This is a genomic window from Microbispora sp. NPDC088329, from assembly GCF_040685655.1.
Lineage (GTDB): Bacteria > Actinomycetota > Actinomycetes > Streptosporangiales > Streptosporangiaceae > Microbispora.
Genome location: NZ_JBFBIP010000001.1, coordinates 688057 through 744938 on the forward strand (window position 1 = coordinate 688057; position 56882 = coordinate 744938).

Sequence of the window (56882 nt, forward strand, 5' to 3'; positions counted from 1 at the left end):
ATGAGCGGAACACACTGCGCCCATTGATTCGCTCGCTTCGCTCGCTCATGCCACCTCCTCGCCTAGCGGCTCGGAGCCGCATGAGCGGAACACACTGCGCCCATTGATTCGCTCGCTTCGCTCGCTCATGCCACCTCCTCGCCTAGCGGCTCGGAGCCGCATGAGCGGAACACACTGTGCCCATTGATTCGCTCGCTTCGCTCGCTCATGCCACCACTCCCTCGGGCGCGCCGAACTCCTGGAACGCGATGGTCTTCTCGATGGGGTAGTGCTCACGGCCCAGGATCTGGCTGATGATCCACGAGTTGCGGTACGGGCCCATGCCGAGGTCGGGAGAGGTGACGCTGTGGGCGTGGGCGGCGCCGTTCTGCAGGAAGATCCCCCGGCCGGTGACGTCGACGCTGTAGTTCCTGGCCACGTCGAACCGGCCGTGCCGGTCCCACCTGATCCGGTCGCGTACGGGCTCGAGGAAATCGGGGGGTGTGTAGCGATAGCCGGTGGCCAGGACGAGGCCCTGCGTGACGAGCGTGAAGTCGCGTTCCTGCTCCAGGTGGCGCAGCCCGAGCGTGTATTCGCCACGCCCGGCGTCGTAGGCGGCCTCGCGCAGCTCGGTGCAGGTCAGCAGCCGGGTGGGAACCGGGCCGCCGACGGTCTTGGCGTACAGCAGGTCGAAGATCTCGTTGATCAGGGCCGCGTCGATGCCCTTGTAGAGGCTTTTCTGCTCGGCTTCCAGGCGGTAGCGGGTGTCCTCGGGCAGCGCGTGGAAGTAGTCGACGTACTCGGGGGACGTCATCTCCAGAGTCAGCTTGGTGTATTCCAGCGGGAAGAACCGCGGGGACCTGGTCACCCAGTTCAACCGGTAGCCGCGCGTGTCGATGTCGGCCAGCAGGTCGCGGTAGATCTCCGCCGCGCTCTGCCCGCTGCCGACGACCGTGATGCTCTCCTTGGCCTGCAGCGCGGCCTTGGCGTCGAGGTAGCCGGAGTTGTGGACGAGGTCGCCGCCGAGGCCCCGGCAGGCCTCCGGCACGTACGGCGGGGTGCCGGTGCCGAGCACGAGGTGCGGGGCCCGGTGTTCGATCTCACGGTGCTCGGTCCCGCGGTGCTCGGTCCCCTCGCCGCCGTCGGTGACCGCGCGGACGACGTAGTGCCCGTCGGCCTCGTCGTACGTCACCGAGGTCACCCGGTGACCGAAGCGGACGCTCCGCAGCCGCCCGGCGGCCCACCGGCAGTACGCGTCGTATTCGGCGCGGAGCTGGTAGAAGCTCTCGCGGATGTAGAAGGGGTACAACCTGCCCGTCTCCTTGAGGTAGTTCAGGAAGGAGTACGGCGAGGTCGGGTCGGCCAGCGTGACGAGGTCGGCGATGAACGGCGTCTGCAGTGTCACGGAGTCGAGCATCATCCCGGGATGCCAGGCGAAGCCCGGCCTGGCCTCCAGGAACAGGCCGTCGAGCTCGGCGATGGGCTCGGCCAGGCAGGCCAGGCCCAGGTTGAAGGGCCCGAGCCCGATCGCGACGAAGTCATGGGTGGACATGTCTCTCCCCTGGTCGGCGAACAGGTCAGCGAATCGAATCGGCGAATCGGGTCAGCGGGGGCCGGCGAGCGGGACGAGGTCGTCCACGTAGCGCTGGGCGTGCCCGGCGAGCAGGTCGAGGACGTGCGCGATGTCGTCCAGCGTGGTCTCCGGGTTGAGCAGGGTGAACTTCAGGTAGTGGCGGCCGTCGACCGTGGTCCCCGCGACGACGGCCTCGCCGGAGGCGGCCAGCGCCTCGCGGGCGTACAGGTTCGCGTCGTCGGCGAGCTTGCGGCCCGGGCCCTCGGGAGGGAGGTAGCGGAAGACGAGCGTGCTCAGCGGCGACCGCGTGACGACCTCGAACCGCGGGTCGGCCGCGACCAGGGCGTACGAGGCGGCCGCGCGGTCCACGACCTCGTCGAACAGCTCGCCGACCGCGTCCGGCCCCATCACCCGAAGGGTGAGCCAGAGCTTGAGCGCGTCGAAGCGGCGGGTGGTCTGCAGGCTCTTGTCCACCTGGTTGGGGATGCCTCGTTCGGCCATCCGCCGGGGGTTCAGATAGTCGGCGTGGTGGGCCGCGTGCCGCAGCGTCGCGCCGTCGCGCACCAGCACGGCGCTGGAGCTGACCGGCTGGAAGAAGGACTTGTGGAAGTCGACGGTGACCGAGTCGGCCCGCTCCACGCCGTCGAGCAGGTGCCGCCGTCTGCGGGAGACCAGCAGCCCGCAGCCGTACGCCGCGTCCACGTGCAGCCACACCCCATCGGTCTCGCACAACGAGGCGATTTCGGGCAGGGGGTCGATCGAGCCGAAGTCGGTGGTGCCGGCGGTGGCCACCACGGCCATGACCACCAGTCCGGCTCGGCGGCAGCGGTCGAGTTCGCGGGCGAGCGCGGCCGGCCGCATCCGCCGATCGGCGTCGGTCTCGACGGTGACGACGGCGTCCGGCCCGAGACCGAGCAGGTTCGCCGCCTTGCGCACGCTGAAGTGCCCGGCCTCGGACGTGATCACCCGCAGCCGCGCCGGAGAGGCGCCCGCACGGGCCTCCTCACGGGCGAGCAGCAGGGCGTGGAGGTTCGACTGGCTGCCGCCGCTGGTGAAGACGCCGTCGGCGGCGGGGCCGAAGCCGATCCGGCCGGCCGTCCATTCGATCAGGCGGCGCTCGATGAGCGTGCCGCCCGCGCTCTGGTCCCACGTGTCGAGCGAGGAGTTCACCGCCGACAGGACCGCCTCGCCCAGCAGCGCGGGGATCACCACCGGGCAGTTGAGATGCGCCAGGTAGCGGGGGTGATGGAAGTAGACGGCGTCACGCAGGTAGACCCGTTCGAGCTCGTCGAGGGCGGCCGCGTGGTCGTGCAACGGCCGTTCGAGGTCGATCGCGGCGATCTCCGGTGCGAGCCGTTCCGGGGACACGCCGCTGAACGGCCGGTCGGCGCGCCGTATCCGGTCCGCCACCCGCCCGGTCCCCGCGGCCATCGCGGCCCGGTAGTCCTCCAGCGTGCGGTCGTTGAACAGGTACGGCCGCGCGGCCTCGGCATGGGGATAGGTCATGGTCATCCTTACCGTCGAGAGTTAGGGTAGGCATGCCTAACTAGGAGGCGTCGGCACGTGTCCCCGGGTGATTTACGCAGTCCTGTGGTGCGATCAGCCGAGCTTCTTGGCGTTCCGGATCGCCGTCGCGAGGTTTTCCAGGATCGGGGCGGCTCCGGCGTACGAGAACCGCGGCACGGGGTCCCAGCCGACGACCTGATCGGCCTTGACGGCGGGCAGCTTGGCCCAGGACGGCTTGGACGTCAGGTCCTTGGGCTGCAGCGCGGTGCCGCGGTTGTCGAGCAGGATCAGGTCGGCGTCGTACTTGTCGGCGTTCTCCCAGCTCAGGTTCTCGTAGTAGCCGCCCTCGCCGGGCTTTTCCGGCTTGACGACGTCGACTCCCAGCTGGGTGAAGTACATGAGGTCGGTGTTGACCTCGGGGTTGGACACGTACAGCACGTCGGGGCTGCCCGAGGCGGCCAGCACCTTGATGCCGGGGTTGTCGGCGACCGCCTTGCGCACGCTCTCGGCGGCGGCCTCGAACCTGGCCTTGGCCTCGGTGATCTTCGGGGCCCCGAGGTCCGCGCCGAGCGACTCGGCGAGGGCGGCGTAACGCTCGATCGGCTGGGTCATCGGGACGCGGGCCGCGCTGACGGCCACGGTCGGGGCGAGCTTGACGATCTTGTCCTTGCTCTCGTCCGGGACGTACCAGAGGGCTCCTGGGTCGTACATGTGCGTGACGAGAAGCTCGGGGCGCAGCGCCGCGTACTTCTCGATGTTGAACTCGCCCCAGACGTTGCCGAGGATCGTCACCTTGTTCACGTCCAGGTCGCCGGCCTGCGGCTCGGGCGAGCCGTCGGCGCGCTTCGTCTCACCGAAGACACCGACGATCTTCTCCTGCAGGCCGTAGTCGGCGAGCACCGCCGCCGTCCCGGTGAACGCCACGATCCGCGACGGAACGGCCGCGGCGGCGACCGTCTCCTTCCTGTCGTCGGCGAAGGACCACGACTTCGCGGCCTGACCCGCGGTGGCGGGCGCCGGATCACTCGACCCGCAGGCGGCCAGCGCCAGGGTGAGTACGGCGGCTCCGCCCGCCGCGAAAAGGCCGCGACGGGACATGGGGGAGTTCAGGTTTCGCACGGTTCGTCTTTCTCTCGTGGGGCGCAGGGTTCTGACGCTGGGCCTTGGGGTTGATCGCTAGTTAGGTTACCCTTACCTAAGTTCTTGTCCAGAGGGGCGAAAGGAATTCGTCCCCTGCCCCCACCGGAGCCGGACGTGGTCGTCACAGAGTCCCCGCAGATCAACGCACCCGCGCGGGTGCCGCGAAAACGCGCGGAAAACGGCCGGCGCGCCGCGGCGCTGCTGGGGTCGGCGATCGCACTGGCCGCCGTCCTCGTGCTCAGTCTCGGGTTCGGGGCCCGGCAGCTGTCCCCGGCCGAGGTCTGGCACGGGCTCGTCGACGCCGACTCGGCCGCCTACACGGTCGTCCACCAGATGCGGCTGCCGCGCACGCTCCTCGGGCTGCTCGCCGGAGTCGCGCTGGGGGTGGCGGGCGGCGTCATGCAGGCGCTGACCCGCAACCCGCTGGCCGATCCCGGTCTGCTGGGGATCAACGCGGGCGCCTCGGCCGCGGTGGCCACGGCCGCCGGGCTGCTGGGTGTGGCGACGTTCCAGGGCTACGTCTGGTTCGCCCTGGCCGGCGCCGCGGCCGTGTCCGTGCTGGTGTACGCGGTGGGCGGCGGGCGGGCGGCCACCCCGGCACGGCTGGCGCTGGCGGGAGCCGCCGTGAACGCCGCGCTCTACTCGTACGTGAACGGGACGATGCTGCTCGACGCGGCCTCGCTGGAGACCATGCGCTTTTGGACGGTGGGCTCGCTGGCGAGCGCGCAGGGCACGACCGCAGCCATGACGGCGCCGATCGTCGCCGTGGGCCTGCTGCTGGCTCTGGCCCTGGCCAGGCCGCTCAACGCGCTCGCGCTCGGCGACGAGTCGGCGCGCTCGCTCGGCGCGCACCCCGCCCGCGTCCGCGCGGGCGCCATCGTCGCGGTGACACTGCTGTGCGGGGCGGCGACGGCCGCCTGCGGGCCCATCGTCTTCGTCGGGCTCATGGTGCCGCACCTCGTCCGGGCGCTGACCGGTCCGGACCAGCGCTGGATGCTCCCCTGCTGCGCGCTGCTCGCGCCCGTGCTGCTGCTCGGCGCCGACGTGCTCGGCCGGCTGGTGGCCAGACCGGGCGAGCTGCAGGCGGGCATCGTCACGGCGGTGCTGGGCGGCCCGCTGTTCCTGTACTTCGTGCGAAGGAAGGTCCGCGCATGAGCGAGCGAATCAATGGGCACAGCGCGATCCGCGAGGTGCTCGCTGGCGCGCCTTCGGCACGACCGAACTCCGAGCCGTCAGGCGAGGAGCGGGCATGAGCGCGGTACGGCCCATGCCCGTGCGAAGGATCGCCGGCGGCGTGCCCCTGCGGTTCAGAGCTGTAGCCGTGGGCGCCGGCTGCCTGCTGCTCGCGCTCGTCTTCGGCGTGCTCGCGGTCGGCGGCGGCGACTATCCGATGAGCCCCTCCGACGTCGTACGCACCGTGCTGGGCGGCGGCAGCCCGGCCGAGGACTTCATCGTGAACGAGCTCCGGCTGCCTCGCGTGGTCACCGCGCTGCTCGTGGGCGCCGCCCTCGCGCTGGCCGGCGCGGTCTTCCAGTCGCTGGTGCGCAACCCGCTCGGCAGCCCCGACCTGCTCGGGTTCACCCAGGGCTCGTCGGCAGGGGCGCTCCTCGTGGTCGTCACCGGGGGCGGCAGCGCGGCCCTCGCGGGCGGCGCGGTGATCGGCGGGATCGTCACCGGAGTGGTCATCTACGCGCTGTCCTGGCGCGGCGGCCTCCACGGGCACCGCCTCGTGCTGGTGGGCATCGGCGCGACCGCCATCCTCACCGGCGTGAACGGTTACCTGCTGACCCGGGGCCGACTGATGGAGGCCGCGCGGGCCATGTTGTGGCTCACCGGCAGCCTGGACGGGCGCGGCTGGGGTGACGTGCTTCCGCTGCTCGCCGCGATGGCGGTGCTGGCGCCGGTGGTGCTGCTCGGCTGCGCGCGCCCGCTTTCGCTCCTGGAGATGGGCGACGACCTGGCGCGCGGCCTCGGCGTACGGGTGCAGGGCGTGCGGCTGGTCCTGCTGGCGGCGGCCGTGCTGCTCACCTCGCTGGCGGCGGCGGCCGCCGGGCCCGTGTCGTTCGTCGCGCTCACCGCCCCGCACCTGGCCAGGAGGATGACCCGGGCGCCCGGGCCGAACCTGCTCGCCTCGGCGTGCACCGGCGCCGCGCTGCTGACCGGCGCCGACCTGGCCGCGCAGCGGCTGTTCGCGGGCCACCAACTGCCCGTCGGGGTGGTGACGGGGGTGCTCGGCGGCGGCTACCTCGTCTGGCTGCTGGCCGCCCAGCGGAAGGCGGGACGGATTTGACCGAGACGATCGCGCCCGAAACCAGCGGGCGGGGATATGGAGTGGCGGGCATGCACGACGACGGGCCGCGCCTGAGCGGCGACGCGCTGACCCTTTCCTACGACAAGAGGGTCGTCGCCGAGGGCCTCGACGTCGCCATCCCCGACCGGTCCTTCACCGTGATCATCGGGCCGAACGCCTGCGGCAAGTCCACCCTGCTGCGGGCGCTGGCGCGCACGCTCCGGCCGGCCGCCGGGACCGTGCTGCTCGACGGGCGGGACATCACCTCCCTGCCCGTCAAAACGGTCGCCAGGACCCTCGGCCTGCTGCCCCAGACGTCCGTGGCGCCGGACGGCATCACGGTCGCCGAACTGGTCGGCCGCGGCCGCTACCCCCACCAGCGGCTGCTGCGCCAGTGGTCGGCCGACGACGAGCGGGTCGTACGCGAGTCGATGGAGGCCACCGGAGTCGCCGACCTGGCCGGGCGCCCGGTCGACGAACTGTCCGGGGGGCAGCGCCAGCGCGTGTGGATCGCGATGGCGCTGGCGCAGGAGACGCCGCTGCTGCTTCTGGACGAGCCGACGACCTACCTGGACATCGCCCACCAGATCGAGGTGCTCGACCTGTGCGCCCGGCTGCACGAGGAGCGCGGACGCACGCTCGTGGCGGTGCTCCACGACCTCAACCACGCCGCCCGTTACGCCACCCACCTGATCGCGATGCGCGACGGCCGGGTCGTGGCGGCCGGGGCGCCCGGAGAGGTCATGACCGCCGGTCTCGTGGAGGATGTCTTCCGGCTGCCCTGCCGGGTGATCGACGACCCGGAGACGGGCACTCCGCTGGTCGTGCCCGCCGCCCGCCGTCGTGCCGAATCGGCGGCGAGGACCACGTCGTGAACATCCCGGTGCCGGGGACGGCGTCGTGAGCAGGGTGTACCGGGACGCCTGGGGCATCCCTCACCTGCGTGCGGACGATCCGTACGAACTGGCCTTCGCGCAGGGCAGTGTCACGGCGCGGGACCGGGCCTGGCAGATCGAGGTGGAGCGGCGCCGGGCGACCGGCACGTCGGCGGCGGTCCTCGGACCGGACGCCGTCCCGTGGGACCGCTTCACCCGGCAGGCCCGGCTGGCGGACACCGCCGAGCGCTGCCTGCACGCCTTGGACGAGGACACGGCGCGCTGGCTGATCGCCTACGTGGACGGCGTGAACGCCGGACTGCCCGAAGGAGCGCGCCGGGCTCCGGAGTTCGCCGCGGCAGTGCCCGAACCGGCTGAACCCGGCGCGACGAGACCGGGCGCCACAGGGCCGGGTGTGACAGGGCTCGAAGCGCCAGAGCTCAAAGCGCCAGAGCTCAAAGCGGCGGGGCTCGCGCCGGAGCTCAAAGCGACAGGGCTCGCGCCGGGTTGCTGGGAGCCGTGGACGCCGCTGGCGATCTGGCTGTCCCACCACATCCTCTTCGCGCACTTCCCGGCGAAGCTGTGGCGCGAGGCGGTGGCCGACCGGCTGGGTCCCGAGATGGTCGTGATGTTCGCGGCCGACGGGCCGGGCACCTCGGGAAGCAACGGCTGGCTGGTCCCCGGAGATCACACCGCCACCGGCGCGGCCCTGATCGCGGGCGATCCCCACCGGTTCATCGAGGACCCCGGCTTCTACCAGCAGATCCGCCTGGCCTGTCCGGAGTTCGACGTCGTGGGGCTGGCCGTGCCGGGCGTCCCGGGCATCGCCCATTTCGGGCACACCGGCTCGGTGGCCTGGGCGATCACCAACGCGATGGCCGACTACCAGGACATCTACCGTGAACGGCTCCGGCGCCGGGACGGCGGCGTCGAGGCGCTGGGACCGGACGGCTGGCGTGCGGCCGCCGCCCACCTCGAGGTCGTGGAGGTGGCGGGGGAGGCCCCGGTCGCGGTCGAGGTGATCGAGACCGAGCGCGGCCCGGTCGTCATGATGGATGCCCACGTTTCGGAGGACGCAGGCCGGGACCGCGAGCAGGCGACCGGTCACCACCGCGAGCGGGAGTCCGGTCCCGTACGCGAGTGGCTGGCGGTGAGCCTGCGATATCCGACGCGGGTTTGCCGTGATCTGGGGTTCGCGGCGCTGCCGGCGCTGCTGCGGGCGAAAACCGTGGCCGACGTGGACCGGGCGCTCGATCGCTGGGCCGAGCCCGTCAACGTCGTGCTCGCCGCCGACACCGGCGGCGGGCTGCTGCACCGGGTCGCCGGGGTGGTGCCCGTCCGCCACCCGGACAACGCGCTGCGGGCCGTGCCCGCGTGGGAGCCCGGCCACGAGTGGCACGGCCGGCACGCGCCGATGCCGTGCTCCAAAGTCTCCGGCATCACGGTCATGGCGAACGAGCGCGGGATCGCCGCGCCGCTCGGCGTGGAGTTCGCCCCGCCGTACCGCGCCGACCGGATCAGGCGCCTGCTCGACGGCTCGCCCCGCTGGTCCGCCGGGGACATGGCGGCCGTCCACACCGACACCCTGCTGCCCAACGCGGGCCCTGTCCTGGACCTGCTGGCCGGGATGGACGGACTCGGCCCGGAGTCCGTACGCCTGCGGGACCGGCTGCTGAGCTGGGACCGGCGCATGAACGCGGCCAGCACGGACGCGGCGGCGTACGCGGCCGTCCGGGCGGAGGTGGTGCGGCGTCTGGCGGCGCATCCCGCCCTGGCCGTCCTGGCCGGGCTGGAGATGACGGTGCCCGAGGTCTTCCGGCCGTGGCTCGCGCTGGCGCCGCGTGTCGCGTACGCCCTGGAGAGCCTGCTGACGACCGACCGGCTGCCGGGACTGGACCGGGCAGCCCTCGCGGACCTGGCCCGGGCGGCGCTGGAGGACGTGGCGGCACGGCTCCGTCACCGGCGCCCGCCGGGGAGCACGGCGACCGGCGTCCGATGGGGTGACCTGCACCGGCTCACCCCCTGGCGGGCGCTGCCACTCGCCGCGGGCGCTGTGGACACCCCGGGCGCTGTGGACGATTCACGCGCTGTGGACACACCGGGCGCTGTGGACGATTCACGCGCTGTGGATGCCCCGGACTCCGGCGCGTCTCCACAGCCTGTGGATGGTTTCTTTCCGGGCGCGGCGTCGGCGGAGACGGGCCTGTCGGGCGACCACGACTGTGTGCTGTCCACGTCGAGCGTGCCCGGCGTCACGCATCGCTGCGCCCGGGGCCCGGCGGCACGCTACGTGTGGGACCTCGCCCGGCGCGACGCGAGCCTGTGGATCGTCCCGTTCGGCGCGAGCGGCGTGCCGGGCGATCTCCATCGGCGTGATCAGCACCCGCTGTGGCTGCGCGGTGAACTCGTGCCCGTGATCACGGACTGGAACCGACTCATCGAGGAGCGACATGCCCCCTGACGCACACACCACGGCTCCCGCGCGGCGCGACGCCGTGTACGAGCAGGTGGTCGAGGGATTCGGCACCATCCGTGTCGTGCCGGTGGACCCGCCGGCCGACGCCGAACTGATCCACTCCTGGGTCACCGAGGAACGGGCCCGGTTCTGGGGCATGCTCGACGCGAGCGTGCCGCGGGTTCTCGAGCTCTACGACTACGTGGACAGCCTCGACACCCATCACGCCTACCTCGTCCACCGGGACGACCGGCCGGTGGCGCTGTTCCAGACGTACGAGCCCGAGGCCGACCCGGTCGGGGAGTGCTACGACGTCCAGCCGGGCGATTTCGGCGTCCACCTGCTCATCGGGCCGACCGCGGGCGCGAGCGAGCGCGGCTTCACCGCCGCGTTGCTGTCCGCGCTCCTCGCGTACGCCTTCTCCGACCCGCGTCACACCCGGATCGTGGCCGAGCCTGACATCCACAACGACAAGGTGATCGACCGCCTGCTGCGGACCGGTTTCACGCTCGGGCCCGAGATCGACCTGCCGGAGAAACGGGCCCGGTTGCTGTTCCTGACCAGAGACGACCGCTGAGACCAAGGAGTGCGCGTGCTGCTCGACGCCCTTACCGACCACCTGGAAGGCCTCGCGGCGGAGCGGGGCGGCGTGCTGGGGGTCCTGCCCGGGCTGGTCGCCGACGACTCCCCCGGCTGGATGCCCGCCGCCGATCTCGCGCGGGAGCCGTACGAAGGTCTGCTCGCGCTGGTGGACGAGACGGCCGCACGCTGGAGCGCGCCGCGTCACGTGGCGGCGGCGCTGCTGTGGAAGACGTACGGCTACTGGCACACGATGCCGATGGCCCTGGGCTGGGGTCTCGACCGCCGGGTGCCGCTGATGCGTCTCGAGGACACGCTGGTCAGGCCGTCCGCGGCCGGGGTGACGGTGGCGGCGTCGCGGGTGACCGTGGCCGTGCTCCCCGGCGACCCGCTGGCCGGGACCGAGGGGACCGTCGTCGTCCCCGACCTCGCGGCGGCCATCAAAGAGGCGCTCCTGGAGAGCCAGTATCCGTTCGTCAGGGCGCTCAGCGCCGTGACCAAGGTCGGCGAGCGCACCCTGTGGGGCTCCACCGCCGAGGCGTTCGCCCACCCGCTGCTCACGCTCGGGTCGTACGCCGAGGCAGCGCGGCTGCTCGACGAGATCGGGCCGCCGGTGGCCGGGCTGCTCGTTCCCGACGGCGACGGGTATCGCCGCCGCACGTGCTGCCTGTGGATCACGCTGCCGGACGCCGACCCCTGCTCCACCTGCTGCGTGTGCTGACCGGCCCCCGGCGGCGCGGACGTGGCGGCCGTCATCGCGTGCCCGCCGGGGGACCGGTGCTCATCGCGTCCCCAGGCTGCGAGGGGTGCCGTCGGCGATGGCCTGGAGTTTGTCGGGGTTGGCGACGTTGTGAATGGTGATGATCCGGCCATCGGCGTCGAAGTCGAAGGTGACGGTGGCGATCACCCGGCTCCCGCCGCTGAAGACGACGCCAGGCCCGCCGTTGATCTCGACGAGTTCGGCGTTCATGTCCGCGGGTTCGACGCCCTGGTAGGTGACGGTGCCGACGGCCGCGAACCAGGCGGCCACGGTCGCCGCGCCCACCACCGGGCGCAGGGCCTGACGAACCTTGCCGCCGCCGTCGGTCCACAGGGTGACATCCGGAGACAGCAACTCCATCAGGGCGTTCACGTCACCGCCGGTCGCGGCGGCGAAGAACCGCTCGGTGACCTCACGCTGCCGTGACCGGTCGGCGGCGAAGCGCGGCCGCCGGGCCCGCACATGCTCGCGGGCGCGGTGCGCGGCCTGCCGTACGGCGGTCTCGGACCGCTCGACCGCCTCCGCGATCTCGGCGTGGCTGAAGCCGAAGACCTCCTTCAGCACGAACACCGCGCGCTCCAGCGGGCTCAGCGTCTCCAGCACCACCAGCATCGCCATCGACACCGACTCGGCGTCCGCGACGGCCTCGGCGGTGTCCACGCCGGTGAGGATCGGCTCCGGGAGCCACGGTCCCACGTAGGTCTCACGCTTGTGCCGGGTGGAGCGCAGCCGTTCCAGCGCCAGATTCGACACGATCCGCGTCAGGTACGCCTTGGGATCGGCCACCTGGGAGCGGTCGGCCGCCGACCACTTGATCCAGGCGTCCTGGACCGCGTCCTCGGCGTCGGCCGCGGTGCCGAGAAGGCGGTAGGCCACCGAGAACAGCAAATTCCGATGGTCGACGAACATCTGCTGACCGAGGTCGGAGGGCTCGGTCATCGCGCCTCCCCGCCCCGGGTGAAGCGGCCCCCTCGGGGCCAGAACACGCCCGAGGCGGGCATCTTCTTCATGCGGCCCCACGTGGGCCAGGGTGCGGCGGACACCGTCTCCTTATAGCGGGCCGCGACGCGGCCGGTCAGATACAGCCGCCGGGGGCTGTCGTCGGGGTGGGTGAACTGCACGACCGCGTCGTGCCGGCCCAGGCTGACCGGCGTGTGGTAGTAGCCGAACCGGAACGGCCTGGGCCGCTTGCCCTGCAACTCCCGGACGATCGACACCGCGGCGTGCACCCCGGTCGGCATGCCGCCCTGGCAGGTGCCGTGCATGACGCCGTAGCCCTGCCGGATCGCGGCCGCGTCGCCCACGGCGTACACCTCGGGGTGGGACACCGACCGCAGCGCGGCGTCGGTGACGACGCGGCCGCGTTCGTCGACGGTCAGCCCGGCGGCGGCCGCCAGCGGCGACACCCGCGTGCCGCTCGTCCACAGAACCGCGTCGGCCGCCACGCTCTCCCCGCCGGCCAGCTCGACCGCGCCGGGCAGCACTTTCACGACCTCGACTCCGCTGCGGACCGTCACGCCCAGACGCGCGAGCGCGGCGTGCAGATACGCCCTGGCCTTGGAGTTCATGGCCGCGCCCGGCTCGCTCCGGCCGAGCAGCACGACGTTCAGCTCCGGATGCCGCTCGGCGATCTCCGCGGCCGACTCGACGCCGGTCAGCCCGCTGCCGACGACCGCCACCGTGCCGCCGTCGAGCCGCGACAGCCGGTCGGCCAGCAACTCGGCGTCCTGGGCGCCGTTCAGGGTGTACGCGTGGTCCTCGACGCCCGGCACCGCCGGCGTGCCGGCCACGCCGCCCAACGCGTACACCAGCGTGTCGTAGGGCAGGACGCGTTCGTCGTCGATCCGCACGGTCCTGGCGTCCGCGTCCACCGCCGTTACCCACCCGCGCTCGAAGTGCGCGCCCGTGCCCTCCAGCAGTTCGGGGATGCTCAGCTCGGCGAGCCGCTGCCCGGTCGCCGTCATGTGCAGTCGCAGCCGCTCGGTGAACCGCTCCTGCGCGTTCACCAGGGTCACCCGCACCTTCTCGCCTGGCTTGACCCGGCATGCGAGCTGGATCGCCGCGGACAGGCCCGCGTACCCCGCTCCCAGAACCACCACCCGGTGTGCGGCCGCCCCGCCGGTCTCGTGCTGTGCGCTCATCGTTCCGCCTCCTCGTTCCACCGTTTGCGACCAGCAGATGGAAGCGGTTCGCCCATACGTGACACGCGTCCGATGTGACGCTCGCCACAGCCGCCTCATCGCACGCTCACGGCTACCCGGCAACTGCGACCGATGCCGGGCGGACCTCACCGGCGATCCACGCCGGTCGACGACCGGCAACACCCGCTGTCCGGATCGCTGGGCACCGTCAAGCACGACGTGGCCGGTCAGAGCGAGACCCAAGCCTTTACCGGGAGGCGCTCCCTACATCCTCACCGTCAGGGCAGGGAACGGGAGAGCGCTCGTACGGGCGCGCCGTCCGCGCCACCGATGTTGAGCGGGGTGAACACGGACTCGACGCGTCTGCCGGACAGCTCGCCGAGGTTCGTCACGTGCTCGGCGATGAGGACACCCGCGCGCAGGAGCACCTGGTGCACGGGCCAGGTGAAGCCGGTCGGGCGGAGATGGACGGGGAGGTCGGGCGTCGGTGTGTCGAGGGCGATCATCTTCACGCCGCGCTCGACGAACCAGTGCGCCAGTTCCAGTGACAAAGACGGGTGCTCGTCGTAGCGCGGGCTGCCGAAATACCGCCACCAGCCGGTCTCGAGCAGGACGATGTCATCTCGCTCGATGGCCTCGGCATCGACGAGGGCGTCCACTCCGAACACCTCTCGATCTCCTGCCCGGACCCGGCATACGATGCCGGGTCCGGTGAAGCGGCCGACGGGGAGATCGTCGATGGCCGGCCCACCGTCGATGAAGTGGCAGGGAGCGTCCACATGGGTCCCGACATGCACCACCATGTCGATATGGGTGACGTTGAGCGGGTGTTCAGGCATGGACAGGAACCGTGAATAACGGGGCGCGGGGAAGGTCGGCACCCGGGGAAGGCCGTCGACGAGCCGATGGGAGAGGTCGACCCACTCGCCGACGTCGGTGCCGCTCACGTCGTCACCGTCGAATGCTCACCCTCGTGTACGGACAACACTGCCTCGTTCCGCTCCTCGTACGGGCGGACGATCTCGGTGTGGTCCGCGGCCGCGGCCAGCGTCTGACAGGCGTCCACCCATGCGGCCAGAACGCTGTCAGCGACCGGTGTGGTCACCTCAAGAGCTCGGGCCAATCCGACCGCGATGCCGACGTCCTTCTTCAGTAGGGCGGCGGTGAAGCCGGAATTGAAGGTGCGCGGAAGGACGAACCGGGGGAACTTGTGCTCAGTGGACCCGCTGCGACCGCTGCTCGTGTTCACGACGTCGAGGACGACGGCGGGATCCAGGCCGAACCGGGCGGCGACGATCAACGCCTCCGTCGAGGCGACCAGGTGAGCCGCGGACATGAGGTTGTTCAGGGCCTTCACCGCGTGCCCCGCCCCTACCGGACCCACGTGGGTCACCTGGCGACCCACCGCGCGAAGGACCGGCCGCACCTCTTCCACGATCTCGCCGGGTCCGCCGACCATCACGGTGAGCGTCCCGGTCTCGGCTCCGGCGACTCCACCGCTGACGGGCGCGTCGAGGACGGTCACACCGGCGGCGCTCAGCTCGGCCGCCAACGCCTGCGTCCGCAGCGGCTCGGACGAACTCATGTCGACCAGCACGCGGAGCGCGCCCGGAGCGCGGTCACCGACGAGTTGAGCGGCGACTTTCTCCACCACCGATGACTCGGGCAGCATCAGCACGACGATCTCGCATCGATCGGCCATGCCGGGCAGGTCCTCGGCGCGAGTGGCTCCCCCTGCCAGGGCCCGGTCGACCGCATCGGCCGATGTGTCGTAGGCCTGCACCTCGGCCCCGGCGGCGAGAAGACGGGCAACCATCGGGCCGCCCATGTTGCCGAGGCCGACGAAGCCGATCGGCCCCAGCTCCCGGAGGCCGGCGTCCAGATCACTCACCATCGATGCCGTCCAGCGCCACCTGGGCGTTCCGGCTCGCCTCCAACGCCGCCGGGACGCCACAGTAGATCGCGGTCTGCAGGAGGACCTCCTGGATCTCCTCGACGCTGCAGCCGTTCCGAATCGCTCCCCGCACGTGCAGCTTCAGCTCGTCGGGCTTGCCCAGCGCGGTGAGCATCGCGATGTTGATCAGGCTGCGGGTCCGGAGCTCCAGGCCGGGCCGCGTCCAGATCTTGCCCCAGCAGTATTCGGTGACGAGCTCCTGCAGCGGCTGACCGAACGGGGTGGCCCGCGTCCGCGACCGGTCGACATGCTCATCGCCCAGCACTCGACGGCGTACGCGGTCACCGGCGGCGAGCATCGTCTCCGGTTCCGGCGGAGGTGCTGAGCTGCCGTTGTGCGAGGGAGTGCTGGCGGCGGTCATGGGGGTCCTCTCGAGCGATCGGCAATCGAGTAGCGGTATTTAACCATGGTTTCAGACATCTGCAAGCAGCTATTGACCTATCAGACAGGTCTCCCTACTGTCTCTTGCAGCGTCACCCCCGGAGACGCCGATCAGAGCGTCGCGCCATCCCCGACCATGAGCGCCCCTGGGCGTCCTTCCCGCCCCGAGGTGGCGCCCGGGCTCGCCTGAGAGGACATAGACAATGCCGACCCCTGCCCCGAAGCGACGGGCGCCCCGTCGCGTCCCGAGATCCAGCCGCGGAGCGACCCACCCGCGCCGCCTGGCGTGGCTGGCCGTCGTGGGATCCGGAGCACTCCTGCTGAGTGCGTGCGGTGGTGTCGCGAACCAGAGTGCGAGCGCCGGCGCGAACTCCGGCGACTGCGGCGACGAGATCGTGATCGGCGCGCCGTACCCGCTCTCCGGTCCGCTCGCGGAGTTCGGCACGAACTCACTGCAGGGGATGCGGGTGGCCGCCGACGAGGTCAACGCGTCGGGCGGGATCGCCTCGCTCGGGGGAGCGAAGCTCAAGGTGGTACAGGAGGACACGAGCAGCAGCGACGTCGCGCAGGCGAAGAGCGCGGCGACGAAGTCGATCAAGAGCGACCACGCGGTCGCGCTGGTCGGCGCGTGGTTCAGCAACTTGACCACGACGGTCTCGACGGTCGCCCAGGAGGCTCGCGTGCCCTTGGTCACGCAGGCCTGGGCAGACTCGCTGTCCCAGCGCAAATACGAGTACTACTTCCAGCCGCCGCCGAAGTCGTCGCAGATCGGCGGTGCCGCGACGTCGGATGTGCTGGCCGCGGCGCGGGCCGCGGGCCACAAGTTCACCCGGATCGCCGCTGTCGGGCCGAACGACACCGCGAACACGCAGCAGATCACGACCGCCATCCAGGCTTTCAAGGCCGCTGGCGTCACCGCGAAGGATCCCGAGTTCTACCAGCCCGGTATCGCCGACGCGACACCGATCGTGAACCGCATCGTCGAGCAGAACCCGGACCTCGTGCTCATGTCCGGTCCGCCGGCCGACGTGACCCTGATCATCAAGGGACTGCGCGCCAGGGGGCTCCACGCTCCCATCCTGGGATTCGGCGGTGCCTTCGTGGCGCCGAGCCTGGGCAAGACGCTCGGTGACGACGTGAACGGCCTGATGGCGGTCGGGGCGTGGAACGACGACCTGCCGCTCGACGGAGTCGCGCAAGCGAGCGCGGCCTACAAGAAGCAGTTCAACGCCCCGTTCATGCCCATGGAGGCGGGGGAGTCCTGGGTGAACGTGCACCTGATCGCCGAGGCCATGAACCAGGCCAAGACCTGTGACCCGGACAAGATCGCGTCTCAGCTGCATTCGATGCACGTCACGTCCGGCCCGGCGGCCGCGATGCCCGGCGGTGAGGTGTCGTTCGATCAGGACGGCACGAACCCGCACGCCGTCCCGGTGCTCACGCAGTGGACGGACGGGGTGCCGAAGACGGTGTGGCCGCAGAAGTACGCGACGGTGCAACTGACCCTGGGCGCGCGATGACCGAGGCAACGTGTCGGACCCGCGTGGAGGTGAGTCGATGAGCACCCTCCTGCAGGTTCTCGTCTCCGGTGTCTTGGTGGGCGGCCTCTACGGGGTGATCAGCAGCGGGCTGTCGCTGAGTTTCGGAATCACCCGGATCGTGAACTTCGCCCACGCGGACTTCGTGACGATCGGGATGTATCTCAGCGTGGTCGCGGTCAGCGCGCTCGGATCGTTCGGGCTGTTCCTCACCCCGGTGTTCGGTCTCGCCATCGGCCTGCTGGGCGTGCTGGTCTACCTGCTGCTGCTGCGTCGGACCGCGGTCGGCGCGACGACCGAGGACGAAGCGCACCTGCCCCAGATCGTGATCACGGCGGCTCTCGGCATCTTCATCCAGTCGCTGTTGCTCGCCGTGTTCACCTCTACCGACCGCAGCGTCAACACCGTCCTGGACGGCGCGTGGCGGGTGGGAGGGCTGTCACTGTCCAAGGCGCAGGTGGTCGCCTTCGTGATCGCCGCTGTGGCCTTCGCCGTTCTCGATCTGGTCGTGAACCGGACGGAGTTCGGGCGAGGACTGCGAGCGGTCGTGGACGACGCCGACGCAGCGGCGATGGTCGGGGTGAACCGTCGGCGGGTCTTCTCGATCAGCATCGGGATCGGCGTCAGCCTCGCCGGCCTGGCGGGTGGCCTGCTTGCCACCTATCAGACCGTCAACCCGACGACCGGGTTCGGCTATCTCGCGCTTGCCTTCGTGACGGTCGTCCTCGGCGGCCTCGGCAGCATCCGGGGCGCCTTCATCGCCGGCATGGTCATCGGCGTCGTCCAGCAGGCGACGGCCACCTACGTGGCGCTCGACCTGCAGAACCAGGCGGTGTGGATCGGCTTCCTGGTCGTCTTGCTGGTGCGACCTCTGGGGCTCTTCGGAAAGCGGGTGATGACGTGAACCTGGTGCGGTCAGCACCCGGCCGACCAGCCTTGATCGCGCTGGCGGTGCTGCTCGTGGGCTGGTCACTGCCGTTCTGGCTCATCCAGACGCAGTTCATCCTCGTGGTGGCGATCTCCGCGGCCGTGTGGGCCATCGCCGCACAAGGGTGGAACATCGCCGGTGGCTACGGCGGCCTGCTCTCCTTCGGGCACTCGGTCTACTTCGGGATCGGCGCCTACACGACGGCATTGCTCACCATCCATTTCGGCCTCACCCCCTGGGTGGGCATGCTGGTGGGAGCGCTCGCCGCGGCGATCGCCGGGGCGATCACGACGTTCCCGGCCCTCCGTCTCAAGGGCACCTACTTCACGCTCGCGACGTTCGTCCTCACTCTGCTCTTCGCCGATTTCGCCACACACTTCCGGGACTTCACCGGCGGCGATGTCGGCCTGAGCATCCCCTTCCTGCGCGACGCCCCCGAGATGTTCCAGTTCGACTCGGCACTCACCCTGTACTACGTGGTGGTCGCCATCCTCGCGGTGGTGACGCTGATCGTCGGCCTGCTCGCCGCGAGCAGGCTCGGCCTGTTCCTGCGTGCCAGCCGGGACGATCCCGATGCGGCTCGGGCGGCAGGCGTGGACGTGACCCGTGTCCGCCTCGTCGGGCTGTCGCTGAGCGCGGCGGTCACCGGGGTGGCCGGTGGCGTCATGCTGCAGTCCCTGCGGGCCATCGACCCCGTGACGGGATTCGGCGCCAACACGGCGTTCGTCATCGCCCTGGTGGCTCTCACCGGTGGGCGGGGAACCGTGGTCGGTCCGATCGTCGGCGCCGCCGTCCTCATCCCCGTGCAGCAGATCCTGTCCGCGCAGTTGTCCTCGGCTCCCCCGGGGCTGTCGGGTATGGCCTACGCGGTCGTCGTGGCCGCCGTGATGCTCGTCGAACGACGAGGTCTCGTCTTCCTCATCGCTCGACTGGCGCGAGCGGTCACCGCCGCCGTCCAGGCGCGCCGGCCGCACCGGCCCGGCGGGAGTCCGGCCGGCGGTGGCGACGCCACGCGAGCGGCCACCGTGCCCGCGCAGGAAATCCCCGAACAGCAGAGGAGCGGATCGTGAGCGCCAGCCGTGAGAACGTCCGGACTGGTCCCGACGGGGAGCCGGGTCTGCTACGGATCACCGGTGCCTGCGTCACGTTCGGGGGACTGCGAGCGGTGGACGACGTCTCGCTGGAGGTCGGCAGCGGCGAGATCGTCGGCCTCGTCGGTCCGAACGGAGCCGGCAAGAGCACTCTGTTCGGCGCGATCGCCGGAGCGGTCCGGCTCAGTGGTGGGTCCATCGAGTTCGCCGGGCGCGACGTCACCGGGCACGGAGCTCAGCGCATGTCGACCTGGGGCGTCGCCCGGACCTTCCAGAAGGTCAGGTTGTTCCCCACCATGACGGCCGAGGAGAACGTGCTGGTCGCCGCACGCGCGCACCACCGGAATGCTCGCGAGGCCCACGAGGCGGTCGCCGCCGCGCTCGACATGGCCGGCTTCACCCTGGATCCGGCGACTCCCGCCACGGCCCTGGCCCTGGCGGACCGCAAGCGCGTCGAGATCGCTCGTGCGGTCGCCTCCCGCCCCCGGCTGCTGCTGCTGGACGAGATGCTCAACGGGCTCACGCGCCAGGAGACCGACGCTCTCGTGGCCGCGGTCGCGAAGCTTCCGGCGGCGGGGATCACCGTGATGCTCGTCGAACACGTGCTGCACGTCGTACGCAGCCTGTGCGATCGCCTGGCCGTGCTGCACCACGGCAAGCTGATCGCGACGGGCGACCCCGCCGACGTGCTCGCTCGGGACGAGGTCATCGAGGCATGGCTCGGACGAGCCCACGCGGAAGGAGCGCGCTGATGCTCGAGGTCCGGAATCTGTCGGCTCGATACGGCGACAGCCACGTGCTCGACGACGTCTCCTTCGCCGTCGCCGATGGTGACTTCTTCGGGATCCTGGGGCCGAACGGAGCGGGTAAGACCACCATCCTCCGAGCCCTGGCGGGGCTGACCCCACCAGACGCCACCGGCCACGTGCGGTGGAACGACATCGATCTGGCCGCCGAACCCGCGCACCGCAGGCCGGCGCTGGGAGTGGCCCACGTCCCCGAGGGGCGGCGCATGTTCTCGTCGCTCACGGTCGAAGAGAACCTGCTCATGGGGGCCTACCGACGGGGCAAGGCGTGGCAGAGCCGCAACCTCGACCGCGTCCTGGAGACCTTCCCGGAACTGGCCGACCGTCGCGACCAGCAGGCGGGCAGCCTGTCGGGAGGCCAGCAGCAGATGGTGGCCATCGGACGCGCGCTGATGGCGGAGCCGCGGCTGCTGCTGCTCGACGAGCCCTCTCTCGGGCTGGCGCCCGTCGTGGTCGCGCGGGTGTTCGAACTGCTCACCACTCTTCACCAGGCGGACGGCGATCTCACGATCGTCCTGGTCGAACAGAACGCATTGGAGGCGATCCCCCTGCTCACCCGTGGCTGCGTGATCGAGCGCGGCAGCGTCGTCATGGCCGGAACCCGCGCCGAACTCGAGGCGTCGCCGGCCGTTGCCCAGGCCTACTTCGGAGCTGCCTCATGAGCGCCCAGTCGTCCCGCGCCACACCGCTGCGCGGCCGGACGGCGCTGGTCACCGGCGGAGGAAGCGGCATCGGTCAAGCCATCTGCGCTCACTTCGCCGCCGCCGGCGCAGCTGTCGCGGTGCTCGACCGGGACGGTAAGGCCGCGGCACGGACCTCCGACCAACTGGCCCGCTCCGGAGCCGTGAGCTGCGCCGTGACGCTGGACATCTCCCAGATCGAGCGAATCGACGCGGCGCTCGACGAGGTGGAGGCGGCACTGGGCACGCCGGACGTGGTCGTGAACAACGCCGGTGTCGGCGTGCACGCCGACTTCCTCGACGTGACGCCCGAGCTCTGGGACCAGACGCACTCCATCAACGCCCGGGGCACGTTCTTCATGACTCAGCGCACGGCCGCGCGTCTTGTGGCCCAGGGGCGGCCGGGTTCCATCATCAACGTGACCTCCGTCGTCGCGGAGCGGGTCTGGCTGCCCAGCACGGCTTACGCGGCGAGCAAGTCCGCGGTCCGCACCTTCACCGAGTACGCGGCCGCCGAGCTCGGCCCGGCGGGTATCCGCGTGAACGCGCTCTGCCCCGGGCCGACCGATACCCCACTATCCGCTCCCCGCTACCAGGACCCCGACTATCGGGCCGGGCTGCTGGCGGTCGTGCCGCTCCGGCGCATCGGAACCGTTGACGATCTGGCCCGGGCGGCGGTGTTCCTCGCCAGCGACGAATCGGCGTTCACCACCGGCAGCACCGTCTACGTCGATGGTGGAAGGCGGGTCGGGTGACCGGCGCTGGCCGCTCACGGTCAGGACTGGGAGAGAGCAATGCCCCTGTTCGATGACGAGGACTCCGCCAGACCAGCTGCGGCCGGCGCGGACGGGCCGCCGATCCCGGCGATGCAGGTCCGGCGACACGCGCCGATCCGGGAACAGGTTGCCGCGATCCTCCGCCAGGCGATCGTCGACCTGCGTCTTCAACCGGGCCAGGTGTTGATCGAACGTGAGCTGTGCGAGATGACATCCGCCAGCCGCCCATCGGTTCGCGAGGCCCTCCGGCAGCTCGAGGCGGAGGGGCTCGTCGAGTCGGTCAACGGCCGGGGCACGATCGTGCGGGCGATCACCCGGGAGGAAGCGCAACAGGTCTACGTCGTTCGCGCCAACCTCGAAGGGCTCGCCGCTCGTCTCTTCGCCGAACGGGCCGGGAGCGCCCTGCGCCACGACCTGCGCGCCGCGATGGCACACCTGACGGAGAGCACCCACCGCGGCGCCTCCTCTACGAGCCTGATGGCCGCCAAGAACCTGCTCTACGACATCCTCTTCGAGGGCGCCGGGAACGAGGTTCTGCACCAGCTGGTGCGGATCCTGCACCACCGGGTGACGCAGTTGCGAAGCCTCACACTGGCTCAGCCCGGTCGTCCGGCTCAGAGCGCACGGGAGCTTCAGGAGATCGTCGACGCGATCGAGCACCGGGACGGCGAGGCCGCCGATGCCGCCGCCGTCCGGCATGTCCAGGCTGCCGCCGCGGTCGTGCTCGGCGTCCTGCTCGAGTCATCGTCCACCGCGCTTGACTCCCCACCCACCCCCAGGCCCTAGACACGACCTGGAGGAGTGGCGATCGCTGCGCCCGCCTCGCGTCCACCCCGTGCACGCCCACCCCTGGAGCACATTCCGGGCAACGCGCACGGAGCAACCGGAATCGCATAAGAGAGAAAGAGGTAACGATGGTCATCCCCACGCCGAAGCCGAGGCGGTTTCCGACGCTCCCGCGACGAGCCGGCGCGGAGGAGCGGTGAGTCCCGCGTCCAGTGCCGGGGCCGCGCTTGTCACTGGTGCGGGCCGCGGGATCGGCAGGGCGACCGCCGAGCGTCTCGCCCGCGACGGTCTGCGGGTGGTCGTGGCCGACCGGGATGAGGAGTCGGCCGCCCGGGTCAGTGAGGGCATCACATCTGGAGGCGGATGTGCCGAGGCGCTCTGCCTCGACGTGACCGATCGCGACGCCGTCCGCGGAGCCGTCGAGGACGTCGTGACGCGCCACGGGCGACTTGCCGTCGTCGTGAACAACGCCATGTGGATCCGGTACAAGCCCTTCCTCGATTTCACCGAGGACGACATCGACGGCATGCTGGCCGTCGGTCTCAAGGCCGTGTTCTGGACCATGCAGGCGGCCATCGCCGCCATGTCCGAGCAGGGCGGCGGCGTCATCGTCAACGTGTCGTCGCCGGCGGCGTGGCGGGGAATGCCGGGCACGGCCGTCTACTCGGCGGTGAAGGGTGCCGTCACCAGCCTCACCCGGCAAGCCTCACGCGAGCTCGGACCGCTCGGTATCCGCGTGAACGCGGTCGTCCCCGGAGCCATCCCGACGGAAGGGGCGCGACAGATCGTCGACGAGGCCGGCTACGACCTCCGTCGCCAGATGACACCGCTGGCGCGACTTGGCTCCCCCGAGGAGATCGCCGCCGGCATCGCCTGGCTGGCGTCCGAGGACGCCTCCTACGTCACCGGCCACCTCCTCGCGGTGGACGGCGGCATCCTCGCCTCCTGATCCCGGCCGGGCGGGACCGCGAGTTCCGCTGAACGGGTCGTACGGATCAACGCACACCGCAAGAAGGAGTGAACATTATGGCGATCACCAAGGGCGCGGCTGCCGCCGGGATGTCAGAGGAGCGGCTGGCCCGTCTTGAGGAGGTGGTGCGGGCCGACCTCGAATCCGGGCTCTACCACGGCGCCTCAATCCAGGTCGCCCGGCACGGAGAACTGGCCTTGGATCTGGTGGCAGGCCACGCTGACGAGGGCAAGACGCAACGGCTCGAGAGCGACACCGTCTTCACGATCTTCTCGGTGACGAAGACGTTCATCAACATCCTCGCCCTGCGTGCCGTCGAGCTGGGGCAGTTCGCCCTGACGACCCCGATGGTGGAGATCATTCCGGAGTTCTCCGGCGCTCCACGGGAGCGTGCCACGATCTTCCACTTCCTCACGCACACGGCCGGGCTACCGGGGGTGTGGGAGGTCAGGACCGGGATGCCGATGGACCGACTCGGCGACATCGTCGCCGCGGTCTGCGAGAACCTGCACGGGGTGGTCGAGCCGGGGTCCAGGTGCGACTACTCGCCCATGGTCAACCACGCGCTTCTCGGTGAGGTCCTGCGCCGGACCGATCCGAAGAAGCGGACCATCAACGAGATCCTCGACGAGGACCTGTTCCAGCCCCTCGCGATGTCTGACACGGCCCTCGGCATCAAGCCGCACATGCGAGAGCGGCATGCCTTCCCCGACCTGCGCGGCAACCTGGCGGTCCGGCACACGTCCTCCACGACGCCGGGGGACCAGGGGCTCTTCGCCTCCGAGTCCAACGAGGCGACCTGGGTCGGGGCGGCGTCGACGACCCGTGATCTCATGCGGCTGGCGGAGATGCTGAGGAATGGTGGCAGCCTCGACGGGGCGCGTATCCTGTCCCCGCGCATGATCCAGATGGCGCGCCAGAACTGGACCGGCGAGCTGCCCAACGAGATCTACCGAGCGGTTGCCCTGCGGCACGGTTACACCCCGCCGCCGGCCAACCTGGGCCTCGGGTTCACGGTGCGCGGCCACGGGGTGGTGCGCCACATCTTCGGCACGATGACCTCACCCGAGACGTTCGGGAACTTCGGCTTCGGCAGCAGCATCTACTGGGTCGATCCGGACCTCGACCTGACCTTCGTCGCGCTGACGACGGGGCTGCTGGGACAGGCGGCCAACATCGATCGCTTCCAGCGGCTGGCCGATCTCGTCGTCGGCGCTGCCGTGTAGCAGCCCGGTCAGGATCCTCACTCAGGGTGAGGCCGGGCCACCGCGGGCGGTGGCCCGACCTCACCCTGAGCGGCCATCCCGAGAACGTGCGCTGTCGGGCCGCCCGCTCGCCCGAGCGAAGCTGCCGTCTTATAACCAACCAGGCGCAAAGTTTCGGATAGATTCGGGTCATGTGGGAGATGCAGGTCCAACGCCATGCCCCCATTCGCGAGCAGGTTGCGGCTATTCTCCGGCAGGCCATTGTCGACATGCGACTCAAGCCTGGCCAGCTGCTCATCGAACGGGAACTCTGCGAGCTGACCTCGGCGAGCCGCCCGTCGGTGCGCGAGGCGCTCCGGCAATTGCAGGCCGAGGGTCTGGTCGAGTCCGTGAACGGCCGCGGAACCATTGTCAGCGTGGTCACCCCGGGCCAGGCACGCCAGGTGTACGAGGTGCGGGCCAACCTGGAGGGTCTGGCGGCTCGCCTCTTCACCCAGTACGCGTCGGACGAACAGCGCGAAGCTCTACGCACCGTCATGGCGGCGTTGTCCGAGTCGGTCAGTCGCGAGGACGAGCCCGCCGCGATCATGGCCGTGAAGAACAGGTTCTACGACGTCCTCTTCGAGGGGTCGAGGAACGAGGTGCTGCAGCAACTCGTGCAGAGCCTACATCGGCGTGTGACCCAACTGCGGGCTCGGACCCTGGCGTCCGCGGGGCGCCCCGCCCAGAGTGAAGCCGAGATCAAGGCGATCGTCGATGCCATCGAGGCGCGCGACGCGGACATGGCTGATCTCGCCGCTCGACGCCATGTCCTGGCCGCGGCGGCCGTGATCCTCGGCAGCGGTACGGAGTCGATCGCCGACACCACCGCTTAGTACTCCAGCCGTAGATCGGGATCTTGCCGGCAGGCGGGTGTAGAGACGCGTACGGCAGCCCCTCTGCCGGCGGCGGCCGGGTGAGCGACGCGAAGGAGTACTACTTTCGTCAGGGGTGGTCGTGGCGGATCGCCGGATCTTTTCCGGGCTCCCGGTTTCTAGCGTCTCTTTGCATGAAACGAAAGCTCATCGGCCTGGCAGCCGCCACGTTCCTGACCTTCTCCCCTCTGGTCGTGTCTCCTCCCGCGTCCGCCGTCGTGCCCAACGCGGCGGAGGAGCCGTCCTCGGCGGCCATCGACGCCTACCTCGCCGAGTCCATGGAATCCACCGCACTGCCGGGGATGTCCGTCGTCGTCACCCATAACGGCAAAATCGTGCACGCGGCCGGGTACGGGCAGGACTCGGCGGGCCGGCCGATCACGGCGGAGACTCCCATGCGCGTCGCCTCGGTCAGCAAGTCGTTCACCGCCATGGCCGTCATGACGCTGGTCGAGGACGGCAGGATCTCGCTGGACGAGCCGGTCGCCCGGCAACTGCCCGAGTTTCGCATGGCCGACCCGCGGGCCCGCGCCATCACGGTGCGGCACCTGCTGAACCAGACGTCGGGCATCTCCGACGCAACGGTCGACCTCGGCGCGGCGGAGTCCGCGACGACCCTCGCCGGATATGTTGCCGCGCTGGGCACCGGCACCCTGGCCGCCGACCCCGGCACGCGGTGGGCGTACTGCAACGCCAATTACGAGGTGGCCGCGCGGCTGGTCGAGGTCGCGGGCGGCATGCGCTTCGGCGAGTACATGAAGCAGCGCGTCTTCGGGCCTCTCGGCATGACCGGCAGCGCCGTCGGCGACCAGGCGGTCACTCCGTCCAGGGGATTCAACTCGCTGTTCGGGGCGTGGGTGCCGCGCACGGAGCCGCGCGACTTCCTCTACGGCGGCGGCGCCGGGGGCGTCATCACCGACGCGGCCGACATGGGCAGGTGGCTGATCAGCCAGACCGGTCAGGGCCGGCAGATCGTGAGGCCGCAGAGCCTGCAGACCATGCACACCTCCTCGGGCGTACGCGACTACGGGATGGGCTGGGGCACGGAGACGGTGAACGGCACCGAGCTGCTCGTGCACTCCGGCAACCTGTTCACGTACACGGCCGTGGAGGCGATCGCCCCGGACACGGGGTACGGCTTCGCCGTCATGACCAACAGCGCCGGCCTCTACGACGACACCTACGACGTGCTCACCGGGCTCGTGGCGATGACCCAGGGCAGGGCTCCGGAGACGCCGGGCGGAGGCCGGCAGTGGACCGAACTGATCCTTGGCCTGATCACGCTGGCCGCGGCGGGGCTGGGTGCGCTGGGCGTGCTGCGGTCGCGCCGCTGGGCGGATCGGCGCGCCGGAAGAGCCGGGGGGCGGATCGGGCTGCGCATGGTTCCGGTGCTGCTGCCGGTGCCGCTGCTCGCGCTGTATCCGGCGCTGATCACGTTCCTCATGAACGGCCGCACCGTCACCTGGGCGCAACTCACCTACTACGCCGCGCCGCTGACGATCGCCTTCGCCGTCGCGGCCGTCGCGGGCGCGGTCACCACCGTGTTCCGACTGCTCAGGATCAGATCGATAGTCTCGTCGCGATGAGAAACCGTGCGATCCTGGCGGTGATCGCCGAGATCGGCGTCGTCAACGGGCTGTATCTCGACGACGTCCCGGCCTGGCGGCAGCTGCTGTTCGTCATGCTGACCGTCGCCGCCTACCTTCATGGGCGTCACCTGCGCGGACGACGTGACTGGCTGGTGCTGATCGTCGCCGCGGTCCCCGGGGCCGTCTATGTCGTGCCGGACTTCTGGAACGGCGCGACCGCGCTGCTGGCCCTCGGGATCTTCGTGGCGCTGCCGTGGCTGGCCGGTCTCTTCCGGCGGCAGCAGGCAGAGCTGGTGCTGGCGGGCCGGGAACGGGTCGCCCAGCTCGAACGCGAACAGGAGCTGATCGCGGAACGGGCCAGGCTCCGCGAACGCGCCCACATCGCCGCCGACATGCACGACTCGCTCGGCCACGAGCTGGCGCTGATCGCGCTGCGCGCGGGGGCGCTGGAACTGGCCGCCGACATGACCGGACGGAACCGGGAGGCGGCGGCGCAGCTGCGGGCGTCCGCGGTCACCGCGACCGACCGGCTCCGCCGCACCGTCGGAGTGCTGCGCGAGACCGCCGCCACGGGCGGCGACACCGCGAGCCGGGTGCCCACCGAGCCGCCCGACGAGACCGTCGAGGCGCTGGTGGATCGGGCACGCGACGCCGGGATGGCGGTGGAGCTCCGATACGGCGGAGAGCGCCGAGACCTGCCGCCGCTGGTGGACAGGGCCGTGCACCGGGTGGTGCAGGAGTCGTTGACCAACGCCGCCCGGCACGCCCCCGGCGCCGACGTGCTCGTCCACATCGAGCGGAGCGAGGAGGCGGTCGCGGTCGTGGTCCGCAACTCCGCGGCTCGCGCCGAGCCTGGGCCGGCGGGCGGCGGAAGCGGCCTGGCCGGTCTGCGCGAGCGGGCGCGCCTGCTCGGCGGCGCGCTGCGCGCCGGGCCGCACGACGGCGGTTTCGCCGTCACGGCACGCTTCCCGCACCGTCCCGAAGAGGGCCGTCCTGAAGGAGGACGCCCTGGCGGCTCTGAGGAAGGCGGCTCTGAGGGAGACGGCCGTCCGGAAGGGCCGGAGTGGGATTCAAGTGGCCGGGGTGAAAACGACCGGGGCCAAAATGGCCGTGGGTGAAAGCGGCCGGGGCGAAAGCGGCCGGGGTCAAAGCGGCCGGGGTGGCAGCGCGGGGCAGGGAGAGATCGAGGTGCGCCGGTGATCCGGGTGGTGCTGGCCGACGACGAGGCCATGATCAGAGTGGGTGTGCGGTCGATCCTGACCACCGACCCGGAGATCGAGGTGGTGGCCGAGGCCGCCGACGGCCACGAGGCGATCGAGATGGTCCGCGCGCACCGGCCCGACATCGCGCTGCTCGACATCCGCATGCCCCGGCTCGACGGCCTCGCGGCCGTCGCCGAGCTGCGCGCCGCCGCTCCCGAAGTCGCGGTCGTCATGCTGACCACGTTCGACGAGGACGAGTACGTCTCCCGGGCGCTCGCCGAGGGCGCCGCCGGGTTCCTGCTCAAGGCCGCCGACCCACGCGAGCTGATCATCGGGGTGCGGGCGGTCGCCGGGGGCGCGGCGTACTTGTCGCCGAGGATCGCGCAGAAGGTCATCACCCGGCTGAGCGGCGGCCGGCTCGCCAGAGCGGACACCGCACGCAGACAGGTCGAGATGCTGACCCCACGGGAACGCGAGGTGCTCGCCCTCGTCGGCCGCGGCATGTCCAACCAGGACATCGGCCGCGAACTCTTCCTCTCCGAGGGCACCGTCAAGTCCCACGTCAGCGCGATCCTGCTGCGGCTCGGCCTGAACAACCGCGTCCAGGCCGCGATCGTCGCCTACGAGGCCGGCCTGGCCTACTCCGATTCCTGAGCGCTCCAGAGGTCGTGTCCCGGCTGCGCAGGTTGCCTCATCACCCGGATGAGGCATCGTCATCCGGCGAAGCGCGTGGTCTCCGGCCGGGGCGCGGCGGATTCGGCCCGCCGTACGGCGGCGGCCCTGGCGGCGAGGAGCACGGACAGGGCCTCGCAGTCGTCCGGGGTGAGCGGCGCGAAGGGGAGCAGGTAGAGACTGCCTCCCGGGCCGTCGACGAGCTCGACCGGCAGTGGGCGTGTGGACACCCCGGTCGGCGCGCTCATGGTGGGCGCGCTCATGGTGGGCGCGCTCATGGTGGGCGCGGTCATGGTGGGCGCGGTGATGGTCGGCGCGCTCATGGTGGGCGCGGTCATGGTGGGCGCGGTGATGGTCGGCGCGGTGATGGTGGGCGCGGTCATGGTCATGATGAGTGCGATTCTTTCGCACGCGACCGACATTCCCCGCCCCCGGCGACGGCCGATAGGCCCGGCGACGGGCGATGATCGCTGCCATGATGTCCGGCAGTAGATGAAAGAGGTCACCATGTCGGGCATCGACGTGAAATTCGGCTGGTTATCCGGCGACGGGCCGCTGGGTCCCGTATTCGGGGTGTCGTTCGTCCGCGGGCTCGCGCCCCGGGAGGTGCTCGTCCGCCTGGGTGTGGACGAGAGCACCATCGACGAGATGACGTTCGAGGAGCTGGACGAGAACGCGGCGGAGTGCCTGGAGATCTCGGACGGCATGGACGCCGCCTGGGCCGGCGCCGTGCGGTCGGGCGACTGGGCCGTGCTCGTCGAGCCCGGCGGGTGGCGTGTCGTCGCCGAGGAGGGCGTGCTCGAGCGCGTCTCGCGGGAGACCGAGGTCGTGGCGGTCAGCAGGCACGACTACGCCTCCGACGACTTCATCCACGCGATCGACGGTCGGGTGATCACACAGTTCCAGCCCCTGGCGCCGCACCTGCGCTCCGGTGAGGACCCCGACCGGTGGATCGGCGCGATGCGCGACGTGGGGCTCGGCCGGACCGGCTTCGACGATCCCATGCCGCAGGCTCCGATCGCCGCCGCGTTCGCTCTGGCGGGCGTCATCACCGGTGTGGACCTGTCCCCCGCCCTGCTGGAGACGACGTTCCTGGCGGGCACGACGAACCCCGACGACTGAACCGCGACGACTGAGCCCCGGGCGGGGCGTCAGGGGACGAAGCGGTAGCCCATGCCCGGCTCGGTGATCAGGTGGACGGGGTGAGCGGGCTCCTTCTCCAGCTTGCGCCGCAGCTGGGCCATGTACTGCCGCAGGTAGTGCGTCTCCTTGACGTACCGCACGCCCCACACCTCGCTCAGCAGTTGCCGCTGGCCGACCAGCTTCCCCGGACTGCGGACGAGGAGTTCGAGGATGTGCCACTCGGTCGGAGTCAGCCGTACGTCGCCGGAGACGGTCTTGCCGGCCAGGTCGACCAGGTGCTCACCGATCCGTACGCGGGCGGGCTCGGTCTCCCGGACGCCGGTGCGCCGGGTCACCGCGCGCACGCGGGCGAGCAGTTCGTCCACGCCGAAGGGCTTGGTGACGTAGTCGTCCGCCCCGGCGTCCAGCGCCTCAATCTTGTCCTGGTTGCCGGTGCGCCCCGACAGCACGATGATCGGCACGCTGCTCCAGCCGCGTACGCCGTGGATGACCTCGACTCCGTCCATGTCGGGCAGCCCGAGGTCCAGCACGATCAGGTCGGGACGCCGGTCGGCGGCCTCGCGCAACGCGGACCCGCCGTCCGCCGCGACGGTGACCTCGTAGCCGCGCGCGGCCAGGTTGATCCGCAGCGCGCGCAGGATCTGCGGCTCGTCGTCGACGACGAGGACCCGGCTCACGGCGCCGCACCGCCGAGACCGAGGGAACCACCGAGACCAAGGGAACCGCCGCGATCCAGGGAACCGCCGAGTTCCGCCGGGAGCTCGGGCCCGTCGCCGGTGTGCACGGCGACGGGCAGGGTGAGAACCATGGTGAGTCCTCCCCCGGGCGTCTCGTCGGGTGTCAACTGTCCTCCCATCGCCTCCGTGAGCCCGCGCGCCAGGGCCAGGCCCAGCCCGACCCCGCTGTGGTTGTCCCTGTCCCCCAGCCGCTGGAAGGGCAGGAAGATCTGGTCGTAGGCGTCGCGCGGCACGCCGGGACCACGGTCGATTATCCGGATCTCGGCCCGCTCGCCGTACCTGCTCGCGGTCACGAGCACGCTCGCCCCCGCGGGGGTGTAGCGGACGGCGTTGGCCACGACGTTGGCGAGCACCCGCTCCAGCAGCGCCGGATCGGCGACGACCTCAGGCAGGTCGGGCGGTATGTCGATCTTCACCTCGGCGGCGAGCGGCCCGAGGTCGTCGACCGCCCGGGGCACGATCTCCTCGACGGCGACCGGCTGGGCGGCCACGCCCAGCACGCCGGCCTGCAGGCGGCTCATGTCGAGCAGGTTCGCCACCAGGCGGTCGAGCGTGGCCAGCGACTCGTCCGCGGTCTCCAGCAGCTCCGCGCGGTCCCGCGCGGACCATTCGACGTCGGTGGCGCGCAGGCTCTCCACCGCGGCCTTCGCCGCGGCGAGCGGGGTACGCAGGTCGTGGCTGACCGCGGCGAGCAGCGCGGTGCGCATCCTGTCGGCCTCCGCGAGCGGCCTGGCCTGCTCGGCCTTCTCCTTCAGCCGTTCCTGCCGCAGGGCGACGGCCACCTGCGCGGCGAACGCCTCGATCACGCGGCGGTCCGAGGCGTCGAGCAGCCGGCCGCGCGCGGCGAGCACGAGGCCGTCGTCGTTGTCGTCGTCGCTGTCGCCGTCGATGTCCACGTCGGTGTCGGCGGCGCCGGGGCAGCAGCAGGGCTCTCCCCCCGAGGTGGCGACGATCCGCCAGGTGGCGGGGTCGGACCGGTCGTCAGGTCCCTGCCCCGCCTCGGGCCGCCGTTCGAGCAGGGTGACCGAGACCAGGCCGAACGTCTCCCGCGTACGCGCCAGCAGGGAGGGCACGGCGGCCTCGCCGCGCAGCACGTGCCCGGCGAGCGCGGACAGGACCTCGGCGTCCGCCCCGGCGCGGGCCGCCTCCCTCGTACGGCGGGCCGCCACGTCCACGATCATGCTGACCGCCGCCGCGACGAACACGAAGACGACCAGGGCGAGGAGGTTCTCCGGATTGGCGATCGTCAGCGTGTGCAGCGGCGGGGTGAAGAAGTAGTTCAGCAGCAGGGAACCGGCGACGGCCGTCGTGATCGCCGGCCACATGCCGCCGATCAGCGCCACGCCCACGACGGTGCTCAGGAACAGCAGGATGACGCTCGGCAGCGCCGGCGTGCCCCGGGAGGGGAGCAGCGCCGCGGTGAGCAGCGGCAGGCCGCCGGCGGCGACGGCCCATCCCGCCAGCCTGCGCCTCCGGGTGAGGGCCGCCCTCGACCGTTGCGGGCGCTCCCGTCCCTTCTTGACGTGTTCATGGGTGATCATGTGGACGTCGATCGAGCCGGACATCGCGGTCGTCTCGACACCCACGCCCCTGCTGAAGATCTGGGCGATCCTCCCTCTCCGGGACGCCCCGAGCACGAGCTGGGTGGCGTTGACCCCCCGGGCGAACTCCAGCAGCGCCCGGGGGACGTCGTCGCCCACGACCTGGTGGTAGGTGCCGCCCATGCTCTCCACGAGGGCGCGCTGCCGGGCCAGCAGCGCGGGATCGCCCCCCGCCAGTCCGTCGGCCCGGGTCACGTGCACGGCCAGCAGGCCGGCGCCCTTCGTCCTGTCGGCGATGCGGGCCGCCCGCCGCACCAGCGTGTCGCCCTCGGGCCCGCCGGTCAGCGCGACCACGACCCGCTCGCGCGCCTCCCACGTGTCGGCGATGCCGTGCTCGGCGCGGTAGCGGTCGAGCTGCTCGTCCACCTCGTCGGCGAGCCACAGCAGGGCCAGCTCGCGCAGCGCCGTGAGGTTGCCGACGCGGAAGTAGTTCGCGAGCGCGGCGTCCACCTTCTCCGGCGCGTACACGTTGCCGTGCGCGAGCCGCCGCCGCAGCGCCTCCGGGGTCATGTCGACCAGCTCGACCTGGTCGGCCCGCCGTACGACCTCGTCGGGCACGGTCTCGCGCTGGGGGATGCCGGTGATGTGCCGGACGACGTCGTTGACCGACTCCAGGTGCTGGATGTTCACCGTGGAGATCACGTCGATTCCGGCGTCGAGGAGCTCGTCGACGTCCTGCCAGCGCTTGGCGTTGCGGGAACCCGGCACGTTGGTGTGCGCCAGCTCGTCGACCAGGGCGACCCGCGGCCGCCGGGCGATGACCGCGTCGACGTCCAGCTCGGTGAAGGCCGCACCCCGGTGCGTCAGGGTCCTGCGGGGGACGGCCTCCAGCCCTTCGAGCAGCTGTGCGGTGCGTACGCGGCCGTGGGTCTCCACCAGGCCGACCACCACGTCCGTGCCCCGCTCCCTGCGGCGGTGCCCCTCGCAGAGCATCGCGTACGTCTTGCCGACCCCGGGTGCCGCGCCGAGGTAGATCCGCAGCCGCCCGCGTGGCATCGCCGCTCACCTCTCCCTGTCGAGGGCCAGATTGAGCTCCAGCACGTTCACCGCGGGCTCCCCCAGGAAGCCGAGGGCGCGCCCGGTCTTGTGCTCCCCGATCAGTTCCCGCACCCGGTGCACGTCCATCCTCCGCTCCCCGGCCACCCGGGGCGCCTGCAGCTCGGCGTACGCGACGGAGATGTGCGGGTCGAGCCCGCTGCCGCTCGCCGTCACGGCGTCCGGCGGGACGACTGCCCGGGCCTTTCCGCGGACCGGCACCGTGCGCCCTGACGAATAGTCCTCGCCCGGTCTGCCGCATTCGACCTGCACGCCCCGGTAGGTGGCGACGAACGGCGCGGCCGGGCACGCCTGGTTGACGCTGACGACCCTGGCCGGCGTGCCGACGGCGGGGAAGACCTTGAGCACCGCGCCCACGCCGTCCGCCGTGCAGTACGGCCTGGCCCCGCTGACGCCCTCCACCTCGCCGACCGCCTTGGATCGCGCGCACACCTGGGTGAGCAGGGAGACCCTGCCTTTCCGCGCGGCCCGGCCGGTTCCGTGGGGGTCGGGCAACCGGTCCACGACGTCCTGAGGGCCGAGGTTGCTCGCCCCCGAGGCCAGCGGGTCGTAGCCGGCCGTCGACGGCCGGCTCTGGAAGTAGCCCCGCGCCGGGCGGCCGTACCGGTCGGTGAAGAGCTGCCCGATCAGAGAGCTGCCCACCTCACGGCCGTCCGCGCGCACGATCGAGCCGCCGGCCCGGTGGGGGAGGACGACCTGGGCGATGCCGGTCACCAGCAGGGGATAGAAGCCGCCCAGGATCAGCGTGAAGACGGCGACGGCCCGGACCGCCGCGAGGTGCCGGCGGAGCGTGTTCGGCAGGCGTTCCATCACGTTTCCAGCCGCCTTTCCCCTCATCACGACATCCCCGGAAGGAACCGGATCAGCAGGTCGATGATCTTGATGCCGACGAAGGGCGCGACGACGCCGCCCAGGCCGTACAGGCAGAGGTTGCGGCCGAGCAGCTTCGACGCGCTGGAGGGGCGGTAACGCACGCCCCGCAACGCGAGCGGGATCAGCGCCACGATGACCAGCGCGTTGAAGATCACCGCGGACAGGATGGCCGACTGCGGGCTGTGCAGCCGCATCACGTTGAGCGCGTCGAGGCCGGGATAGACCGCGGCGAACATGGCCGGGATGATCGCGAAATACTTCGCGATGTCGTTGGCGATCGAGAACGTGGTCAGCGCCCCACGTGTGATCAGCAACTGCTTGCCGATCTCGACGATCTCGATGAGCTTGGTCGGGTTGGAGTCGAGGTCGACCATGTTCCCGGCCTCCTTGGCCGCCGACGTGCCGGTGTTCATCGCCACCCCCACGTCGGCCTGCGCCAGCGCCGGTGCGTCGTTGGTGCCGTCCCCGGTCATCGCGACCAGCCGCCCGCCCTCCTGCTCCTTGCGGATGAGCGCCAGCTTGTCCTCGGGCGTCGCCTCGGCCAGGAAGTCGTCGACCCCGGCCTCACGGGCGATGGCCCCGGCGGTCATCGGGTTGTCCCCCGTGATCATCACGGTGCGGATGCCCATCCGGCGCATCGCGTCGAACCGCTCCCGCATGCCCTGTTTGACCACGTCCTTGAGGTGGATCACTCCGAGCACCCTGGCTCTGCCGCCGCTGACCTCGCCGACGACGAGAGGCGTGCCGCCGGAGGCGGAGATGCCGTCCACCAGGTGCCCGACGTGGCCGGTGGGATGGCCGCCGTTGTCCCGCACCCACTTCATCACCGAGGTCGCGGCGCCCTTGCGGACCTGCCGCCCGTCCACGTTCACCCCCGACATGCGGGTCTGGGCGGTGAAGGCGATCCACTCCGCGCGGGCCAGCTCACCCGGCCGGCGTTCACGCAGGTCGTAGGCCTGCTTGGCGTGAACGACGACCGACCGCCCCTCGGGGGTCTCGTCGGCGAGGCTCGCCAGCTGGGCCGCCTCGGCCAGGTCGAGTTCGGAGACGCCCTCGACCGGGACGAACTCCGACGCCTGCCGGTTGCCCAGGGTGATCGTGCCGGTCTTGTCGAGCAGCAGCGTGCCGACGTCGCCGGCCGCCTCCACCGCCCGCCCGCTCATCGCCAGCACGTTGCGCTGCACCAGGCGGTCCATGCCGGCGATGCCGATGGCCGACAGCAACGCGCCGATCGTGGTCGGGATCAGGCAGACCAGCAGCGACACGAGCACCACCCCGCTCACCCCGTCGGCACCGAGCGCGGACGTGTCCGGTACGCCGGGGTTGATCGCCTTGGAGTAGATCGCGAGCGGCTGCATGGTCACCGTGGCGACCAGGAAGATCACCGTCAGCGCGGCCAGCAGGATGTTCAGCGCGATCTCGTTGGGCGTCTTCTGCCGGTTCGCCCCCTCCACCAGGGCGATCATCCGGTCGATGAAGCTCTCCCCGGGTTTCTGCGTGATCCGTACGACGATCCGGTCGGACAGCACTCTCGTGCCGCCGGTGACGGCGGACCGGTCGCCGCCGGACTCGCGGATCACCGGCGCCGACTCACCCGTGATCGCCGACTCGTCCACACTGGCGATGCCCTCGACCACGTCGCCGTCGCCCGGGACGACCTCCCCGGCCTCGACGACCACGTGGTCGCCCTGGCGCAGCTCCTGGGCGCCGACGACCTCCCATCGCGTGGGGTCGCGCGGCTCCGGCAGCCGCCGGGCCACGGTGTCGCGCTTGGCCGCCCGCAGCGTGGCGGCCTGGGCCTTGCCCCGGCCCTCGGCCACCGCCTCGGCCAGGGTGGCGAACAGCACGGTCAGCCACAGCCAGACCGTGATCGCCCAGGCGAACACCGAAGGGGTCGCGATCGCCAGGCCCGTGGTGAGGACCGCGCCGATCTCGACGACGAACATGACCGGGTTGCGCCACAGCGTCGCCGGGTTCAGCTTGCGTACGGCGCCGGGCAGCGACCGCACGATCTGCCGGGGATCGAGCAGACCTCCGCCGGTCCCGCCGCTTCCACGCCGCGTTGACGTCGGCATCAGGACAGTCCTTCCGCGAGCGGCGCGAGCGCCAGGGCCGGCAGGAACGTGAGCGCGACGAGGACGACCGTGACTCCGGCCACCATCCCGACGAACTGCGCGCGGTGGGTGGGCAGCGTCCCGGCGGAGACCGGCACCGGTGCCTGCCGGGCCAGCGATCCGGCCAGGGCGAGGATGAAGACGATCGGGAGGAACCGGCCGAAGGCCATGCACAGGCCGAGCGCGACGCACCACCAGGACGTGCCCGCCGAGATCCCGGCGAACGCCGAGCCGTTGTTGTTGGCCGCGCTGGTGAACGCGTAGAGGACCTCCGACAGCCCGTGCGGGCCGCCGTTCAGCATGGCGGTGGGACCGGCCCGGTTGCCCATCGCCGCGGCCGTGCCCGCGAGCACGAGGGCCGGGGTGACCAGGAAGTAGAGCGAGGCCAGCTTGATCTCGCGCGAGCCGATCTTCTTGCCCAGGTACTCCGGCGTGCGGCCCACCATCAGACCGGCGACGAAGACGGTGATCACCGCCAGCACCAGGATGCCGTACAGGCCGGAACCCGCGCCGCCGGGCGCGACCTCGCCCAGCATCATGTTGACCATCGTCATCATGCCGCCGAGCGGCGTGAAGGAGTCGTGCGCGGAGTCGGCCGCGCCGGTCGAGGTCAGGGTGGTGGCGGCGGCGAACGTCGCGGAGCCGGGCACGCCGATGCGGACCTCCTTGCCCTCCAGGGCCGCCCCGGCGGCGCGGGGCACCGCGGCGGCGCCTGAGACCTCGAATACGTTCGTCAGCAGCACGCTCACCAGGGCGATCACCGCCATGACGGCGAGGATCGCGTGTCCCTGCCGCACCTGGCCGACCATCCGCCCGAAGGTGCGCGGCAGCGCGACCGGGATCGCCAGGAGCAGGACGATCTCCAGCCAGTTCGTCCACCCGGACGGGTTCTCGAAGGGATGGGCGGAGTTGGCGTTGAAGAAGCCGCCGCCGTTGGTGCCGAGCTCCTTGACGGCCTCCTGGCTCGCCACCGGGCCCCCGGTGATCGCCTGGGTGCCGCCGGTCAGTGTCGTCACCTCGTGCGGCGCCGTGAGGCTCTGGACCACACCCCCGGCGACCAGGACCAACGCGGCGACGAACGCGATCGGCAGCAGGACACGGAACGTGCCGCGCACGAGGTCCACCCAGAAGTTGCCGACGGTGTCGGCCTGCCTGCGGGCGAAGCCCCGCACGAGCGCGACGGCCACGGCCATGCCGGCCGCCGCCGACGCGAAGTTCTGCACCGTCAGGGCGGCCATCTGCACCAGGTGGCCCATGACGGTCTCTCCCGGGTACGCCTGCCAGTCGGTGTTCGTCACGAAGCTGACGGCCGTGTTCCACGCGACATGGGCGGGGACCGGGGGCCGCCCGAGGCCGAGGACCAGCTTGTCCTGGAGGCGCTGCATGCCGTACACGACCAGCACAGAGACCGCGGAGAAGGCCAGCAGGGCGCGCGCGTAGGCCGCCCAGGGCTGCTCGGTGTCCGGCCGTACGCCGATCAGGCGGTAGACGAGGCGCTCGGCCGCGCTGTGGCGGGTGCCGGTGTAGACCCGGTACATGTAGTCGCCCAGCAGCGGGTACACGACGGCGAGCACCGCGACGACGGACAGCACGAGGACGACCCCTGTCGCTGCCGCGCTCATCAGAAACGCTCCGGGAACAGCAGGGCCGCGACCATGAAGACCAGGAGCGCCGCGGCCACCCCGAGCCCGACGGCGTTGATCAGGCTCACAGGTGCTCCACCGCCCTGATGACGAGCCCGACGATCGTGAACACCACGATCGTCAGGACGACGAAGACGACATCCGCCATCCCTGCTCCTCGGTTGTGATGACGCCCGCCGGACTACGGCGGCCTCAGCACAAGCAAAGACCTAGATCGGAGGCATTTGGCCGCTCTTGACGGCTTCCATACGGGTTTGAGCCGAGTATTGACGGCCTCTGTACGCGGACCACGCCGGGGGTTTCGGGCGTTCCCGTGCCGGAAATCAACGCGGTTCAACCGGCATGCGGCGCCCCCCGATCACCTGTGCCGGCTCCGGGGAGGGGACGCGGCGTGGGCGAGGTGACCGGCCAGATCGTGGAGGTCGTCCTGAAGGCTCTGGCCGGCGGCGTCTTCGTGCTGGCCTTCGCGGCGCTGGCCGAGATGCTGACGCCGAAGCGGCTCGCCGGGGTGTTCTGCGCCGCTCCTTCGGTGGCCCTGGCCAGCCTCATCGTCACCGCCTGCGTCGCCGGCGTCCCCGACGTGCTCGCCTCGGCCCGGGGCATGCAGATCGGTGCGGTCGGTTTCGCCCTCTACTGCCTGATCGCCGTCCCGCTGCTGCGCAGGTGGGGCACCTGGTGGGGGGCACTGGCCGCGCTCACCGTCTGGGGCGCCGTCGTCGCCGTGGGGTACGCGCTGGCGCCGGCGGGCCTGCTCGGCCCGCGGGCCGCGGCGGTCACCGCTCCGCCTTCCCCGCCGGTGGCGGGCCTGCCGTGAGCGCCCGTCGTGACGAGGACCGGCCCCCCGGCGGCGACCCGCCTTCCGGGGGCAAGCGGCCTCCCGGGGGCAAGCGGTCCTCTGGGGGCAACCGGCCTCCTGCTTACGGCGACGGCCGGAAGGTGCGGCTACGGCTCAGCGAGCTCAGGCGAACCCCCAGGCGCGACTGGGCGTTGCGCTTCGCCTTCGGCGCCGGAGTGTCGGCGCTCGCCGGTGTGGTGTCCGTGCTGGCCGGCCCGCGCGCCGGCGGGCTCTTCCTCGCGTTCCCGGCGATCCTGCTGGCGAGCGTCACTCTCGTCGCCAAGGAGGAGGGCGATCGCCAGGCCGGCCAGGATGTGGGGGGCGCGACCTTCGGCGCCCTCGGCCTGATCGGTTTCGCCGTCGTCGTGGCGTTCACGGCGACCGTCTGGCCGCTGTGGCTGTCCCTCGCACTCGCCACCCTGACCTGGGCCGCCCTCTCCCTGGCCCTGTACGCCGCCCTGACCCGGCTCTGCCGCTGAGCCTGGTCACGAGCCGGCCCCCGATCATCCCTTGGCGTTCTCCTCGGCCGCCCGGCGCGCGGCGGCCGGGTCGGGGAGACCCTCCCCGGTCGGCTCGTAGGTGAGCAGGACCACGCCGGAGGAGAACGCCTGCGTGCCGGCGAGCCGCAGCGTGGCGGGGTCCCCGGAGTCGTCGCCGAACAGGCGGGCGCCGCGCCCGGCGAGGACGGGGTAGACGGCCAGGCGCATCTCGTCGAGGAGGTTCTCCCGCAGCAGCCACCGCACCAGCGCCGCGCTGCCGAAGACGAGGATGTCGCCGTCCACCTCCTTTTTCAGCGCCTCGATCCGGGCCGCGGCGTCCGCGCCGATGATCGTGCTGTTGTTCCAGGCGGCCTCGGTCAGCGTGGTTGACACGACGTACTTCGGCAGGGTGTTCATCGCGTCGGCATAGCCCACCTCGTCGCTCATGGACGGCCAGGAGGCCGCGAAGCCCTCGTAGGTGACCCGTCCGAAGAGCAGTGCCCTCGCCGCGCGGATCTGGTCGAGGCCGGCCCGCATCGAGTCCTCGCCGACGAACCCGAAGGCCCACTCGTGCGGGTTCTCGATGACGCCGTCAAGGGTGGTGAAAACAGACAGAACTATGCGTCCCATGGATCGTTTCCCTCATGTCGAGTGATAGGCGGCGGACGTGCGCCCAGTCGGCCGCGGAGAACGCGTGCGCCGCCCACCGTTGCGGCGATGGACGGCACGTCCGCCGTCACGGTCCGCCCCCGCGACGCCACCCCCGGGCACTCGCGTGCTCCGGCGCCGACGGACCGTTGTGCAGGGCCACCGTGACCCGGCACGCGGGCTCACGTCCACACGTCTGCGGCGTCCCGGACACTCCCGGACGATCTCGGACACCCCGGAGCGTGCATAGGCTGCCGTGGGAGCGCAGCGATCTACGGGATGGAGAAAGCGTGACCGACACCCGGCCGCAGCCGCGGGCCGCTGCCACGCCCGCCGAGTTCGTCGCTGCGATGAGGCGACTCCGGGCGTGGAGCGGGTGCAGCTACCGGCAGCTCGAACGCCGCGCCGAAGCCGTGGGCGACGTTCTGCCGCGTGCCACTCTGGCCGGCGCGCTCAATCGCCCGGATCTGCCGCGCGAAGACCTGCTCGCCGCGTTCGTCCGGGCCTGCGGGGCGGACGATGACACCGTGGCCGAGTGGGTGGACACGCGCCGCCGCCTTGCCGTCGCCGGTGAGACGCCCGACGCGCGTGTGGTCTCCCCCGGGATGCCGGCGGCACCGCCACTCGACAATCCGCCTCTCGGTGACACGTCCGTCCCGCCGGCTCCCGGACGAGCCGTTCCCCGGCCGGACGCGCCCCTCGCCACCGGCTCTGGCGGAACCCACGGTGAGGTCCCGGTCTCTCCTCCCGTGAACGAGGTCGCCGGGCGGAAGATTCAGGCCCGCCGGCGACTGGTGGTGGGCATCGGGGCCGCGGCCCTGCTCTGCCTGGCCGGAGCCTGGCAGTTCGAGCGCCTCTCCACGGGCGAAGCGGCCTCCCGGCCCCCCTCGCCGGTCTCCGCCGGCCCGGCGCGATCGGGCGAGACCGTCGCGGAGGGGCCGGCGCGGGCCCGCGAGTGGGTCCGTGTGCGGTCGGCCGCCGATCCCGCCCTGTGCCTGACGGCGGGGCGTGCCAGGGACGTCTCGTACGCCGAGGAGGTCGCCGTCCTGCGTCCCTGCTCCGCGGCGATCCCGCCACGGACCTTCCTCACCCCCGCGGGTGACGGCCTGTTCCATCTGCAATGGGACCACCCCGACCCGGCGAAGGGCGTCGGCTGCCTGACGGTGATCGCTACGGGCCCGGCGGCGGGCATGCTCGCTCCCTGGGACGACTGCACCGGCGCCCGGCCCAGCCAGCGCTTCCGGCTCGAACCGGCCGCGGGGGACGGCTACCGCATCCGCCCGGCGTCGAGCGGCCGGTGTCTCGCCGTCAACGGGGACGGCGGCGAGCCGGGAGCGGAGGCCATCGAGCGGCCCTGCGCCTCCGTGACCGGGCAGACCTTCCTCATCGAGCCCGAATAACCGGCCCGCCTCAGCCCCCGCGTCAGGCCGTCGCGGGTGCGAGCCGCCCCTGGTGCACCCCGGCGAAGAACGTGCGGCCCGCCATCGTCATGGCCGGCTGGAACTCGCTCATCAACTGGGTGCGGTAGGGCGTGTCGGCGAAGCGCGGCTCCAGCTGGAACTCGGCGGCCAGCGACCACCAGGTGACCGGCACGACGCCGGACATCGTCATGCGCTGCACCGCCGCGTCGTGCGCCTCCCTGCTGAGGCTCGCCGTGGCGTCCACCACGACGTACGCCTCGTAGCCCTCGCGCAACGCGCCCAGCGCGGTCTGCAGCACGCAGCCGTCGGTGGCGATGCCGCCGATGACCAGCCTGCGGCGGCCGGTGGCGCGAACGGCCTCGGCGAAGGCCGGATCGAGGAAGGAGTTGAACGCCGTCGTGCGCTCGATCACCGGCCGATCGCCGACGACCTCCAGCAGTTCCGGATAGAGCGGGCCCGAGGGCTTGGACGCCTCGCCGTTGGTCACCACGAGGCCGCTGCCGTACAACGTGGCGGTCTTGGCGAGGCCGACGACGTTGGCGAGGTGCTCGCGCAGGTCGTGCGAGCGGAGCAGGTTGGCGAAACCGACGGCGTAGTCGACCAGGACCACAGTGGTGTCGTCGGGGGAAAGCGGGGCGAGGTTCATCGCGATCACTCCTGGCTTGCGAGGTCCTAATGACCATCTGGTCAGTAATGTACGCCCGGGTCGCCGCTAATGTCCACGTGTACAGTAAGCGGCATGGTGTCTGACGCGTCACAGTCCAACGCCACGGAACCCACGCCCGCGAGGAAGGCGGAGCCCGCGCCCGCGAGGAAGGCGGAGCCCACGCCCGCGAGGAAGCGGGTGCGCGACCCGGAGGCACGGCGAGCCGCCATCCTCGCCGCGGCGCGCTCCGTCTTCGCCGAGCGCGGGTACGCGAAGGCGACCATCAGGGAGATCGCGCAGCGGGCCGGGGTCACCCACGGGCTCGTGGTGCTGCACTTCTCGTCCAAGGAGCAGCTCTTCCTCGCCGCCGTGCCGGGGACGCGGGACCTCGCCGACAGCGTCCGGGGAGACGCCGAGGGATTGGCCGGGCGAGTCGCGCACGCCTACGTCGCCCGCATGGAGTCGGCCGACAGCGCCGACCCCTTCATCGCCCTCGTACGCAGCGCCGCCGGTGACCAGGAAGCCGCCAAGGCACTGCTGCGAGCCATGCGCGAGGAGAGCATCGCCACCTACCGCACCGTGCTCACCGGCCCGGACGTCGCGCTGCGGGTCGACCTGCTCGGCGCGCACCTCATCGGGGTCACGTTCAGCCGGTACGTCCTGGCCGACGGACCGATCGCGGCCATGACGGCCGGCGAGCTGACCCGCTACCTCACCATGACGCTCGGCGGCATCCTGTTCGGCTCCGCCGACACGGCCCGCTCATCCTCCTGATCGGGTCGGCGACCCCGATCACCTGCCGCGAGACATGGATGTGAAGATATGATCCGTCCACTTCTGCGGAATTTGCGAGGAAAGGGCTGATTTGTCGCTCCACGCACCCCGGACCTCTCCCGGGCGGGTGACGGGCGGACGCCGATGACCGATGAGACGCTGGCGCGCCTCCAGTTCGCGACCACGGCCGGTTTCCACTGGCTGTTCGTGATGCTCACCCTCGGCCTCGCCCCGCTGATCGCGGTGACGCACACCCGGCACGCTCTCAACGGCTCACCGCTCATGGAGCGCATGACCCGGTTCTGGGGCCAGATCTACGTCGTGAACTACGTGCTGGGCATCGTCACCGGCCTGGTCATGGAGTTCCAGTTCGGACTCGCCTGGAGCGGGCTGTCGGAGTACGCGGGCAACGTCTTCGGCGCTCCCCTCGCGCTCGAGACGATCGTCGCCTTCTTCGCCGAATCGACCTTCCTCGGCATGTGGATCTTCGGCTGGGGGAAGCTGCCGAAGGCGGTGCACGTCACCCTGATCTGGCTGGTCACGCTCACCGCGTACGCCTCCGCGTACTGGATCCTGGTGGCCAACGGCTTCCTGCAGCATCCGGTGGGACACGAGGTGCGCGACGGCGTGGCCCGGCTCGCCGATTTCGGGGCCATGCTCACCAACCCCAACGCGATCAACGCGCTGGTCCACGCCGCCACCGCCGCCCTGATGACCGGCGGGGTCTTCATGGCGGGGATGAGCTCCTACCACTTCCTCAAGCGCACCGCCGAGCGGGAGTTCTTCCGCGCCTCGCTGCGCCTCGGCCTGTTCGTGGCGACGCCCGCGGCGTTCGTGGCGCTCTACTACGGGTTCGTGCAGATCCCGACGCTCGTGGAGACCCAGCCGATGAAGGCGGCGAGTCTGCGGGGCCACGTCGACGACATCGGCTCCCTGAGAGTCGAGGACGTGCAGGCGCAACTGGTCCAGCGGTTCGGTGCGGGCGACTACCGGCCGCCCGCCTGGATCGCGACCGCCTTCGACGTCATGCAGGACGTCGGCTACCTGATCCTCCTGCTGATCGTCGTGGCCCTGGTGCTGCTCTACCGCGACTGGTACCTCCGGTTCCGCCCGGCGGCGTACCTGATGCTCGTCGCCGTTCCCCTGCCCTTCGTCGCCGCGCTCGGCGGATGGCTGCTGCGCGAGGTGGGGCGCCAGCCCTGGGCCGTGTACGGCGAGCTCACGACCGCCGCCGCACGGTCGCCCGTCGGCTCGATGCTGACGTCCCTCGTCCTGTTCGGCTCGGTGTTCCTCGCGCTGGCGATCACCGACTGGGCGCTGATCATCCGGTATGCCCGCCGCGGCCCGGCCGACACCGACCTCGGCGGATCGCCTCCGGACGGGCACGCGGAGCGGCCCCCCGCGTCGCTCGCCCTGTAGCCCGACCTGTCGCTCGCCCTGTAGCTCGCCCTGTGCTCGACCTGCCAAGAGGAACCCGTGACTCTCGAACTCGTGTGGCCGGCCCTGCTCGGGCTGCTGCTCGCCGGTTACTTCGTCCTGGCCGGTCTGGACTACGGCGTGCAGATGCTCGCCCCCTGGCTCGGCCGGGACGACCGCGAGCGGCGGACGCTGCTCAACGCCTTCGGCCCGTTCTTCCTCGGCAACGAGGTCTGGCTGGTGGCCGCGGCGGGGGTGCTGTTCGGCGCCTTCCCCTTCCTGGAAGGGCGGCTGCTGTCCGGCATGTACTTCCTGTTCGCGGCGATCCTGGCCGGGATCGTCGCCGGCAACGCCGCCGTGCAGTTGCGCAGCCGCCACCGGGGCGCCTCGGCGCGCCGTTTCTGGGACGGGCCGATCTTCCTGGGCGGGCTGGTGCCCACCGTGGGGTGGGGGCTCGTGACCGGCCGCCTCCTCGCGGGGGTGCCGCTCGACGCCCGGAACGTCTTCTCGCTCGGGGTGGCCGATCTGCTCCACCCCTTCGTGCTGCTGTGCGGCGCCACGACCACCGCCGTGTTCCTCGCGCACGGGGCGGCCTTCCTCGCGTGGCGAACCGGCGGCGGGCCGGGCGCGCGGGCGGCGAGGACCGGCGGGCGCGCCCTGCTCGTGGCGGCCGTCGGCGCGGCCGCCGTCCTCGTCGCCGGGTTCCTCTCCTCGGCGCGGCACACCGTCGTCAACCCGTGGCCCGCCCTCCTGACCGGCGTGGCCCTGGTGGTCGTGCTCCTCGTGGGGGCGGCTCTGCTGCGCGCGGGCCGTACGGGCCGGGCCTTCGCCGCCACCTCGTGCGCGGCCGCCCTGCCCGTCGTCGCTCTCGGCACCGGTATGCACCCCTTCGTACTGGTCTCCTCCGGCGCCCCCGGCACCGGCCTGCGGCTGGCGGAGGCGATGGCGGACGCGGGCACCCTGCGGCTTCTAACGGGCTTCGCCGCGGTCATGGTGCCGCTGGTGCTCCTCGCCCAGGTGTGGAACTGGTGGCTGTTCCGCGACCGCGCGGGCCGTACGCCGACTTACTTGTAATTCCTACTTCGAAGCTGGCGCTGTGCTGAAATACGCCCATGAATCGGGTGAGGCAGGCGACGGGGGAGATGCTCGTCTATCTTTTCGCGGCCTTCCTGATCACCGGCGGCGTCCTGGCGTTCTCCTACGTGCCGAGCGGGGAGACGGTCGCCTACACGGGCGGCTACGAGCCGCTGCGGGGCGTCCAGATGAGCGCCGCCTACCACTCGATTCTCGACATCAGCATGGACGTGCGCGGCGGCCTGCTCATGCGGCAACTGCACCATCACTGTGCGGTCCTGCTCGGCCTGGGGACCGTCGTCTGGGCCCTGCTCGGCAGGTTCCGGTACGCGCTTGCGGCGCTGGGCCTGGCCGCGGTCGCCGCAATCGGCGGCTACGGCTCCGCCGATGATCTGCTGTCCGGGACCTTCCTGGCCAGGGTGCCCATTCCCGTGTGGTACGGCCTGCACCTCGTGGCGGCGCTCGCCATCGGCGTCCTGCTGGTGGTCTCCTCCCGCAGGGAGGCCGCCCGGCAGCCCAGGACGGCCGGCTTCGTGGCGGTGACCCTCGGCCTCACCGCCATGCTGGTCTTCCTGTTGTGAGCCGGAGGACCGTCACAGCTCGACGACGACCTTGACGTCCTCCGGCCCAGCCGTGAAGGCGTCGCGGAACGACTCCAGCGGCACCCTGCGGGTGATCAGCCGGCGCAGCCACGCGCCATCGGCCTCGGCCAGGGCGTCGGCCGCGGCGGCGTAGTGGGTGAGGTTGGCGTTGACCGAGCCGATGAGCACGTCGTTCTCCAGCACGATGTCGCGGTTGAGGCTGCCCGCGTCGATCGTGATCCGGTGCCCCGCCGAAGAGACGCCGGTGAGACAGACGATGCCGTACGAAGCCGTGTCGAAGGCCACCGCGAAGATCACCGATCCGGCTCCGGTGGCCTCGATGACCACGTCGGGACGGAGTTTCGCGGCCACCTCGCCGGCGTCGCCGCTGTGGTAGACCGCGCCGAGGTCGCGCACCAGACCCGGCTTGGGGCCCTCGGTGACCCGGTCGAGGACGTGCACCTCAAGCCCGCGCTGCACGCCGAGCAGCGCGGCGAGCAGGCCGATCGGCCCGGCACCGGTGATCAGCGCGGTCTTCGGCGCGAACCAGGCCCGGGAGCCGACCTTCTCCACCTCGTCCCACGCCTTGGCCACGACGCTGGTGGGTTCGAGCAGCATTCCGACGTCGGCCAGCCCGGGGTCCAGCCTGACGGCGTAATCGGGCTCGACCACCCAGCTCTCGCCGGCGTAGCCGTCCAGCTCCTTGATGCCGCGCTCGGTGTAGCGGCCGTTGCGGCACATGTCGAACTGCCCGTGCGCGCAGGCGCCGCACGGCACCGGGTCGGGCCGCCGGACCACTCCGACCACCAGGTCACCCGGAGCGAAGCCGCTGCCGGAAGGGGCCTGCCGCACCCTGCCCAGCGATTCGTGCCCGATGACCAGGCGGTCGTGGCCGGGCGGGGCCCAGCCGTACTCCCCTGCGGCGATCTCCTTGTCGGTGCCGCACACGCCGACCGCGAGACCGTCGACGAGCAGGTCCCCGTCGCCCGGCTCGGGATCGGGGACCTCGGTGACGGCCAGGGAGTCCTTCTGCAGCGGAATGACCGTGAGAGCGCGCATCAGCGCTCACCTCCAAGGTGCTCATGGCCGCGCGCGGCGTGCTCGTGGCCGTGCGCGGCGTGCTCGGCCGGCCGGGCGCCGGACAGGTGGCGAGCGGCGTTCACGAGCCCGACGTGGCTGAACGCCTGGGGGGTGTTGCCGAGCTGCCGCCCGGCGACGGGGTCGTACTCCTCGCTCAGCAGGCCGAGGTCGTTGCGCAGGCTCAGCAGCCGCTCGAACAGCTCATGCGCCTCCCTGCGGCGGCCGATGCCGTACAACGCTTCGGCGAGCCAGAACGTGCAGGTGACGAACGCGCCTTCCACACCGGGCAGGCCGTCGACGTTGCCGTCGGCCTGCGGCTGGTAACGCAGCAGGAACCCGTCGGAGCACAGTTCGCGCCGCACCGCCTCCACGGTACCGGCCACCCGCGGGTCGTCCCATGGCAGGAACCCCACCCGGGGGATCAGCAGCAGGGCGGCGTCCAGCCCCTGCGAGCCGTAGAACTGGGTGAACGTGCCCCGCCGGGGGTCGTAGCCGCGGTCGCACACCTCCGCGTGGATCTTGTCGCGGGTGGCGCGCCACCGGTCCACCGGCCCGTCCAGGCCGAAGCGCTCGACGGCCCGCACGGCCCGGTCCAGGCCCGCCCACGCCATGACCTTGGAATGCACGAAGTGGCGGCGGTCGCCGCGCACCTCCCACAGCCCGTTGTCCGGGTCGTCCCAGTGGCCCTCCAGGAAGTCCAGCAACGCCCGTTGCAGGTCCCATGCCGGCTCGGCGGCGTGGATGCCGGCCGTCCTGGCCAGGTGGAGCCCGTCGAGGACCTCGCCCCACACGTCGAGCTGGAACTGCCCGGACGCGGCGTTGCCCACCCGCACCGGGGCCGAGCCCTCGTAGCCGCCCAGCCAGTCGAGCGTGTATTCCGGCAGGCGGCGGGTGCCGTCGATGCCGTACATGATCTGCAGGTCGGCCGGGTCTCCGGCCGCGGCCCGCAGCAGCCACTCCCGCCAGGCCTTCGCCTCGGCGACGAAGCCGGTGCCCAGCAGCGCCTGCAGCGTGAACGTCGCGTCGCGCAGCCAGCAGAACCGGTAGTCCCAGTTGCGCGGCCCGCCCGGCCGCTCCGGCAGCGAGGTGGTGACCGCGGCGACGATGCCGCCGGTCGGCGCGTAGGTCAGCGCCTTCAGCACGACCAGCGACCGGCGCACGGCCTCCTCCCACCGGCCCTCGTATCGGAAGCCGCGCATCCACGACGTCCAGTACGCCTCGGTGTCGGCGAGGGCCTTGTCCGCGTCCACCGGGCGCGGCCTGCGCTCGTGCGAGGGCCGATAGGTCAGCACGAACGGCACCCGCTGCCCGGCGGTCACCTCGAACTCGGCGTAGGTGGTCATGTCCTCGCCGCGGAGCGGCACCGGTGTCTTCAGCCAGGCGGCGTCCGGTCCGGCGACCGCCGCGAGCCGCCCGTCCTGGTGCCGCACCCAGGGCACGATGTGCCCGTAGTCGAACCGCAGCCGCAGCGCCATCCGCATCGGCACCCGTCCGCTGACGCCTTCCACGACCCGCACCACGTCGGCCGCCTCACCGCGTGGCGGCATCGCGTCGATCACGCGTACGGATCCCTCGGGGGTGTCCCACTCCGTCTCCAGGACGAGGGAGTCGCCGCGGTAACGGCGGCGCGTGCAGAGCCCGCCGGCCGCGGGGGCGAGACGCCAGAACCCCGCTCGCTCGTCGCCGAGCAGGGCGGCGAAACACGCGGGAGCGTCGAACCGGGGCAGGCACAGCCAGTCGATCGACCCGTCGCGCCCCACCAGCGCTGCCGTGTGCAGGTCGCCGAGCAGCCCGTAGTCCTCGATACGCAGTGCCACGCGCTTCCGCCTCCGGGGGTCGATCTCACGGACGACGCCGCGCTACCCAGGCAAAGGAAACACATGCACTGTGCAAAGAACTGTCACCCGCCGGAGAGCGAGTCATGCGGCCTACCCACCTTTTTGTGGGTACTTGTCGGAACTGCCGCGGGCGCGTGAAGCTGGATTCCGGGCGGCCGGCTTCTCCAGAGCAAGCTTCTCCAGGCGGCGATGTCCCCAGTCGGACAGCGGCGCCAGCGCCTCGGACAGCTCACGGCCGAACTCGGTCAGGGAGTACACGGTCTTCAGGGGGCGGCCGTCGTGCACCTCACGGTGCACCAGCCCGTCGGCCTCCATCTCCCGGAGCGTCTGAGTCAGCACCTTCTCGGTGAGGCCCGGCAGCCGCCGGACCAGCTCGCCGGGACGACGCGGAGCGGTTTCCAAAAGCCAGAGCAGGATCGTCTTCCACTTGCCGTCGATCACGGCGATCGCGGCGGTGACCCCGCAGACGTTCGGGTCTCCGGCACGGCTACGCGTCATTTTCCCACCCCGTTCAGCGTCATCGCTGTCATGCACGCAGGAGTTGAGACATGAGCCACCACGCCCCACAGTCTGCCGTCACCGTGCTCGGACTGGGGCCGATGGGCCAGGCCCTGGCCGGGGCCTTCCTGGGCGCCGGCATCCGCACCACGGTCTGGAACCGGTCACCGGGCAGAGATCGGGAGTTGACCGGGCGGGGGGCGTCCGGCGCCCCCACACCGGAAGCGGCGGTCACCGCGAGCGAGCTGACCGTGATCTGCGTGGTGAACTACGACGCGGCGGACGCCGTCCTGCGGCGCGACGCGGTCGCCGGCGCGCTGCGGGGACGCACGCTCGTGAACCTGTCCGCCGACACACCCGGCCGCGCCCGGAGCACCGCCGCCTGGGCGGCCGAGCACGGCATCGGCTACCTCGACGGCGCGATCATGACGCCGGCCACGACCATCGGCACCCCGGCCGCGGCGTTCCTGCACAGCGGCCCGCAGGAGCTCTACCGGCGGCACCGGCCGGTGCTGGAGACCCTCGGCGGCACGCACACCCATCTCGGCGAGGAGATCGGCCGGGCCGCGGCCTACGACATCGCGTTGCTCGACGTCTTCTGGACCGCGATGGCGGGCTACGCGCACGCGTTGGCGGTGGCACGGGCCGAGGGGGTGACCGCCCGCGAGCTGGCGCCGTTCGCCAAGGGCATCGGCGCGATCCTTCCGCCCATCTTCGAGCAGGAGGCGGCCGAAGTGGACAGCGGCCGGTTCTCCGGCGAGGGCAACCCGATCACCTCGGCGGCCTCGTCCATGGCCCACATCGTCCACACCTCCGAGGCCCACGGCATCGACGCGAGCGTGATGCGCGCGGCCGAAGGCTGGGCCCGCCGCGTCATCGCCCAGGGCCACGGCGCCGACGGGTTCGTCCGGATCACCGAGCTCCTGAAGCCCTGACGGTCCCGGCCACCCGCGCCGGCGTCACCGCGCGAAATGCCGCCGTGGGCGCCCGGCGTGCCGGGCGCCCACACGACCTCTGGGCCGATGTCGTGGCCGTCAGTCGGTGCCGAGCTCCATGGCGGCCTGGTCGAGCAGTTCCTCCTCGGTGGAGACCTCGCCGCGCGAGGCGATCGCCTCGGCGCCGCCCTCGGGCATCGCGCCGATGAGCTCGGTCGGGGCCGCCTGCGGAGCACCGATCAGCGCGGGGTGCTGGCTGCCGACCAGACCGAGCTTGGCGTACTGCTCCAGCTTCGCGCGGGAGTCGGCGATGTCGAGGTTGCGCATCGTCAGCTGCCCGATGCGGTCGACCGGGCCGAAGGCGGAGTCTTCGGTGCGCTCCATGGAGAGCTTGTCGGGGTGGTAGCTGAACGCCGGTCCGGAGGTGTCCAGGACGGAGTAGTCCTCGCCCCGGCGCAGCCGCAGGGTCACCTGGCCGGTCACCGCCATGCCGACCCAGCGCTGCAGCGACTCGCGCAGCATCATCGCCTGCGGCTCCAGCCAGCGGCCTTCGTAGAGCAGCCTGCCCAGCCGCCGCCCCTCGTTGTGATAGGCGGCGAGGGTGTCCTCGTTGTGGATCGCGTTGACCAGCCGCTCGTAGGCCGCGTACAGCAGCGCCATGCCCGGCGCCTCGTAGATGCCCCGGCTCTTGGCCTCGATGATCCGGTTCTCGATCTGGTCGGACATGCCCAGGCCATGCCGGCCGCCGATGGTGTTGGCCTCCAGCACCAGATCGACGGCGGAGGGGAACTCCTTGCCGTTGATCGTCACTGGTCGTCCCTGCTCGAAGCCGATCGTGACGTCCTCGGCGGCGATCTCGACGGCCGGGTCCCAGAAGCGCACGCCCATGATGGGGTCGACGATCTCGATGCCCGTGTCGAGGTGCTCGAGGGACTTGGCCTCGTGCGTCGCACCCCAGATGTTCGCGTCGGTGGAGTACGCCTTCTCCACACTGTCCCGGTAGGGCAGCCCGCGGGCGAGCAGCCACTCGGACATCTCCTTGCGGCCGCCGAGCTCGTTGACGAAGTCGGCGTCCAGCCACGGCTTGTAGATCCGCAGGGAGGGGTTGGCGAGCAGGCCGTAACGGTAGAACCGCTCGATGTCGTTGCCCTTGAAGGTGGAGCCGTCACCCCAGATCTGCACACCGTCCTCGAGCATCGCGCGCACCAGCAGCGTGCCGGTGACGGCCCGTCCGAGCGGGGTGGTGTTGAAGTAAGGGCGGCCGCCGGACCTGATGTGGAACGCCCCGCAGGCAAGGGCCGCGAGCCCCTCCTCGACCAGGGCAGCCCGGCAGTCGACCAGCCGGGCGATCTCCGCGCCGTACGCGGTGGCACGGCCGGGCACCGAGGCGATGTCAGGTTCGTCGTACTGGCCGACGTCAGCGGTGTAGGTGCACGGCACTGCACCCTTCTCCCGCATCCACGCGACCGCTACCGAAGTGTCGAGACCACCGGAGAAGGCGATCCCGACACGCTCGCCGACAGGCAGAGAAGTGAGCACCTTGGACACGAGTAGAATATATACACGGGAATGCATGATCATGCAATCCGGGGTGGCGTGGTGTCGCCGCCGGCGGAAGACCGGGGTGCGCGGCGATCACCGGGGCGACCGGTAGATCTCCTCGCTCACCAGCCTGGCCGCACCGATCACACCGGCCTGCGGGCCGAGGTCGCTCATCGTGATCGGCAGATTCCTGGTCGCGAGGGGCAGCGAGCGCCGGTAGATCGCGCCGCGGATCTCGGCGAGCAGGACGTGACCCAGCAGCGTGAGCCCACCCCCCAGCACGATGAGGCTCGGGTTGAAGAACGACACCAGGCCCGCGAGCACCTCGCCGACGCGCCGTCCGCCGTCGCGCACCATCTGGACGGACGCCGGGTCGCCGGCGGCGACCGCCTCGCCGACGTGGGCGGCGGTCAGCGTGCCCTCGCGGTCGAGGAGCTCCCGGAGCAGGGGTGAGCGCCCCGACCGGGCCGCGGCGAGGGCGTCGCGAGCCAGCGCGTCGCCACCGAAGGACGCTTCCAGACACCCCGTGTTGCCGCAGGCGCAGACTTCCACGGAGTCGGCGACCGGTATATGCCCGATATCCCCCGCGCATCCGTCCATGCCGCGATAGAGCTCACCCTTTGCTACGATTCCGCAGCCGATGCCCGTCCCGACCTTGACGAACAGGAAGTTGTCCGCGGTGCTCGCCGCACCGGCGTGCTGTTCACCCAGGGCCATTACATTGACATCGTTGTCCAATACGATCGGACAATCGAACTGCCGGTCGAGGAGACCGCGGACCGGATAACCGTCCCATCCCGGCATGATTGGCGGCGACACCGAGATACCGCGGGAGAAGTCCACCGGGCCGGGCACGCCGACACCGACTCCGAGCGGCGTGTCCACTCCCGATTTCGCGAGCAGCCGGCGACTCTGTTCAACGGCGAGTTCGAGCACGGCCTCGGGGCCCTGTCGTACGTCGCATTCGGTGCGCTCGAACGCGAGGACTCTCAGCCGGCCATCCGTGACCGCGGTGGAGACCGAGGTCACGCCGATCGCTATACCGACGAACCGGATCAGCCCGGTGAAGTCGATGACGGTCGAGCGGCGGCCTCCACGCGATGCGGCCGGTCCGATTTCCTCGACGAGTTGAAGCGCCGCGAGCCGGCCGAGTTCCGCCCCGATCGTCGTACGTGACACTTCGAAGTGTTCCGACAGCTGAATGCGAGATTGCGGTCCGGCGTCACGCAATCGCATAAGTATTTTGGCCTGTAGCCGGGTTTCGGCTCGACCTGGCACCGAGGTCTCCACTCCCCAAGTTTCTCATTGGACGACGCCTCATCCATCACCGCGCGAACACGGCCGCGACTCGAATTCGATTCCACTCATGCGAGAAGGATTTGGGAGAAGTCCGATCGGCCCCGGGCGCCGTCCGGAATGAAACTTTCATTGGCATCCGGGCCGGACCTCGCGGCTGCCCGTTTCCACGGCGGTGGACCGGTCCGCCCCCTCGGCCGCCGCCCTCGCCGGGCTCACCTCGTCACACGGGCCAGCCGCCCCGCGTCCGCGGTGACTTGAGCGGCACCGCGGCCGCCAGCGGAGAGGCCGCGTCAGGGGACAGGGCGTCGAGGATGAGCGCGAGGTAGCGTCGCCAGCCGTCGCTGCCGGGATCCATCGTCCACAGCACGCCCATCAGCATCACCATGATCCTGAGCAGGTCGTCGGGGACGAGGTCGGCACGGATGAGACCGGCCCGCTGCCCGCGCCGCGCCAGCAGGGTCAGCGACTCGACGAACGGGCCGCAGGCCTCCGCGGTGACGGCGCCCGAGTTCCTGGCCGCCGCCAGGGTGTTGTGTTCGCGGGCCACCGTGGACATCGCCGCCTCGAGCACGCCGGCCAGGCCGCGCCGTGGATCGTCGTCGCCGAGCGCCTGTTCGATGGCGGGGGCGATGTCCTCGGCGAAGCTCTGGTCGAGTGCCGCCCTGACCAGGCCCGCCTTGTCGGGAAAATGGCGGTAGAGCGTCGCGATGCCGACCCCGGCGCGGCGGGCGATGTCCTCGAGCGGGGCGTCGGGCCCCTGCTCGGTCCAGACCTCCCGGGCCGCGCGCACAATCCTGCCGGAGTTGCGTGCGGCGTCGGCGCGCAGCCGCCGCGAGGTCCCGGTGGTCACCGCCGCAGGATAACCAATCGATAGGCGGCTACCGGTTATCCCGGTACGCCCGTCAGGGCCCGTCCCACGTCACACGCATGTGCTCGGGCCCCCGGGTGGACAACCCCGTCTTCCACACGACGTCGTCCTCGGAGCCCGCGAGGCGGAGCCCCGGCAGTCGCGTGAGCAGGGTACGCAGGGCGACCTGCAGCTCCATCCGCGCGAGCGGGGCGCCGAGGCAGTGGTGCGCCCCGTGCCCGAATCCCACGTGCGAGGCCTGCTGCCGGTCGAGTTCGAGCTCCTCGGGGTTCGTGTAGACCGACTCGTCGCGGTTGGCCGACACCAGGCTCACGACCACAGGTTCACCGGCACGCACCGTGACGCCGCCCAGCTCGACGTCCTCCAGCGCGTAGCGGGCGATGGAGGCGCCGCTCCCGAGCGGGACGAAGCGCATCAGCTCTTCGACCGCCCGGGGTATCAGGTCGAGGTCCGCGCGCAGCGCCGCGAGCTGCTCGGGGTGGGTGAGCAGCACGTAGGCGAAGTTCGGGATCTGCGTGGCCGTGGTCTCGTGACCGGCGACCAGCAGCGCCTCGGCCAGCGACAGCATCTCCTCCTCCGACAGCCGCTCCTCGTTGTCGCGGGCCGCGACGAGCGCGCTGAGCAGGTCGTCCTTCGGGGTCTGCCGGCGCTCGGCGATGAGCCCGGCCATGTACTCCCGCAGCAGGACCATGCTGTGCGCCACCTGCTCCGGGGTGAAGCGCGTGGTGGACAGGAGCGCGTCCGACCAGGTGCGGAAGTCCACCCGATCCTCGACGGGCACCCCCAGCAACTCGCAGATGACCGTGATCGGCAGCGGCAGGCCGAAGTCCTCGACGAGGTCGGCCGGTGCGCCCTTGGCCAGCATCGCGCCGACGAGACCGTCGGCGATCTCCTGGACCCGTGGCCGCAGGAGCTCGATCCGCCGGACGGTGAACGCCTTCGACACCAGTCGGCGCAGCCTGCTGTGCTCGGGCGGGTCGAAGCTGAGGATGCTCCCGGAGCGGGACCGGTGAGGCCGCATCCGCGGCTCGTCGCGGCCGATCGCCGCGGCCCGGCTGAAGCGCGCGTCGCCGAGCACGACCTTGACGTCTTCGTAGCGGGTCGCGAGCCAGGCGGGTTCACCGTAGGGCAGCCGGACCCGGCACAGCGGTTCCTCCTGCCGCAACCGGGAGAAGAGCGGGTCCACCTCCAGCCGGTTCAGCTGCCCGAAGGGGAAGGTCCGGGGTTCGGCAGTGGTCATGATGCCTCCAGAGCGGATCGTCGTTCACCACGAGCCGTCGAGTCGCCACTTGATAGTCAACTATCACATGACTCGCGTAAAGAGATCAAGCAAAGGAGAGCGCATCCGCGTGAGGCGGTGTGGCCGGGAGAAACGCCCGCCCTACCCGAGGCCGGGGTCGCCGTCGTGAACGGTGGCGAGGCCGGCGAGTCCCGATACGGTCAGGACGGGTGTCAGCAGGGGGTTGGCGATGAGAGTGATGCGTTCGGCGTGGTCGAACAGCACGCTCAGGCCCGCGCTGTCGAGATAGTCGACGGAGGTCAGGTCGAGGACCAGGGGGCCCGGGGTGCGGTCGAGCGCGGCGGCGAGGGCGCCGGTGTTGCTCATGTCGATCTCACCGGCGACCGTCAGGAGAGCGGCGCCGTCGGGGCCGACCCCGGGGGTGAGAGTGAGGGGCGTGGTCATCAGGCGATCCTCATCTGCATGTCGACGGTCGTGCCGTACGGGCCGGGGGTGATGGTGACCTGTTGCATCATGGCGCGCATGAGAGCGACGCCGCGGCCGCGGTGGGCGTTCGCCTCCGGCTGCGGGGACTTCCAGCGGCCGCTGTCGGCGACGACGAGGCGCAGTTCGTCGACGGACGCCTCGGCCCGCAGGCGCACCGTGTCCCCCGGAGTGTGGCGATGACCGTGCTCGATGGCGTTGGCGCAGGCCTCACCGGCGGCGACCAGGATGTTCTGCACGATCTGAGTGGGTAGGTCGCACTGGCCGAGCCAGCTGCGCAGGGCCTTGCGGACGGGCGCGAGCTGGGACGATTCGGCCGGGAAGGTCATCTCCAGCGGGGCCGGGTGCCGATAGAGCAGCAGAGCGACGTCGTCGTCGTAGCCGTCGGCGGGCGCCAGCCGGATCATCACCTGCGTGGCGAGGTCGTCGACGGCGGTGTTCCGCCCGTCCTGTACGGCCTGGCTGGCCTGGTCGATGCCCGTATACAAAGGCCGGCGACGGCGTTCGACCAGCCCGTCCGTGTACAGCATGAGCGTGGCTCGCGCGGGAATGACCGTCTCGCTCTCCGGCCGGGTCGCGCCCGGGCGGACGGCCAGGGGAACGGAACGTCCGCCGTCGAGCAGGCCGGTGCTGCCGTCGGGGTGAGCGAGGATGCCCGGCGGATGCCCGGCGCTGGAGTAGGACAGGTGCCCGGTCTCCGGGTCGAGGACGCCGCAGAAGACGGTGGTGCACTTGGCGCCGGTGACGCCGGCGGCGAACTGGTCCAGGGCCATGAGCACGCGGGCCGGGCTGTCGTCCTGCAGCAGCAGCGCACGGCAGGCGCTGCGCAGTTGTCCCATGACGGCGGCGGCTTCCACTCCCCGCCCGACACAGTCGCCGACGACGATGCCGATGCGTCCGCCGGGCAGGGCGACGGTGTCGTACCAGTCGCCGCCGACTTCCAGCGGCCGGGTGGCGGGCTCGTAGCGTACGGCGAACCCTTCGGGAAGCTGGGCCGGACCGAGGATGGCGCGCTGCAGCGCGATCGCGGTCTCGCGTTGCTGGTCGATCTGGTGGGCGCGGACCAGTCCCTGCGCGAGACGGCCGGCCAGCAGCGACAACAGCAACTGGTCCTCGCTCGTGAAAGGCCGGTCACCCGGATCGATCCACAGCGCCATCGGGCCGTCGGGATGCTCGAGAAGGATGCCGGCCCCACTCTCGTCGGCCACCGGGGTGAGCAGAGGCCGCCGCAGCAAGCCGGCGAGCATCCGACGGTGTCCGGCCGGCAG

General features: G+C 71.3%; 54 protein-coding genes (1 of these 54 running past the window's edge). 28 read left to right on the forward strand and 26 right to left on the reverse strand.

The window, feature by feature from the left end; translation table 11 throughout:
• Positions 1-205 precede the first annotated feature (205 nt).
• From AB0O28_RS03455 to AB0O28_RS03465, 3 genes are all read right to left on the reverse strand, one after another.
• Positions 206-1531: a SidA/IucD/PvdA family monooxygenase gene (locus tag AB0O28_RS03455; RefSeq protein WP_363635789.1), complete on the reverse strand. Its 1326-nt coding sequence runs from the start codon at positions 1529-1531 to the stop codon at positions 206-208.
• Between the two features lie 51 nt (positions 1532-1582).
• A complete protein-coding gene (locus AB0O28_RS03460) occupies positions 1583-2983 on the reverse strand; it encodes an aspartate aminotransferase family protein (protein ID WP_363636168.1) in 1401 nt (466 codons plus the stop codon).
• 168 nt (positions 2984-3151) lie between these two features.
• On the reverse strand, positions 3152-4177 hold the full coding sequence (locus tag AB0O28_RS03465; RefSeq protein WP_363635791.1) for an ABC transporter substrate-binding protein: 1026 nt from the start codon (positions 4175-4177) through the stop codon (positions 3152-3154).
• 135 nt (positions 4178-4312) lie between these two features.
• Here AB0O28_RS03465 and AB0O28_RS03470 point away from each other — a divergent pair, with 135 nt between their 5' ends.
• The 6 genes from AB0O28_RS03470 (at position 4313) to AB0O28_RS03495 (ending at position 11118) form a co-directional block, all read left to right on the forward strand.
• The gene (locus tag AB0O28_RS03470; protein ID WP_363635794.1) at positions 4313-5353 is read left to right on the forward strand and encodes an iron chelate uptake ABC transporter family permease subunit; all 1041 of its coding nucleotides are present in this window, start codon (positions 4313-4315) and stop codon (positions 5351-5353) included.
• A 94-nt stretch (positions 5354-5447) separates the two neighbouring features.
• Positions 5448-6488 carry an iron chelate uptake ABC transporter family permease subunit gene (locus AB0O28_RS03475; RefSeq protein ID WP_363635796.1) on the forward strand — a complete coding sequence of 347 codons (1041 nt, stop codon included), beginning with the start codon at positions 5448-5450 and terminating at the stop codon, positions 6486-6488.
• Positions 6489-6538: 50 nt separating this feature from the next.
• Entirely contained in the window at positions 6539-7363 is an 825-nt protein-coding gene (locus AB0O28_RS03480; RefSeq protein WP_363636170.1) for an ABC transporter ATP-binding protein, read from the forward strand.
• 25 nt (positions 7364-7388) lie between these two features.
• The gene (locus tag AB0O28_RS03485) at positions 7389-9824 is read left to right on the forward strand and encodes a penicillin acylase family protein (protein ID WP_363635798.1); all 2436 of its coding nucleotides are present in this window, start codon (positions 7389-7391) and stop codon (positions 9822-9824) included.
• Positions 9814-10395 carry a GNAT family N-acetyltransferase gene (locus AB0O28_RS03490; RefSeq protein ID WP_363635800.1) on the forward strand — a complete coding sequence of 194 codons (582 nt, stop codon included), beginning with the start codon at positions 9814-9816 and terminating at the stop codon, positions 10393-10395. Before AB0O28_RS03485 ends, AB0O28_RS03490 begins: the two co-directional genes overlap by 11 nt.
• Before the next feature lie 15 nt (positions 10396-10410).
• Positions 10411-11118 carry a (2Fe-2S)-binding protein gene (locus AB0O28_RS03495; protein ID WP_363635801.1) on the forward strand — a complete coding sequence of 236 codons (708 nt, stop codon included), beginning with the start codon at positions 10411-10413 and terminating at the stop codon, positions 11116-11118.
• 60 nt (positions 11119-11178) lie between these two features.
• Here AB0O28_RS03495 and AB0O28_RS03500 read toward each other — a convergent pair whose 3' ends face one another.
• The 5 genes from AB0O28_RS03500 to AB0O28_RS03520 all read right to left on the reverse strand — a co-directional run bounded on the left by AB0O28_RS03500 (position 11179) and on the right by AB0O28_RS03520 (position 15613).
• Positions 11179-12096: an RNA polymerase sigma-70 factor gene (locus tag AB0O28_RS03500; protein WP_363635802.1), complete on the reverse strand. Its 918-nt coding sequence runs from the start codon at positions 12094-12096 to the stop codon at positions 11179-11181.
• On the reverse strand, positions 12093-13298 hold the full coding sequence (locus AB0O28_RS03505) for an FAD-dependent oxidoreductase (RefSeq protein ID WP_363635804.1): 1206 nt from the start codon (positions 13296-13298) through the stop codon (positions 12093-12095). The genes AB0O28_RS03500 and AB0O28_RS03505 overlap by 4 nt, the downstream gene beginning before the upstream one ends.
• Positions 13299-13576: 278 nt before the next feature.
• A complete protein-coding gene (locus AB0O28_RS03510; protein WP_363635806.1) occupies positions 13577-14245 on the reverse strand; it encodes a cyclase family protein in 669 nt (222 codons plus the stop codon).
• Positions 14242-15192, reverse strand: coding sequence for an NAD(P)-dependent oxidoreductase (locus AB0O28_RS03515; protein ID WP_363635808.1), 951 nt, complete (start codon positions 15190-15192; stop codon positions 14242-14244). The genes AB0O28_RS03510 and AB0O28_RS03515 overlap by 4 nt, the downstream gene beginning before the upstream one ends.
• Positions 15182-15613, reverse strand: coding sequence for a carboxymuconolactone decarboxylase family protein (locus AB0O28_RS03520; RefSeq protein WP_363635810.1), 432 nt, complete (start codon positions 15611-15613; stop codon positions 15182-15184). The genes AB0O28_RS03515 and AB0O28_RS03520 overlap by 11 nt, the downstream gene beginning before the upstream one ends.
• A gap of 319 nt (positions 15614-15932) precedes the next feature.
• Here AB0O28_RS03520 and AB0O28_RS03525 point away from each other — a divergent pair, with 319 nt between their 5' ends.
• The 13 genes from AB0O28_RS03525 to AB0O28_RS03585 all read left to right on the forward strand — a co-directional run bounded on the left by AB0O28_RS03525 (position 15933) and on the right by AB0O28_RS03585 (position 28772).
• A complete protein-coding gene (locus AB0O28_RS03525) occupies positions 15933-17153 on the forward strand; it encodes an ABC transporter substrate-binding protein (RefSeq protein ID WP_363635812.1) in 1221 nt (406 codons plus the stop codon).
• 37 nt (positions 17154-17190) lie between these two features.
• Complete coding sequence (locus AB0O28_RS03530) at positions 17191-18075, forward strand: branched-chain amino acid ABC transporter permease (protein WP_363635814.1); 885 nt, start codon at positions 17191-17193, stop codon at positions 18073-18075.
• A gap of 32 nt (positions 18076-18107) precedes the next feature.
• Complete coding sequence (locus AB0O28_RS03535; protein WP_363635816.1) at positions 18108-19169, forward strand: branched-chain amino acid ABC transporter permease; 1062 nt, start codon at positions 18108-18110, stop codon at positions 19167-19169.
• On the forward strand, positions 19166-19942 hold the full coding sequence (locus AB0O28_RS03540) for an ATP-binding cassette domain-containing protein (protein ID WP_363635818.1): 777 nt from the start codon (positions 19166-19168) through the stop codon (positions 19940-19942). Before AB0O28_RS03535 ends, AB0O28_RS03540 begins: the two co-directional genes overlap by 4 nt.
• Positions 19942-20658 (forward strand): ABC transporter ATP-binding protein, encoded by a 717-nt coding sequence (locus AB0O28_RS03545; RefSeq protein ID WP_142650063.1) that lies wholly within the window; start codon positions 19942-19944, stop codon positions 20656-20658. The genes AB0O28_RS03540 and AB0O28_RS03545 overlap by 1 nt, the downstream gene beginning before the upstream one ends.
• Positions 20655-21431 (forward strand): SDR family oxidoreductase, encoded by a 777-nt coding sequence (locus tag AB0O28_RS03550; protein ID WP_363635820.1) that lies wholly within the window; start codon positions 20655-20657, stop codon positions 21429-21431. Before AB0O28_RS03545 ends, AB0O28_RS03550 begins: the two co-directional genes overlap by 4 nt.
• A gap of 39 nt (positions 21432-21470) precedes the next feature.
• A complete protein-coding gene (locus AB0O28_RS03555) occupies positions 21471-22238 on the forward strand; it encodes a GntR family transcriptional regulator (RefSeq protein WP_363635822.1) in 768 nt (255 codons plus the stop codon).
• 196 nt (positions 22239-22434) lie between these two features.
• Entirely contained in the window at positions 22435-23187 is a 753-nt protein-coding gene (locus AB0O28_RS03560; RefSeq protein WP_363635824.1) for an SDR family NAD(P)-dependent oxidoreductase, read from the forward strand.
• A gap of 77 nt (positions 23188-23264) precedes the next feature.
• The gene (locus AB0O28_RS03565; RefSeq protein ID WP_363635826.1) at positions 23265-24434 is read left to right on the forward strand and encodes a serine hydrolase domain-containing protein; all 1170 of its coding nucleotides are present in this window, start codon (positions 23265-23267) and stop codon (positions 24432-24434) included.
• A 170-nt stretch (positions 24435-24604) separates the two neighbouring features.
• A complete protein-coding gene (locus AB0O28_RS03570) occupies positions 24605-25288 on the forward strand; it encodes a GntR family transcriptional regulator (RefSeq protein WP_363635828.1) in 684 nt (227 codons plus the stop codon).
• Positions 25289-25461: 173 nt separating this feature from the next.
• Positions 25462-26913 (forward strand): serine hydrolase domain-containing protein, encoded by a 1452-nt coding sequence (locus tag AB0O28_RS03575; RefSeq protein WP_363635830.1) that lies wholly within the window; start codon positions 25462-25464, stop codon positions 26911-26913.
• Positions 26910-28034, forward strand: coding sequence for a histidine kinase (locus tag AB0O28_RS03580; RefSeq protein WP_363635832.1), 1125 nt, complete (start codon positions 26910-26912; stop codon positions 28032-28034). The genes AB0O28_RS03575 and AB0O28_RS03580 overlap by 4 nt, the downstream gene beginning before the upstream one ends.
• A gap of 78 nt (positions 28035-28112) precedes the next feature.
• Complete coding sequence (locus AB0O28_RS03585) at positions 28113-28772, forward strand: response regulator transcription factor (protein WP_363635834.1); 660 nt, start codon at positions 28113-28115, stop codon at positions 28770-28772.
• Positions 28773-28831: 59 nt separating this feature from the next.
• On the opposite strand, the gene AB0O28_RS03590 is transcribed toward AB0O28_RS03585, so the two are convergent.
• On the reverse strand, positions 28832-29173 hold the full coding sequence (locus tag AB0O28_RS03590) for a hypothetical protein (RefSeq protein WP_363635836.1): 342 nt from the start codon (positions 29171-29173) through the stop codon (positions 28832-28834).
• A 124-nt stretch (positions 29174-29297) separates the two neighbouring features.
• On the opposite strand from AB0O28_RS03590, the gene AB0O28_RS03595 reads away from it, so the two are divergent.
• Entirely contained in the window at positions 29298-29912 is a 615-nt protein-coding gene (locus tag AB0O28_RS03595) for a DUF6461 domain-containing protein (RefSeq protein WP_363635838.1), read from the forward strand.
• Positions 29913-29941: 29 nt separating this feature from the next.
• On the opposite strand, the gene AB0O28_RS03600 is transcribed toward AB0O28_RS03595, so the two are convergent.
• The 6 genes from AB0O28_RS03600 to AB0O28_RS03625 are packed head-to-tail and all read right to left on the reverse strand — an operon-like array spanning position 29942 to position 38025.
• Positions 29942-30610, reverse strand: a complete 669-nt coding sequence (locus AB0O28_RS03600) for a response regulator (protein WP_363635840.1) — start codon at positions 30608-30610, stop codon at positions 29942-29944.
• Positions 30607-33267 carry a sensor histidine kinase KdpD gene (locus AB0O28_RS03605; protein WP_363635842.1) on the reverse strand — a complete coding sequence of 887 codons (2661 nt, stop codon included), beginning with the start codon at positions 33265-33267 and terminating at the stop codon, positions 30607-30609. The genes AB0O28_RS03600 and AB0O28_RS03605 overlap by 4 nt, the downstream gene beginning before the upstream one ends.
• A 6-nt stretch (positions 33268-33273) precedes the next feature.
• Complete coding sequence (locus tag AB0O28_RS03610; RefSeq protein ID WP_363635844.1) at positions 33274-34137, reverse strand: potassium-transporting ATPase subunit C; 864 nt, start codon at positions 34135-34137, stop codon at positions 33274-33276.
• Between the two features lie 26 nt (positions 34138-34163).
• Positions 34164-36275 carry a potassium-transporting ATPase subunit KdpB gene (gene kdpB, locus AB0O28_RS03615; RefSeq protein WP_363635846.1) on the reverse strand — a complete coding sequence of 704 codons (2112 nt, stop codon included), beginning with the start codon at positions 36273-36275 and terminating at the stop codon, positions 34164-34166.
• Positions 36275-37936 (reverse strand): potassium-transporting ATPase subunit KdpA, encoded by a 1662-nt coding sequence (kdpA, locus tag AB0O28_RS03620; protein ID WP_363635848.1) that lies wholly within the window; start codon positions 37934-37936, stop codon positions 36275-36277. The genes kdpB and kdpA overlap by 1 nt, the downstream gene beginning before the upstream one ends.
• Positions 37936-38025, reverse strand: coding sequence for a potassium-transporting ATPase subunit F (locus AB0O28_RS03625; protein WP_363635850.1), 90 nt, complete (start codon positions 38023-38025; stop codon positions 37936-37938). The genes kdpA and AB0O28_RS03625 overlap by 1 nt, the downstream gene beginning before the upstream one ends.
• Positions 38026-38348: 323 nt before the next feature.
• On the opposite strand from AB0O28_RS03625, the gene AB0O28_RS03630 reads away from it, so the two are divergent.
• Entirely contained in the window at positions 38349-38771 is a 423-nt protein-coding gene (locus AB0O28_RS03630) for a DUF3147 family protein (protein WP_363635852.1), read from the forward strand.
• The gene (locus tag AB0O28_RS03635; RefSeq protein WP_363635854.1) at positions 38768-39271 is read left to right on the forward strand and encodes a DUF3147 family protein; all 504 of its coding nucleotides are present in this window, start codon (positions 38768-38770) and stop codon (positions 39269-39271) included. The genes AB0O28_RS03630 and AB0O28_RS03635 overlap by 4 nt, the downstream gene beginning before the upstream one ends.
• 24 nt (positions 39272-39295) lie before the next feature.
• On the opposite strand, the gene AB0O28_RS03640 is transcribed toward AB0O28_RS03635, so the two are convergent.
• Positions 39296-39901, reverse strand: a complete 606-nt coding sequence (locus tag AB0O28_RS03640) for a dihydrofolate reductase family protein (RefSeq protein ID WP_363635856.1) — start codon at positions 39899-39901, stop codon at positions 39296-39298.
• Between the two features lie 308 nt (positions 39902-40209).
• On the opposite strand from AB0O28_RS03640, the gene AB0O28_RS03645 reads away from it, so the two are divergent.
• Positions 40210-41319, forward strand: coding sequence for an RICIN domain-containing protein (locus AB0O28_RS03645; RefSeq protein ID WP_363635858.1), 1110 nt, complete (start codon positions 40210-40212; stop codon positions 41317-41319).
• A gap of 22 nt (positions 41320-41341) precedes the next feature.
• Here the strand turns inward: AB0O28_RS03645 and AB0O28_RS03650 are convergent, their stop codons facing one another.
• The gene (locus tag AB0O28_RS03650) at positions 41342-41986 is read right to left on the reverse strand and encodes an isochorismatase family protein (protein WP_363635860.1); all 645 of its coding nucleotides are present in this window, start codon (positions 41984-41986) and stop codon (positions 41342-41344) included.
• 93 nt (positions 41987-42079) lie between these two features.
• Between AB0O28_RS03650 and AB0O28_RS03655 the strand changes: the two genes are divergently transcribed.
• The 4 genes from AB0O28_RS03655 (at position 42080) to AB0O28_RS03670 (ending at position 45831) form a co-directional block, all read left to right on the forward strand.
• Positions 42080-42760 carry a TetR family transcriptional regulator gene (locus AB0O28_RS03655; RefSeq protein WP_363635862.1) on the forward strand — a complete coding sequence of 227 codons (681 nt, stop codon included), beginning with the start codon at positions 42080-42082 and terminating at the stop codon, positions 42758-42760.
• A gap of 144 nt (positions 42761-42904) precedes the next feature.
• Positions 42905-44179: a cytochrome ubiquinol oxidase subunit I gene (locus AB0O28_RS03660; RefSeq protein ID WP_363635864.1), complete on the forward strand. Its 1275-nt coding sequence runs from the start codon at positions 42905-42907 to the stop codon at positions 44177-44179.
• Positions 44180-44236: 57 nt separating this feature from the next.
• Complete coding sequence (cydB, locus tag AB0O28_RS03665) at positions 44237-45250, forward strand: cytochrome d ubiquinol oxidase subunit II (RefSeq protein ID WP_363635866.1); 1014 nt, start codon at positions 44237-44239, stop codon at positions 45248-45250.
• A gap of 38 nt (positions 45251-45288) precedes the next feature.
• Entirely contained in the window at positions 45289-45831 is a 543-nt protein-coding gene (locus AB0O28_RS03670; protein WP_363635868.1) for a hypothetical protein, read from the forward strand.
• 12 nt (positions 45832-45843) lie between these two features.
• On the opposite strand, the gene AB0O28_RS03675 is transcribed toward AB0O28_RS03670, so the two are convergent.
• The 3 genes from AB0O28_RS03675 to AB0O28_RS03685 all read right to left on the reverse strand — a co-directional run bounded on the left by AB0O28_RS03675 (position 45844) and on the right by AB0O28_RS03685 (position 49247).
• Positions 45844-46890 carry a glucose 1-dehydrogenase gene (locus tag AB0O28_RS03675; RefSeq protein WP_363635871.1) on the reverse strand — a complete coding sequence of 349 codons (1047 nt, stop codon included), beginning with the start codon at positions 46888-46890 and terminating at the stop codon, positions 45844-45846.
• A complete protein-coding gene (locus AB0O28_RS03680) occupies positions 46890-48728 on the reverse strand; it encodes a glycoside hydrolase family 15 protein (RefSeq protein ID WP_363635874.1) in 1839 nt (612 codons plus the stop codon). Before AB0O28_RS03680 ends, AB0O28_RS03675 begins: the two co-directional genes overlap by 1 nt.
• 111 nt (positions 48729-48839) lie before the next feature.
• Positions 48840-49247, reverse strand: a complete 408-nt coding sequence (locus tag AB0O28_RS03685; protein ID WP_363635876.1) for a helix-turn-helix domain-containing protein — start codon at positions 49245-49247, stop codon at positions 48840-48842.
• A 50-nt stretch (positions 49248-49297) separates the two neighbouring features.
• On the opposite strand from AB0O28_RS03685, the gene AB0O28_RS03690 reads away from it, so the two are divergent.
• A complete protein-coding gene (locus tag AB0O28_RS03690; RefSeq protein ID WP_363635878.1) occupies positions 49298-50182 on the forward strand; it encodes an NAD(P)-binding domain-containing protein in 885 nt (294 codons plus the stop codon).
• Between the two features lie 99 nt (positions 50183-50281).
• Here the strand turns inward: AB0O28_RS03690 and argG are convergent, their stop codons facing one another.
• The 6 genes from argG to AB0O28_RS03720 all read right to left on the reverse strand — a co-directional run.
• Complete coding sequence (gene argG / locus AB0O28_RS03695; protein WP_363635880.1) at positions 50282-51730, reverse strand: argininosuccinate synthase; 1449 nt, start codon at positions 51728-51730, stop codon at positions 50282-50284.
• A gap of 87 nt (positions 51731-51817) precedes the next feature.
• Positions 51818-53014 (reverse strand): ROK family transcriptional regulator, encoded by a 1197-nt coding sequence (locus tag AB0O28_RS03700; protein WP_363635882.1) that lies wholly within the window; start codon positions 53012-53014, stop codon positions 51818-51820.
• A gap of 229 nt (positions 53015-53243) precedes the next feature.
• Positions 53244-53873, reverse strand: coding sequence for a TetR family transcriptional regulator (locus tag AB0O28_RS03705; protein WP_363635884.1), 630 nt, complete (start codon positions 53871-53873; stop codon positions 53244-53246).
• A gap of 52 nt (positions 53874-53925) precedes the next feature.
• Entirely contained in the window at positions 53926-55131 is a 1206-nt protein-coding gene (locus AB0O28_RS03710) for a cytochrome P450 (protein ID WP_363635886.1), read from the reverse strand.
• Positions 55132-55272: 141 nt separating this feature from the next.
• Complete coding sequence (locus tag AB0O28_RS03715; protein ID WP_363635888.1) at positions 55273-55575, reverse strand: STAS domain-containing protein; 303 nt, start codon at positions 55573-55575, stop codon at positions 55273-55275.
• On the reverse strand, positions 55575-56882 hold the 3' portion of the coding sequence (locus AB0O28_RS03720) for a SpoIIE family protein phosphatase (RefSeq protein ID WP_363635890.1). It continues 2859 nt past the right edge of the window; 1308 of the gene's 4167 nt are visible here — the last part of the coding sequence; the start codon falls outside the window, past its right edge — the gene reads right to left on this strand; the stop codon is at positions 55575-55577. The genes AB0O28_RS03715 and AB0O28_RS03720 overlap by 1 nt, the downstream gene beginning before the upstream one ends.

Excerpts from the sequence above, each read along its gene's own strand:
- AB0O28_RS03455 (WP_363635789.1), bottom strand. The coding sequence starts at position 1,531 with ATGTCCACCCATGACTTCGTCGCGATCGGGCTCGGGCCCTTCAACCTG.
- AB0O28_RS03460 (WP_363636168.1), bottom strand. The coding sequence starts at position 2,983 with ATGGCCGCGGGGACCGGGCGGGTGGCGGACCGGATACGGCGCGCCGAC.
- AB0O28_RS03475 (WP_363635796.1), top strand. The coding sequence starts at position 5,448 with ATGAGCGCGGTACGGCCCATGCCCGTGCGAAGGATCGCCGGCGGCGTG.
- AB0O28_RS03480 (WP_363636170.1), top strand. The coding sequence starts at position 6,539 with ATGCACGACGACGGGCCGCGCCTGAGCGGCGACGCGCTGACCCTTTCC.
- AB0O28_RS03490 (WP_363635800.1), top strand. The coding sequence starts at position 9,814 with ATGCCCCCTGACGCACACACCACGGCTCCCGCGCGGCGCGACGCCGTG.
- AB0O28_RS03500 (WP_363635802.1), bottom strand. The coding sequence starts at position 12,096 with ATGACCGAGCCCTCCGACCTCGGTCAGCAGATGTTCGTCGACCATCGG.
- AB0O28_RS03505 (WP_363635804.1), bottom strand. The coding sequence starts at position 13,298 with ATGAGCGCACAGCACGAGACCGGCGGGGCGGCCGCACACCGGGTGGTG.
- AB0O28_RS03515 (WP_363635808.1), bottom strand. The coding sequence starts at position 15,192 with ATGGTGAGTGATCTGGACGCCGGCCTCCGGGAGCTGGGGCCGATCGGC.
- AB0O28_RS03520 (WP_363635810.1), bottom strand. The coding sequence starts at position 15,613 with ATGACCGCCGCCAGCACTCCCTCGCACAACGGCAGCTCAGCACCTCCG.
- AB0O28_RS03530 (WP_363635814.1), top strand. The coding sequence starts at position 17,191 with ATGAGCACCCTCCTGCAGGTTCTCGTCTCCGGTGTCTTGGTGGGCGGC.
- AB0O28_RS03545 (WP_142650063.1), top strand. The coding sequence starts at position 19,942 with ATGCTCGAGGTCCGGAATCTGTCGGCTCGATACGGCGACAGCCACGTG.
- AB0O28_RS03550 (WP_363635820.1), top strand. The coding sequence starts at position 20,655 with ATGAGCGCCCAGTCGTCCCGCGCCACACCGCTGCGCGGCCGGACGGCG.
- AB0O28_RS03555 (WP_363635822.1), top strand. The coding sequence starts at position 21,471 with ATGCCCCTGTTCGATGACGAGGACTCCGCCAGACCAGCTGCGGCCGGC.
- AB0O28_RS03565 (WP_363635826.1), top strand. The coding sequence starts at position 23,265 with ATGGCGATCACCAAGGGCGCGGCTGCCGCCGGGATGTCAGAGGAGCGG.
- AB0O28_RS03570 (WP_363635828.1), top strand. The coding sequence starts at position 24,605 with ATGTGGGAGATGCAGGTCCAACGCCATGCCCCCATTCGCGAGCAGGTT.
- AB0O28_RS03575 (WP_363635830.1), top strand. The coding sequence starts at position 25,462 with ATGAAACGAAAGCTCATCGGCCTGGCAGCCGCCACGTTCCTGACCTTC.
- AB0O28_RS03580 (WP_363635832.1), top strand. The coding sequence starts at position 26,910 with ATGAGAAACCGTGCGATCCTGGCGGTGATCGCCGAGATCGGCGTCGTC.
- AB0O28_RS03590 (WP_363635836.1), bottom strand. The coding sequence starts at position 29,173 with ATGACCGCGCCCACCATCACCGCGCCGACCATCACCGCGCCCACCATG.
- AB0O28_RS03595 (WP_363635838.1), top strand. The coding sequence starts at position 29,298 with ATGTCGGGCATCGACGTGAAATTCGGCTGGTTATCCGGCGACGGGCCG.
- AB0O28_RS03605 (WP_363635842.1), bottom strand. The coding sequence starts at position 33,267 with ATGCCACGCGGGCGGCTGCGGATCTACCTCGGCGCGGCACCCGGGGTC.
- AB0O28_RS03610 (WP_363635844.1), bottom strand. The coding sequence starts at position 34,137 with ATGGAACGCCTGCCGAACACGCTCCGCCGGCACCTCGCGGCGGTCCGG.
- kdpB (WP_363635846.1), bottom strand. The coding sequence starts at position 36,275 with ATGCCGACGTCAACGCGGCGTGGAAGCGGCGGGACCGGCGGAGGTCTG.
- kdpA (WP_363635848.1), bottom strand. The coding sequence starts at position 37,936 with ATGAGCGCGGCAGCGACAGGGGTCGTCCTCGTGCTGTCCGTCGTCGCG.
- AB0O28_RS03640 (WP_363635856.1), bottom strand. The coding sequence starts at position 39,901 with ATGGGACGCATAGTTCTGTCTGTTTTCACCACCCTTGACGGCGTCATC.
- AB0O28_RS03650 (WP_363635860.1), bottom strand. The coding sequence starts at position 41,986 with ATGAACCTCGCCCCGCTTTCCCCCGACGACACCACTGTGGTCCTGGTC.
- AB0O28_RS03655 (WP_363635862.1), top strand. The coding sequence starts at position 42,080 with ATGGTGTCTGACGCGTCACAGTCCAACGCCACGGAACCCACGCCCGCG.
- AB0O28_RS03660 (WP_363635864.1), top strand. The coding sequence starts at position 42,905 with ATGACCGATGAGACGCTGGCGCGCCTCCAGTTCGCGACCACGGCCGGT.
- AB0O28_RS03670 (WP_363635868.1), top strand. The coding sequence starts at position 45,289 with ATGAATCGGGTGAGGCAGGCGACGGGGGAGATGCTCGTCTATCTTTTC.
- AB0O28_RS03675 (WP_363635871.1), bottom strand. The coding sequence starts at position 46,890 with ATGCGCGCTCTCACGGTCATTCCGCTGCAGAAGGACTCCCTGGCCGTC.
- AB0O28_RS03685 (WP_363635876.1), bottom strand. The coding sequence starts at position 49,247 with ATGACGCGTAGCCGTGCCGGAGACCCGAACGTCTGCGGGGTCACCGCC.
- AB0O28_RS03690 (WP_363635878.1), top strand. The coding sequence starts at position 49,298 with ATGAGCCACCACGCCCCACAGTCTGCCGTCACCGTGCTCGGACTGGGG.
- AB0O28_RS03710 (WP_363635886.1), bottom strand. The coding sequence starts at position 55,131 with ATGACCACTGCCGAACCCCGGACCTTCCCCTTCGGGCAGCTGAACCGG.
- AB0O28_RS03715 (WP_363635888.1), bottom strand. The coding sequence starts at position 55,575 with ATGACCACGCCCCTCACTCTCACCCCCGGGGTCGGCCCCGACGGCGCC.